Origin of the sequence: Desulfofundulus salinus (assembly GCF_003627965.1) — a bacterium.
Taxonomy (GTDB): Bacteria; Bacillota; Desulfotomaculia; order Desulfotomaculales; family Desulfovirgulaceae; genus Desulfofundulus; species Desulfofundulus salinus.
The window spans coordinates 1,528,940-1,585,137 of the sequence record NZ_RBWE01000001.1; the positions used below are offsets into that span (position 1 = coordinate 1,528,940).

A 56,198-nucleotide genomic window follows, 5' to 3' on the forward strand; every position below is an offset into this window, starting at 1 on the left:
CCGAATCCTACATCACCAAGGTGGCAGTAGGAGCAGTGGTATTAAACCGCGTAAAAAGCAGCATTTTCCCGAATTCCATTCCCGCGGTCATTTACCAGGTGGACGAAACTGGATCTTACCAGTTTGAACCCGTATTAAACGGCTGGATCAACCGTCCGGCCAGCGAGGAAGCCAAACGGGCTGCGCTGGATGCCCTCAACGGGGTTGACCCCACCAACGGCGCCCTTTACTTCTTTGAATCCTGGGTGCCGAACAGCTGGCTGCAATCACGTCCTGTAAGTGTGATTCTGGACAGCTTTACATTTACTTACTAGTTGAATACTTAGTTAAGGATAGATTTATATGACTTACATCTGAAGTATCCCCAGCTCCTGTTTTGGCTCGGTAGCGAGCGACTTGAGCCGAGTGGCCAGCCAAACTTAGCGAGGCGAAAAGCGAAGGCAGGCCCGAGGGCATGGATGCCCGAGGCCGGCAACTGAGGCAGGATGCCGAATTTGCCGGGAAGCCTGCCGGAGCTTTGAGCCGAGCAATAGTTTGGCCCGCGAGGCTCACTGGAGCGAGCGGGAGCCAAAACAGGGTAGTTGGAAAGTGGGGATTACTCAGAACTTCCATACAGAAACAGGCCCTGCCCGGAGCAGGGCTTATTTCTTTAAGCGAAAGTTAATAAATTCTTAACACAAATGCAGTAAGTTTTACACATTTGTGGGGTAAAATGATCAATATGACAAACCTGTGATGTGGAGGTGTTTTTATGCATAGATTTATCCTTTTTGTGCTGCTTCTGGCATTAATGGTCATCATGATCCCGGGCCTGCGCCCGCCGGGGATTTAACCATCATAACTAAAATCTCCGGGAACGCAAAATGGAAAAGATCAGGGCCACGCCCAGCACTCCCCCGACAACAAAAGCGGCCTCCACTACAGGCAAACCCCAGAGAATGGTATAACCCCGCCCCAGCAGCAGAGAAGAACCCACGATCAAAGAACCCAAAAGGATACCCAGAACCAGGCGGTTAACCATGGCGTTGAGCTGGCCGAACATGCGGTTCAGGTCCGGGTTTACCGCTTTTATTTTTAATTCACCCCCTGCGGCCAGGTCCAGCACCCTGTCCAGGCGGTGAGGCAGGTGGGTCAAAAGCTGGTGGTAGTCTTCCAGGTGCTCCAGCACCAGCCTTTTTATCCCCGGCAGGCTGAAACGGCGCGCCAGCAGGCGTTTGCCCATGGGACGGGCAATCTCCACGATGCTCAATTCCGGGTCCAGCTGCGCAACTAAACCTTCAGCGGTAACCAGGGACTTCACCAGCAGGGTGAACTGGGTGGGAACGCGGATACGGTATTTGAAGGCCACCGCCATTACATCCCCTAAAGATTCGGCCAGGCTAATCCGGCTCAAGGGGATTTCATAATATTTTTCCCTCAGGGCGTCGATATCCCGGTGCAGGGCGGCCCGGTCCACATGGGGTGGCACTACGCCCAGGTCTTCCACCGCCCGTACCACCTGGGAAGTGCTCCGCCGGACCAATCCCAAAACCAGAGCGCCGATTTTTTCCCGCACCTCTTCATTCAGGCGCCCCACAATGCCAAAGTCCATAAAGGCCACCCTCCCGCCGGGCAGGGCGGCCAGGTTGCCCGGGTGGGGGTCGCCGTGGAAAAAACCGTGCAGCAGGATCTGCCGCAGCAGGGCATCGGCGAGGTGCCGGGCCACCACCTGCCGGTCAATGCCCCGGCGGGCCAGCTCTTCCGGGTTAGTCAGTTTCACTCCCTCTACGTACTCCATGGTCAGCACCTTGCTGGTGGTGTAATCCCAGTACACCACCGGGAAATAGACCGTGTTGTCGCCGGCAAAATGCTGGCGAAAGGTATCGGCATGGCGCCCTTCCACAGTGAAGTCCATCTCTTCCCGCAGGATCTTTTCAAACTCCTCCACCATTTCCTCGAAGCGATAAAGCTCCCGCCAGGGCCCGTGCCTGTCCACCAGCCGGGCCACATCATGGAGGATTTCTATATCTGTGGAGAGAATTTTTTCCGTGCCCGGCCGCTGGACCTTGACCACCACCGGCCTGCCGTCCCGCAGGTTTGCCCGGTGGACCTGGCCGATGGAAGCGGCAGCCAGGGGGGTAGCTTCGAAATGGGCAAAGATTTCCTCCAGGGGCAGCCCCAGCTCCATTTGAATGCGTTCCCGCACCTGGGCAAAGGGGAAAGGGGGCACCCGGTCCTGGAGCTTTTCCAGCTCGGCAATATATTCCGGGGCCAGCAGATCGGAGCGGGTGGAAAGCACCTGTCCCATCTTGATAAAAGTCGGGCCCAGTTCCTCCAGGGCCAGGCGCAGCCTTTCGGGCGGGGAAGGCCGTTCCACCACGGGGGCCTGGCGTGCCGGTTTGTGCCGGCGGCCAGGGCCCAGGAACTCGCCAAGACCCAGCTGTTGTGCCAGGTACCCGAAACCGTGGCGCACCAGGACGTTGGCAATTTCCCGGTAGCGGGCAAAATGCTTGTACCTCTTGCGCAGGTGCAGCTGCATAAAACATCCTCCCCGGGCCGCCGGCAGGCGCCGCTGGTTATTACTTATTTTTTCCACAACCGCCTTTTAAAACCCTCTTCGGGTGCGGCATATTTGTATACTGTGGAAGCCCTTTAAATTTTCTTGCCGCCAGAGATAGGAAGCAGTATAATATTTGCGGTCCCCCGGACCAAATTCAATGCAAAGCCATAATCACTTTGGTGAAAGGGTTTTTAAATCATGCGCATCGACCTTCTTCCCACTGCCGAAAGTATAGTTCCGGCCGAACTGGCCGGGTGTACCGCGGTGGTTTTTGATGTGTTACGGGCCACAAGCACCATTGTCACTGCCCTGGCCCACGGCTGCCGGAGGGTGGTTCCGGTGGTAGACGCATCCGGAGCCAGAGAGCTGGCGGGCAGGCTGGCCGGGGAAAACACACCGGTACTGCTGGCAGGTGAGCGGGGTGGTCAAAAAATCCCTGGCTTTCCTTACGGCAACTCTCCCCTGGAATACCCGCCGGAAGTGGTGGGCGGCAAAGTGCTGGTCCTTACCACCAGCAACGGCACCCGGGCCCTGAACGGCGCGGCAAAAGAGGCCCACACTGTGCTGGTGGGAAGCCTGCTCAATGCCCGGGCCGTGGCTCAAAAGGCCTGCCGTCTGGGCAGGGATATAACCATGGTTTGCGCGGGCACGCAAGGTCAATTTTCCCTGGAGGATACCCTGGCAGCGGGAATGGTGGTGCTGGAGATTGTGGAGATGCTGGACCCGGGCTGGCTTTGTTCAAACCACCAGCCGTCTTCCTCCCTGGACCTTGCCGACTTCGCCGTAGCCGCCCTGCACCTGGCCCGAACCTACCGGGACAACACCCGCCGGGCTTTTGACCACTCCCGCCACGGGCGCAGGCTTTTAAACATGGGGCTGGCGGCTGATCTGGACTGGTGCGCTTCCCTGAACACCTTCCAGGTGGTGCCGGTGGTAAAAAAGGAGAGTAGCTATTTAATCATTGAAAAGTGTTGAAAACTGCTATATTCGGTTCGCCAGGAGCAACAAGGCCAGGAAAATAAACTCCGCCGCTCTTGAGCTTTGGACGATGGCACGAAAAAACAGGTGACCCCCTCTTGCGTTTGGCCGGCAAATATGCTAAAATAACACATGCAAGCGGGTTGGCCCCGCGGTAAACTACAAAACGGGCGCGTAGCTCAGTGGGAGAGCGCTTGACTCACATTCAAGAGGTCGCTGGTTCGAAACCAGCCGTGCCCACCAGCAAAATCAGAGCCCCGGAAAACGGGGCTTTTTGCTTTGCCCGAAAAACCTTGATTTTAAAGGACTCAAGTATGCTAAAATTATGTCGAAATAAGGTAGTGGGGTCGAAAAGTTAAAAAGCTATTTTGTTCAATCCGAATCCTGGAGGGCAAACCCGGCGAAAGCCGGGGGCGCAAAGCCACAGGTCTAAGGTTCCCCAAAGGGTTGCTACGGGGAACTATGACGGCTGGGTTGCAAGGGAGAAAGGTAGCTGCAGGAAAGCGTATACTTGTCTCCCTGCGGCTTTCTTAATTTGGAATAACGTAAAAGGCGGAGGTTTGAGCAAGTATGAAAGAATCCCTTATAGAACGTCAGTTCGGGGGGGGGGGGGTAACCTGTCTACATCTGGCCTTATTTATTAGCCCTATAAACAACTCTTTTGGGGTTCCCCTTCTTTGGTTCCCTCCTTTTTGGTTCCCCTTTTTACGCTCCCCACCCTTGTACCCGCCACCATCATTCCTATAAGAAACTGTTCTCATGAGTTTTTTCTACCGTTTCCATGGTAATTTCCATGATAGAGGTGTTTCCATGAAGCCCACACTTATTAACGCTGCTCGGGTACTGGTTCGGGTGCAGGAATCTCGATTTAAGTCGGACTGCCTGCATTCTCAGCGCGTGGCCTTTTATGCGCTCCTGCTGGCCAGGGAATTGGGATTGGACGAAAAATACCAGAAACGCGTCTACTTAGCTGGCCTTCTGCACGACATAGGCAAAATAGGAATCCCTGACTATATACTGTTTAAACAGGGCAAGTTGACTGCCGAGGAATGGGAGGAGATAAAAAAGCACCCGGTTTTCAGTTATGAAATTCTCTCAACCATTCCCGGTATGAAAGAAATTAGTCTCATGGTACTGCATCACCACGAGAGATACGATGGAACGGGCTATCCCGCTGGACTTGTAGCTCAAGATATACCTCTGGGGGCGCGCATTTTAGCCGTTGCCGACAGCTTCGACGCCATGACCACGGAGAGGATCTACCGACCTTTTCCATTATCCCGGGAAGAGGCTCTGAAGGAAATGCACTGCTGTGCCGGAGGGCAGTTTGATCCACTTTTGGTGGAAGTTTTTAGTCGCTTGATAGGACGGGGAGAAACTGATTTGAGCCTCTACGAACGAGAATTTACGACTAGTTTTTATCCCTGAATCCGGGCGAACTTAAGCGTTTGAACCAGAGGGTGCAAATCCCGACTGTACGGACCAGCAGGTAAATAGTTCACCAGTTGGACTTAAATTTAAACGTTCACGAAAAGGAAAGGGTGGGGTTAAGTTGCTGTTCTTTAGAAAGAAAAGTGAGCCGGGTACCTCCAATACCTTCAATTCGGGTGATTTGCTTTTTGGGCTTAGCGTAGGTCGTTTCATTATGGCGCACACAGATCTCCTGGCCCTGTGGAGCCGCTTGAGGGCAGATGAAGCGGCCCGCGAGGCGGAGGTTCAGGCATCGGGTTCTCAAGAACTCTCTGCCACTATCGAGGAAGTCAATGCTTCCGTGGAAGAATCGGCTGCCGCTCATCACCAAATGAAACAGCTGGCAGAAGCCAATCGCTCGGCACTGGCGGAGATGGACAGGCTTTTAAAAGTTGTGGCTACCGGTATACAGTATATGAGAGACCAGTTGAATGAAGTAAGCCAGCGTTTTAATCAGGTCAACCAGATTGGCGAAGAAGTTGCGGAGATTGCAGAACAGACCAACCTCCTGGCACTGAACGCTGCTATAGAAGCTGCCCGGGCTGGCGAACACGGGCGTGGTTTTGCCGTAGTAGCTGAAGAAGTAAGGAAGCTGGCGGGGAAAACGAAGGATGCGGTAGGGACTGTGAAAGAATTAACTGCAGAAGTGGGTCAATTATCAGAGTCAGCCAACCGCAGCAGCAAAGAGGTAACGGATTCCTTTGAGGTTTATTCCAGGCAGGTTACCTCTGTAGTACAAAGCATAGACGAAAGCATGAAGCAGGTGGAACTTGCAACCAGCGCCCTCGACGAAATAACCCGGGTCATGAATCAGGTTGCCACTACGACAACAGATCTTGCCCAGTCGTCCCAGCGGCTTGCCCAAATAACAGCCTTCGGTGACTCCTGTACGGCCAATGCCAGCCACATCCGTGAAGTCACCATGCCGGTTCTGGAAGAACTCCTGGTCGAGATAACCGAAGATACGCCGGTTCATACCCTGGCAGCCAGGCTTTTCGACCATGCCCGGTTCATTAACACTGTAGTGGCGAAAGTTGGAACAGGTGAAAAATTATCCGACCATACCGAATGCGCCTTTGGACGCTGGTATATAGGTGAGGGCGGCAGACAGTTCGGCCACTTGCCTGCCTGGCGGGCTATAGACGAGCCTCACCGCCTGGTTCATACTGTCGGTGCTGCTCTGGTGAGAGAAGCCCGGGCAGAAGCAGCCGAAGAATTGGCCCAGGCATCCCTGGAACTGCTACGTTGCTTCGTGGCGCTGAAAAAAGAGATTGCCAAAATAGCCAAAAGTTAAAAAGAGAAGGACTTAGGTAAAGGAATTGTTTCGGAACCCTATTTCGACCTGGAAACACGGCTAAAGATATGGACATTTTGTTATTTCCTGGGTGACGACCTGTACCTGTTTATTGACAGCCGGGTGAATTAAAAAAGATTTCAGCCACCACAGAAAGGTTAAAAACACCTGGAAGGAAGTACGGGCGAAGATGTACAACGCGGAGCTACTGCTCCAGGGGTATGCCCAGGTCATGACGGTCCCGCCCAATGTCAAGTGCGCGGACATGTTCCTGAAGTTCCAGAGAGAAGCCAGGAAAATAAGAAACTATTTCTTCAAGAAAGGAGTTGGTTCAACGTGGAGTGTGCGAAATGCAACGCCACGGTCGAGAATAAGGAGGCAAAATTTTGCCCCTTCTGCGGCACTCCCCTGAATGAGTTCGCACCACCGCCCAGTCCTTCGAAATCAAAAAAGGCCATCTGGATTGGGCTCGGCGTACTCACCTATCTTCTTCTTGTTATCGGTTTTGTTGCCCGAGAATCCCTCGCCCAAGTACTCCCATTCCTTAGCCCGTCTAACAGTGCCCGCGCAGCCAAACTGGCACCAGGCAATACCGACCTGTTTTTGGTCGTTAATCCCAATCTGGACCAGGTAAAAAATTTTGCCCGTATCAGAGACATTTACCTTTCCATCCCGGAAGTTAAAGATGCTTTCGACGATTTGCGAAGGGACTTTGAGGATGAATTCGGTTTAGACTTCAATGAAGACGTAAAACCCTGGCTTGGCAGGGAAATAGCCCTAATTGTCCCTAATTACAGCCACGAGGAGTTATACCTGCTCGCTGTTTCTACCACCAATATGAAAAAAGCTTCGGCCTGCTTACAAAAAGTGCGCCAGCACTGGGAAAAAGAAGGTATGGCATTCAAGGACCGGACTTATCAGGGGGTCGAGATAACCGTTGAAACCGGGGGTTCTTCACCGGTAGCCTACGCCCTGCATGAGGGGTTTTTGCTGCTGGCGGAAAGCGAGGAAGCCATCGAAAAGGCAATAGACATGACCAGGCAAAAAGGTGCGGCCACCCTGGCCAAAAATGAAAACTACAAAAAGGTAATGAAAAAGCTGCCAGCAAACAGGTCGGGTGCTTGCTATATCAACGCTGAAAACATTCCCGATATTATAAAGGACGAGTTGAACACGGATTTTCCCGTTGAAAGCCTTCACCACCTGGAAGCATATCAGGGGTTGGGCTTTTCCATAAGCTTTACCGGAGAAGGGGTGCGCTTTGACTACTCGCTGGCCTACGATAAAGAAAAATTACCCAAAGACCTTCCCCCTCCCGAAAAAGTTGAGAAGACCATCACCCTGGCTCCCGAAAACTCCCTGGTATTCATAGGGGGCGTTCACCTGAATTACGTAATGGAAAAAATTCTGGAAGACATTCAAAAAGAACCCGATTTTAAAGACATCGACGCGGAAATCGAATACAATTTGGGTATAGATATTGAAAGTGATCTCCTTTCCTGGTTGGGCAGTGAATATGGTCTGGCTATTGTCCCGGATAGAGACGGGTTATTGGGTAAAGAAACTCACCTGGGGATGCTCGCCATGTTTTCCGTAAAGGATATCCAGAAGGCAAAAAGGTTAATGGACAAGATAGCTGATTTGCTAGATGAAGAAGGATTTGTTTCGGATTCTGTGAAGGTTGACGGCAAGAACATCAAATATTTCTATGACCCGTATACTGAGGCATTTATGCTGGGCTACGGTTTCACGGATAATATTTTGGTTATTGGATCCTCGGAAAATCTTGTTAAGGAGGCCGTAACGGGCGACGGCAGCTCCCTGGCCGACAGCAATACATATAAAAAAGCATTTGCCAGCCTTCAGCCCAAATACGAGGGTTGTATTTTCATTGACGTGGAAAGAATTGTTGACACGGTACGTAGCAACCTGGACAGATTGGACCGGAGATCTTTTGATCGAGAAGTCTACCCATTTGTAAAGCCCCTACAGGCGGTAAGCTACCGGCAAGCAAGGACGGATGACAACTTCCTCTCCGGTACGTTGGTCGTTTTCGTGGAAGAGCCTGTAAACTTTTCAAGAAAGGAACTTAGCTACGAACTCTAAGAGAGTTTAGCGGGTTATGAGAGGAAGTCACAATTTAGCCGAAGGACAATCTTCAGGGGTGTTCGCTATGTTCAATCCCCAAAAACAAAAACAATCGGAAACGCGGAGGCAGATTGCCCGGAGGAAAGCAGCTGCTGAAGCACTAAAGGGTATTTGGGCTGATAAGGATGATTCCTTCTTTTCGGGGCGGTAACTCATGCGAATTTTGCTGGATACCAATATTTTGGTTGATGATTGTTACATAGCGGCCACCGCCATAGCCTATAAATTGCCGCTATATACCAGAAACCCGGACGATTTTAAATATGTCCCGCATCCGGATTTGAAAATAGTGGTTCCGTATCAGTATGAGGTTGACGTAACTTCATAAACAAAATCTAATACAGCTTGCAGGCTCTTAACGAGGCGATGATGCTGAAGAACAGTTAGTTAACAAAGAAAGCGGTCAGACCCGGCAGGTGTAGAGCTGCCGGCGTTTTCTTTTGTGTGGATCTGGTCAAGCGCCATATAAAGAAGCACTTCCCGGAGGATCAGAATGAGCATCACCAGCGCCATTGCCCGCGCTACAGCGGTGATCGCCGGCTTCAACATGCTTTCCGAGGTACTGAAGTTTATACGGGAAATGGCCCTGGCCTGCGTTTTCGGGGTCAGCGCGGCCACCGACGCCTACCTGGTGGCGTACACCGTGCCCAATGTGGTTTTTGCGGTGCTGGGCGGGGTGACGGCGGCTGGCAGGGCGCTTTACTAATGGACATCGAGCTCCGTGATGGTTATAATTGTTCATAATGAAAGGAAAAACGAACCACTGCATCCATATGGAAACCGTCTGGAACAATCCCGGCCAGCGCACCGTTCGGCCGGTGGGTGACCCGGCGTTGCCGCCGCGGGACGCGCGGCACCCGCGCCTGCGGGATGCCGGCAATAACTTTGTTTACGGTGTTCTGAAGGGGGAGGAGCAGTTTGAAAGCTCTGGTACTGGCCGGCGGGAAGGGAACGCGCCTGCGGCCCCTTACCTACACCACGGCCAAACAATTGATCCCGGTCGCCAACAAGCCCATCATCTTCTACGTGCTGGAGCAAATCGCAGCGGCGGGGATAGATAATGTGGGGGTAATTATTTCACCGGAAACGGGCGAAAACGTGAAAGACGCCGTAGGGGACGGCTCCCGCTGGGGAATAAAGATCACCTACATACTGCAGGAGACTCCCGCCGGGCTGGCCCACGCCGTGAAGACGGCCCGGGAATTCCTGGGAGAGTCGCCCTTTTTGATGTTTTTGGGGGATAACCTCATCCAGGGCGGCGTCGAGGCCTTCGTGCGGGACTTTGCCGCCGGTGAAGCCGGCGCCTTCATCCTGCTCAAAAGGGTAAAAGATCCCCGGGCCTTTGGCGTGGCCGTTCTGGACGGCCGGAACCACGTTGTCCAGTTAATTGAAAAGCCAAAGGAGCCGCCCAGCGACCTGGCCCTGGTGGGCGTGTATCTCTTCAGGCCGGCGATACATATGGCTATTGAACGTATCAAACCCTCCTGGCGGGGGGAGCTGGAGATCACCGATGCCATCCAGGAGCTCATCCATATGGGCTGCCCGGTGGAAGCCCGCATCCTGGAGGGCTGGTGGCTGGACACCGGCAAAAAGGACGATATCCTGGAGGCCAACCGGGTGGTGCTGGACGAGTTCGCCCGGCGGGACGTCAAAGGAGAGGTAGACGGCAAAAGCCAGGTGGTGGGCCGGGTGGAAATAGGGGAGGGCGCGCGGGTGATAAACAGTGTCATCCGGGGGCCGGTGGTCATCGGCAGTGGAGTTAACATCATTGACTCTTTTGTAGGCCCCTACACCGCCATTGCCGGCGGCAGCCACCTGGAACGGGTCTCCCTGGAACATGCGGTGGTGCTGGAGAACTGCCGCCTGGTGGACGTGGAGCACATCGAGGACAGCCTTATCGGGAGCAACACTCGCGTGGTCCGGGCCGGCGGCCGCCGCCGGGCCCTGCGCCTTTTCGTGGGCGACGACGCGGAAGTGGTAATTTGAGAGCAGGAGGGGTTTTTATGGAGCTGATCGACGGCGTGCAGGTAAAGAAGCTGCGCTTGATCCCCGACGAGCGGGGTTTTCTCATGGAGATGCTGCGCTCCGACTGGCCGGAGTTTGATAAATTCGGCCAGGCCTACATCACCGCCTGCTACCCGGGGGTGATCAAGGCCTGGCACTACCACAAAATCCAGTGGGACCACTTCGTCTGCGTGGGCGGCATGGCCAAAGTGGTGCTTTACGACTCCCGCGAGGACAGCCCCACCAAAGGCATGGTCAACGTCTTTCACATCGGCTACCTCAATCCCTGCCTGGTAAAAATCCCGCCCCTGGTCTACCACGGCTTCACCGCCGAGGGCAACCAGACGGCCTTAATTGTCAACTTTCCCACCGAGCTGTACAACTACGAGAACCCCGACGAATACCGCCTGCCCTATAACGACCCCTCCATTCCTTACACCTGGGAGGTGCGGCATGGCTAGGCGGGTGCTGGTCACCGGCGCTGCCGGCATGCTGGGCCGGGCGGTGACCGCGGAGTTCGGGCGGCGCGGGGAAGAAGTGCTGTCCCTTTCCCGCCAGGAACTGGACATCACCGACTTCGCGGCGGTGCGGTCCGCCCTGCGGCAGCTGCGGCCCCGGGTGGTGGTTAACTGCGCCGCCTACACCGACGTGGACGGTGCGGAAGCCAGCAGCGAGCGGGCCTTCCTGGTCAACGGCCTGGGACCCCGGAATCTGGCCCTGGCCTGCCGGGAAGTGGATGCCGTGCTGGTGCATGTGAGCACCGACTACATTTTTGACGGTCAAAAGGGCGAACCCTACGGCGTGTACGACCCCCCGAATCCCCTGAACGTCTACGGTAAGAGCAAGCTCTGGGGCGAGCGGGCGGTGGCGGAGGCCGGCGGCAGCTGCTTCATCGTGCGCACCAGCTGGCTCTTCGGCCACGGGGGCAGGAATTTCGTGGAGACCATGCTCCAGATCGGCCGGGGAAAGGGTGCCGCCCGGGTGGTCAGCGATCAGCGGGGCTGCCCCACCTGCACGGTAGATCTGGCCCGGGCCATTGCCGACCTGGTGGAAAGCGGCCGGTACGGCACCTACCACGTCACCAACAGCGGCAGCACCACCTGGTACGAATTTGCGGCGGCAATATTCAAACTGGCCGGCCTGGAGGTGGAACTGGCCCCCTGCTCCACGGCGGAGTTTCCCCGCCCGGCCAGAAGACCGCTCTACTCGGTGCTGGACCCGTTTCCCTTGAAGGAAACCACCGGTTACCTGCTCCCGCCGTGGGCAGACGCCCTGGAAAGGTACCTATCGGAAAGACAAAAATAACTTAAAAGGAGCAATGTGATCAATGAAACTGCTGGTTACCGGCGGAGCCGGATTCATCGGCTCCAACTTTATCCGCTATATCCTTGCGGCCCGCCCCGGAGTTTCGGTCATCAACCTGGATAAGCTCACCTATGCGGGCAACCTGGAAAACCTGGCCGATCTTGCGGACCACCCCCGCCATGCGTTCATCCACGGTGACATCTGTGACCGCCGCCTGGTGGGGGAGATTTTTTCCCGCGGCGTGGACGCGGTGATCAACTTTGCCGCCGAGTCCCACGTGGACCGCAGCATAGTGGACGCCTCGCCCTTTGTCGAGACCAACGTGCGGGGCACCCAGGTGCTGCTGGACGCGGCTGCGGAATACTGGAGGGAGAGGTTCGACGGGCAGGCGGCAGCCGGGGCTGAAAGGCCCGTGATCTTCGTCCAGGTCTCCACCGACGAGGTTTACGGCTCCCTGGGGCCGGAGGGGCGCTTTACCGAGGAGAGCCCCTTGAAACCTTCCAGCCCCTACTCCGCCAGCAAGGCCGCCGCCGACCTTCTGGCCCTGGCCTATCACCGCACCCACGGCCTGCCGGTGGTCATCACCCGCTGCTCCAACAACTACGGTCCCTACCAGTTCCCGGAAAAGCTCATCCCCCTCATGATCACCAGCGCCCTGGAGGATAAACCCCTGCCCGTGTACGGCGACGGCTTGAACGTGCGGGACTGGCTGCACGTGGAGGACCACTGCCGGGCGCTGGAGCTGGTTCTCTTCCGGGGGAGGCCCGGGGAGATCTACAACATCGGCGGCCACGGGGAGCGCACCAACCTGGAAGTGGTGCGGATGATCTTGCAGCTTTTGGACAAGCCGGAAAGCCTCATCCGGTTTGTGAAGGACCGCCCCGGCCACGACCGCCGCTACGCCATCGACCCCTCGAAGATTACCCGGGAGCTGGGCTGGCGGCCCCGGCATACCTTCGAGGAGGGGCTGGCGGCAACAGTAGAGTGGTACAGGCAAAACCGCTCCTGGTGGGAGCGGATTAAGTCCGGGGCAGCCCGTCACTGCCGCTGAGAACCTGGCGAAATTTAACCCCTCATGGGGAAGGAAGTCTTCCATTGGAGGCGAATAATGGGTATGGGCGTCCTTTGGAAAAGGAGTACAGTAGAAAAGGAGTACGTTTATTATGAAAAGAGAGAGTAAAAAGTCAAGTTACGGAAGCATGGAACGCTGGTTAATCACCTATGCCGACATGATCACCCTGCTGCTGATCTTTTTCATTGTCATGTACTCGTTAAGCCAGGTTGATATCAAGAAATTCCGCATGCTGGCCGAATCATTAAGTAAGGCCATGGGCGGCGGCGGGGTTATACTGGAAAATCTGGGGCCTTCGGTGGTCCCGGGCATCAGCGGCACACAGGTGGAAACGCCGCAGGATGTGGCAGATAAGGCGGAAATGGAAAATATCCGCCAGGAGCTGCTGCGGCAGATTCAAAAGCAGGGCCTGGCAGCCAGGGTTTCTGCTACCAGCGAGGAACGGGGCATTGTGCTCAGCTTCCAGGATGAGGTTCTTTTTAAACTGGGCTCGGCGGAGCTTACTCCCCGGGCACGGGAGATTATCGCCGCAGTGGCCCCCGTGCTGCTGAAAACCTCCAACTACATACGCATTGAAGGACACACCGACAATCTACCCATAAACACGGAACGCTATCCTTCAAACTGGGAGTTATCTACGGCCCGGGCTACAGCGGTGGTGCAGGAACTGATCCGTACGGCCAATTTTCCGCCCCAGCGCCTTTCGGCAGTGGGATACGGCGAATACCGCCCCCGGGTGCCAAACGATTCGGAGGCCCACCGGCAAATGAATCGCCGGGTTGACCTGGTTATCTTGCGCAGCAAATACAAGGGAGCGGAGCCGGAATCCTCGCTGCCGGCACCCCGGGATTAAATTACAGGAAAGGGATGACTGATGGACCTTGCCGTATTTGGTTTTGTAATCGCGGTAGTGGCCCTGGTGGGCGGTTTTATGCTGGAGGGGGGACATGCCAGCGCGCTGTTGCAGCCTACAGCCGCGTTGATAGTCTTCGGAGGTACAATAGGTGCTACCGTTTTCAGTTTTACTTTAAGCGACTTAAAACAGGTTCCCCGGCTCCTCCGGGTGGGGCTTTTTCGCACCATTCCCGAGCCCACCGACACCATCGAGCTCATTGTCGGCCTGGCCGACGAGGCCAGACGGGAAGGGCTGCTCTACCTGGAAAACCGCCTGGGTGAAATAGATGATCCCTTCCTGCGCAAGGGCATCCAGCTGGTTGTGGACGGCACCGACCCCGACTTGGTACGCAATATCCTTGAAGCAGAGCTTTACTCCATTCAGGAGCGCCACCAGGTGGGGGCGGGTATCTTTGAGGCTGCCGGTGGCTACGCCCCCACCATGGGCATCATCGGTACGGTCATGGGCCTGGTACACGTGCTCAGCTCCATTGATTCTCCGGAAACCCTGGGGCCGGCCATTGCCGTGGCTTTTATCGCCACCCTGTATGGTGTGGCCAGCGCCAACGTTTTCTGGCTGCCCCTGGCGGCGAAGCTGCAAAACCTGAGCAAAAAGGAAATGCTCCTGCGCCAGTTGATGCTGGAAGGCATTGTCTCCCTGCAGGCCGGGTACAACCCCATTCTTATTCGCGAGCGGCTGACTGCCTTCCTCAAGCCGGAAGCCCGGGAGGAGCGGGAGGAAAGATACGAGGAGTAATTTTTGTTCTGGTACGCCGCTATACCTGGTGCCGGTTTTAAAACGCGCCCGGCACCTTTGATCTATCCAGCAGCTTAACCCAAAACACAAGATTAATGCAAAGTCAAAGAGAGTAATTAAAACACCGCGGTAAAAGGAGAGGTTCCCATGGCTGGCGAACAGCAGGGCGAGTTGCAATTAGTGGTTTTCCGTTTAAAAGAACAAACCTACGGTGTGGATATCGGCCATGTTTTAGAAATTATCCGGGCTTCGGACATTACGGCCATTCCCGGTGCTCCGGACTTTGTGGAAGGCGTGATCAACCTGCGGGGGCGGGTAATACCCGTAATAGACCTGGCCCGCCGCCTGGGGCTGGCCCCCATCAACGTAACGGGAAACACCCGCATAGTGATCGTGGAGGTTGGAGGAACCACCGCCGGAATGATGGTGGATGGGGTTTCGGAAGTATTACGCCTGTCACAGGAGAGCGTCCAGCCTCCACCGCCAATGGTAGCGGGGGTTGCTGCCACTTACTTACAGGGCATTGCTATGGTTGATGATCGTCTGATTATTCTCCTGGATACCACCCGGATTTTCCGCCGGGAAGAAAAAGAGGCTTTACAGGAGCTTGCAGAACAGGCGGAAGAAAGGGCTGCCTCATAGATCCTGGCTTACGAGAGCAGGTTCAAGCAAAGGATGGTGAATGAATGTTTACGGAAGAAGAAGTGGCCGTCTTTTTAGAAGAACTGGAAGAAAAGCTTCAGGTCATCAACGACAACGTTTTAATTCTTGAACGGGAAGGGGGCAACCCCGAGGTAATCCAGGAAATCTTCCGGGCCGCCCACACCATCAAGGGCTCCTCGGCCGTTATGGGTTACGAGAAGATGTCCACCCTGACCCACGAAATAGAAAATCTTTTTGACCGCCTGCGCCAGGGAGAAATGGAGGTTTCCGAAACCCTGGTGGATGTCCTTTTTGAAGCCCTGGATACCTTAAAACTTTTAAAAGACGAAATCACCGGCCCGGCCGGTGAGGTGGACGTTTCAGCGGTAATTGAAAAACTGCGCGTCTGCCAGCTGACCTGCGGGGCGGGAGGGCCGGGTGGTGCCCCGGCAGGTGGCGGGACTGTGCCGGCCCCGGCGAAGATGAGTGATTCGCGTGAGTTGGGGGATACGCCCACCCCGGCTCAGGGCACCGGGTCGGACCTGTTGCTGCCGGTAGGCCAGGTTGCCGGAACTGCCGCCGGGCTTTCAGCCACCGGTACTTTTAACGGGTACCAGACCTACCACCTCACCCTGGAACTGGAAGATGCGGTGGAGGAGGTGGTGCGGGAAGCGGAAGTGCGGGGCTTCCAGGCCTACCAGGTGGACATCGGCATCGACCAGGGCTGCCAGATGAAAGGGGTAAGGGCATTTTTAATCTTTGAAACCCTGCAGCAAATAGGTGAAGTTATTAAAAGCGTCCCTCCGGCAGAGGATTTACAGGAAGGCCGCTTCGAACACGGGTTCACCGTAGTGCTACTGACAAAAGAGGATGCCGGGCAGGTACACGACCTGGTCTTTTCCATCGCCGAGGTGAGCAGCGTGGAGGTCCGCCCGGTCAGGCTGCAGTCGGGAGAGAAAATTCCGGCCCCGGATGCCGCCACCGGGCGGGCAGTCAAAAAGGAACCCGCACCACCGGGTAAGGGCAATGTAAAAACCGTGCGGGTGGACGTGCAGAAGCTGGACACCCTGATGAACCTGGTGGGGGAACTGGTAATCGACCGCACCCGCCTGGACCGGTTCGTGGAGGTTTTCGAAAGCCGCTACGGATCCGACGACCTGGTGGAAAACATAGTGGAAATCTCCAACCACCTGGGACAGGTGACCAGCGACCTGCAGGAAGAAATCATGAAGGCGCGCATGTTGCCCGTGGCCCACGTGTTCAACCGCCTGCCCCGTATGGTGCGCGACCTGGCCCATAAAATGGGCAAGGAAATTGACTTTATCATCGAGGGCCGGGAAACGGAACTGGACCGCAACGTAATCGAAGTCATCGGTGACCCCCTGATCCACCTTTTGCGCAACGCCGTGGACCACGGTATTGAACCCCCTGAAGAAAGGGTGCGCCTGGGCAAACCCCGCACCGGCCGGCTGCTCTTGAAGGCGGCCTATGTGGAGAGCCACATCGTGATCACTTTGTCTGACGACGGGCGGGGAATGGACCCGGACAAAATACGGCAGAAGGCAGTAGAGAAGGGATTGATGACTCCGGAACAGGCCGCCCGGGCCGGTGACCGGGAAATCCTGGACCTCATCTTTACCCCCGGTTTCTCCACCGCCGGCACCGTAAGCGACGTCTCCGGCCGGGGAGTGGGCATGGATATCGTGCGCAACCAGATCGAGCAGATAAACGGCTCGGTGGAATTTACCACTGCCCCCGGCAGGGGCACCACCTTCACCATCAAGCTGCCCCTGACCCTGGCCATCATCCGGGCGCTGATGGTGACCCTGGGGGATCACGTTTACGCCTTCCCGTTAACCAACGTGCTGGAAACCCTGACACTGAAACCCGGGGAAATCCGGCGCGTGCGCCACGCCGAAGTCATTGTGGTGCGCGGCCAGGTGCTGCCCCTGGTACGCCTGGCCCACCTCTTCCAGGAGAAAAGCAAGGAGGAAGGCAAGCTTTCGGTGGTTATCCTGGGCTCCGGGGATAAAAAGGTGGGCGTGGTGGTGGACCGGCTCATCGGCGAGCAGGAAATCGTGATCAAGTCCCTGGGCGGTTACCTGGGACAGGTGCCCGGTCTTTCAGGAGCCACTATCCTGGGCGACGGCAAAGTGGCCCTGATTGTGGACGCCCGGGGTATTGTCAAGGACGCCGGTGTGGAAGAAATTAGCTATGAGGTGAGCAGGGCGGGGTAGGATTGTCTTATAACCATTAATTGATTGAAAAGGGGTTTTTAAGGTGGCGGCGATTCGCGTGCTGGTAGTGGATGACTCGGCCTTGATGCGCCGTTTAATCACCCGCCTGCTGGAAAGCCGGGGTTATAATGTAATTGACACCGCGGCGGACGGTGAAGAGGCGGTGGCCAAGATCTGCGCCCTGAAACCGGATGTGGTCTCCCTGGACCTGGAAATGCCGGTACTGGACGGCCTGGGGGTGCTGCGGCGGGTGATGAAGGAATGCCCCGTCCCGGTGGTCATGCTCAGTTCCCACACCACCGCCGGCGCCCGGGCCACCATGCGGGCCCTGTCTTTGGGAGCGGTGGATTTTGTGGCCAAACCCTCCGGCCCGGGCCAGCTGGACGCCATGGTCGACGAGCTGGTGGAAAAACTGCGCGCCGCCGCCACAGTGGCCGCAAGCAAGCTGGTACGCCCCGGGGTGGGCATGGCATTTCACCCGTTTCCTGCCGGAAAGGCCGGGCCTTTACTGCTGCCCCCCCGGGGAAAAAGGCCGGAGGATGCCCGGACGCCTCCCGGCCCGCCGGGCAAACCGGTTGACTTCTCCAGCAGGAAAGAGGTGCCTCCGGTTAAACCGGCAGGCACAGGCTCCGTTCCGGAACGGCATGCCGGTACATCCCGCTTCAGCATGCCGCCCGTCTTGCGTCCCGCAGGCCGTTCACCGTCCGGGGCTCCCGCCGGTGCACCCGGCAGGGCCGCTGACGCCGGCAGCGCGAAGGCGGACCGGGACACCACGGCCGGCGGCACTGTGCCCCGGCTGGTGGTGGTACCGAAACGCCCCGCCCGCATCGACCTGGTCGTAATAGGCTCCTCCACCGGCGGCCCGGCCGCGCTGCAGGTGATTATTCCCGCCCTGCCGGAAGATTTTCCCGCCGCCGTGGTGCTGGTTCAGCACATGCCGGTGGGCTTTTCCGGCTCCCTGGCCGAACACCTGAACCGGCGCAGCCGCCTGCCGGTAAAACACGCAGCAGAGGGCGATCCCGTCATCCCGGGCCGGGTGCTGGTGGCCCCGGCCGGTTTCGACCTCACCTTTCGCGGGCACCCCGGTCACGTCACCGTCCACCTGGACGCTGGCAGCGGGCCCGTGCCTCCCGGGGGGTTCCGCCCTTCGGTGGATGGGGTGATGCTCTCGGCGGCGGAGGTTTTTGGAGCCCGGGTCATGGGGGTGCTCCTCACCGGTATGGGCCGGGACGGCGCCAGGGGCATGGCCGCCATCAGGGAAAAAGGCGGCCCCACCATCGCCCAGGACGAATCCACCTGCGTGGTCTTCGGCATGCCCAAAGCGGCTATAGACCTGGGGGCGGCGCTGAAAGTTGTCCCCCTGGGGGAAGTGGCGGGGGAGATGGTGAGGATGGTGTAGGCCGCGAAATATAATAGGGGACTGCGGGAGCCAAAACAGGGTAGTTGGAATGTGGTGATAACTCAGATAATCCAAATAATGGGATGGGAGGGCTGATTATGAAAGTAGGAGCGGGTGGATTGCAGTCTCTGGCGTCTCAAGAGGTGGCGCCGCTGCGGCGGGTTGAGCCCCCGGCGGCGGTAAAGCGGGAGGATGTCTTTCCCCAGGGTGCGCCTCCACCGGAAGAAGGGGGCTTCAGCCGGGAGGAACTGGTGGCCGCAGTGGGCCGGCTGAACCAGGCGGCAGAGGCCTACAACCAGCCCCTGGAGTTTCTGGTGCGGGAAGACGGGGAAAACCTCCGGGTGGAAGTGGTCGAAAAAGGTACAGGGGCGGTAAAAGGGGAAGTTCCCGGGCATATCGTGCTGGAGGCGGCGCGGGAACCGCATAAAACCATTGGCCTGCTCCTGGACCGGTACCTTTAAAAATCACTCATTATCTTTTTTTTCCACCGGTTTCGCTGCCTGAAATATTTCCCGGAGGGGAACTTCGATACCCTGGATGGCTTTAAGGGGTAAAGTGTCCTGGGGGCCGAAAATTTCAGGCTTACCGTAGGTACCGTCTTCCCCCAGGTAATAGCGCTCAACATACCTGCCCAGGGGATCGACAATGAGGTATTCCTTGACGCCAAAGCGCTCGTACAGTGCCTTTTTTTCCCGTTTATCCCTGAGGGCGCTGTGGGTGGAGAGCACCTCGACGATTACCTCGGGCGGCCCCTGGACATTGGCCTCTGTAACCCTGGCCTGTTCGCATACCACCAGTACGTCAGGCTGCACCACGTCGTATTCCGAAAGCACGACGTCTGTAGGCGCGACAAACGGCTCGCAAGGTGTGCCGGACAGAAGCCTCTCCAAACGGGCGTAAAAGCGTCCCACGATCTTCTGGTGAACAGTTGACGGGGAAGGGGTCATATTGTAAGCCTGCCCGTCAATGAGTTCCCACCGTTCATCCCCGGGCCACTTTAAGTAATCGGCGTAGGTATACCTCCGGCTTGCTTTTGTGGTAGCAGGCATAATAACACCTCCCCCATATGGTTCTGTTACTTTATAGTATAATCATCCCCGCCGGTCTACAAAATAACTTCCGGAGGCGCCGTTTTCCTTCATGTAGGCCCTGGCCTGCCCGGCCCTGCGGAGGTCCACCAACGCTCCGGCCAGGCGCTCTTTAACCTTTGCGGCCAGCCGGAGGTTCTGCCGGTGGATCTCATCGATTTCAAGGAGGAGGGCGGAGATTTCCGGCCCGCCCATGCCGGAGCCACCCGCCCTGTCCAGCTCATCAATCCCTGCTCTTATCTCTTCAATGGCGGCAAGGTGCCGGGAAACAGCACCCAGTGATTCCTCCGTCGCCGGCCCATCCTCGAGGCGCTCGAGCACGGCCTTTAAGGCCAGCACTTCACCGCGCATTTCCTGCAGGAGCCTGAATTTTTTTTCGTCTTGATTTTGTGGGGGCATTGTGGAATCATCCCTTTGGGCTTCCGCCTGCTCAAGTCGCTTGTCCAGTAAAACCGCTACCATCGGCACGGTGCCGCGTTGTCCAAAGCGAACGACTTGCGGAGCGCTGGTAACAGCACCCGGCGAAGCGAGGGTAACCGGACTGCGGCGCGAAACCAGCGGCACCGAAATGTAGCTTTAGAAAAGGTAACTTAACTGAAACGGCAAAAAGATGACAGCAAGGTGCAACTGCCATGCCGCATTTGCAGCGCCGCTAGTCCGGTCCGAAGCGAGCCGCGGTGCTGTCAGCGCGGAGCACTGGAGTGAGCGTGGACAACGCGGCACCATAGCGGGTTCACTGAACATTTACCCCTGAGTTACACTCAGGGGTTTATACCTGATCAGCCGCCCGCCGCCTGTTGCCCTTTCAATTTAAGGGCCTGTTCCCAGGTGCCGGCCAGATCTTCCACTAGGCCGGCCACCTCTTCAAGGATGGCCGGGTCTTTTTTCACGTTTGCCTCCACCAGGCGCCGATACATGTAATCGTAGAGGGCGGAAAGGTTTTTGCCGACTTCCATCTCCCGGTTGACGGTTTCCAGGAGGTACACGATGATGTCCTGGGCGCGCAGGTTTGCCCGGTGCGCACCGGGGATGTCCCGGGCGGCCAGGCAGTCACTGGCCTGGCGGATGAATTTGACCGCGCCGGTGTAAAGCATGAGCGTCAGCCGCCCCGGGTCGGCGGTGAGCACGGCGTTTTGGAGATATTGCTGGTAGGGGTTTGAAGCCGCCTGCATTTTTAAAACTCACCTCTTGGGATACGCGTTTCTTCTTGCCGCTTTTCAACCGTTTGGTTTGACTGAATACTTATTCCCTGCGGGAAACGACCCTTAACGGCCCTGGTACATACCGAGCTGCATGGCCAGCCAGGCACTCTGGGCGTTCATCTGCTGGATGGCCTGCTCCATGGCGGTGAACTGCCGCCAGTAGCGGTCCTCCAGTTGCTGCAGGCGCTCTTCCATGATGCTGATGCGTTCGTTCATGGCGGCTATCTGCCTGCCGATGGCGCTGTTGTCCGCGGTGCTGTAGGAACTGCTGGTGCCGGCCCGGGCGGAAATGAGAGCCATGGCGCTGTTCACGTCGTCGTAAAGCCGCATGGCGATGCCTTTTACCGCATAGTTCTCCGCACTCTTTGTAAATAAATTCATCACCCCGTCCGGGTCTTTCTGCAGGGCGTCTTTCAGCCTGGCTTCGTCAATGTAGAGCTTCCCCCTTTCCTCGTAGGAAAGGGTGGTGATTCCAACATCGGCCAGCGTGTCGTACCTGACAGCCAGCCCCGGCACAATAGCGGACATTGTAGCACGCATCCTGGAAACCACACTCTCCAGGAGGCTGTCGCCGCGCAGGAGGCCGCTCCTGGCCTTTTCCTCCCACTTCTTTTCCTGCTCGTCGGAAAGCTTTTCCCGCTGCTCGTCGGTAAGCGGCAGGTAGTCCCGGTAGCGGGGTTCGGTAAGCTTGCCGTTGATTTTGCCTATAATTTCGTTGTAGGCATTGACGAAATCCTTGATGGCGTTGAACACGGCGTCGGTGTCGTTGGAAACGGTTATGGTGGCGGAAGCATCCCCGCCCTGTTTCAGGGTGAGGGTGATGCCGTTTATGGTAACCGTATTGGTAGCGCTCTTTAAGCCCGTAGCGTCGCCGAAGTCAAACTCGGCGTCCTGGCCGGTGTAGAGCCCTGATTCGGGGGGGCCTGCGCTGTATAGCTTCATCTTAAGCTTCAATGTGTTGTCGGAGCCGTCCTCATTCGGGCCGGTTAAAAAGTTGTTCGGGTCGTCGGTCACCTTTATTTTCGCTGCTGCGCCCGTGGAGGTGGTAGTCAGGAAAAACCGGTTTAAAGTGGCGTCGTAGCTGGCGGTTATCCCCAGGTTGGCGGCGTTGATTTCCGCTGCCACAGTGTAAATGTTGGCCGTGTTGGTATTAAATGAAAAGTCTTTTTTGCCGTTCGCCCCTTCTAAGGTAAAGGTGAGGTTGTCGTACGAAAGGTTGAACTGAGCCTTTAGGGTTTTGGTTATTCCCCCTTCGGTCTCCTCCGGCAGGGCGGCCTGGCTTCCCTTGGACACCCCGGTAGCCAGCTGTTTCACCGTCACGGTGTACATCCCCGGCACGGCATTGGTGTTGGCCGAAGCACTGACAGCGGCCTCGTTGGACGAAGAAGCCTTCTTCGCCAGGTACGTGGCCTGCAGCCTCATGTTGAAGACCTTGTCCCGGAAGGCGCGCAGGCTGTCGTAGATGGCCCGGTAGTCCTCCTGCTGCCAGAGGAGGATCTGCTTGTCCTGGTTCAGCCGGTCCAGGGGTATCCTCTGCGCCTTCATCAGTTCCTTGATAATGGAATCGGTATCTATGCCCGAAGCCAGCCCGCCGATGCGCAGGCTGGAAGTGGCGGATAGGATGGAAGTCATCCCGATCACCTTCTAACGTAAGTTTCTACAATAAATGTATCGGAACCCGGGGCGAAAACTTGATAAGACTCGGGACGCCTGATTCCAAAATAAAAATTTTCGGCCCGGAAGGCTTGATCTTTTGGGAGTAATGTATTAATGATGGTATATAAAAATCGTTTTTGAGGTGTTTTGAGTTGAGCCGGTATCAGGTATACATCAAGCCCCACCACGACGCCCTGCTGAAAAAAAGGGCCGGCGAACCGGGCGTAACGGAAGCGGAATTAATCCGGCGCGCCATCGAAGCGCACCTTGCCGCCGGACCCTCAATCCCAAGGGACATCTCAGCCTGGGAACGGGAAAAACAGTTCATTTTGAGCCGGGTAAAAAAAGGGGACCAGGAAAGGGGCCGGCAGTGGCAGCGGGAGGAGCTTTATGTGCGTTAAACTGCTGATTGAGTCAACCTGACCCCTGCCATGCAGGCAGTTTTTTGGGAGAATGGAGGAATAGCATTGGCGTATGAACGGGGCAAAACCCTCACCTTTCCCGCCGGGCTTCCGGGCCTGCCCGCGGATTTGACCGAATTCGAACTGGTGGCCGCAGCGGAAGATTCGCCCTTTTTCTTTTTGCAGTCCCTGCAGGACGAAAACACCGGCTTCATCCTGGTAAACCCTTTCGCCTTTTTCCCGGACTACGAATTCGACCTGCCCGAAGAGGATGCCCGGGCCCTGGGCATAAAGGCCCCGGAAGAAGTGGCCGTCTTCTGCATCGTCAACGCCAGCCGGGGCCTGGCCCGCGCCACCGTCAACCTCCTGGCCCCGGTGGTGGTGAACGCGGCCACCGGCACGGCCCGCCAGGTGGTCCTGGTGGACGAACGCTACTCCATCAGGCACCCGCTGAGCGGGCTCCAGCCGGAAAACCGGGACCCGGCCAGACCACAAATTGAACCGGCCGGCGAACCATGTCCGTCGACCAGTTCCCGTTCCAGGCTTCATCCGGGTTCCCCCAACCACCCCCAGCTTCACCCGGAGATCCCGCCCCGGCACCTTTCCGGAACCGGGCTCGAATCCCCGCCGGGCAATGCCGGAACGGGCGAAGGGGCGAAACCCGCCGGGGAGGGGAAGTAAATGCTGGTGCTGACCAGGAAAAAAGGCCAGTCCCTGGTCATCGGCCGGGACATCCGCGTCGTGGTGGTGGAGGTCAACGGGGATGCCGTGCGCATTGGCATCGAGGCGCCGCCGGAGGTGGCCGTCTACCGCGAGGAAATCTACCGGACCGTGCAGGAGGAAAACCGCACCGCCCTGGTTACAAGGGAGCTGGCGGCAAGGCTGAGAGCGCAGGTCGAAAACAAAAACGAAAAAACCGCCCGCAAGTAGCGCCTGCTACGCAACCGGCAGCAATATACGGTATACTTTTTTTCCGGAGGGGACTCATGGCTTTCCACGCCGTCCTAAGCCTCAAAAGAAGCAGTGAGTTGCCGCCAGCCGAATTGTTGAAAATGCGCATCGTACGCAAAGGCAGTATCTATCCCCAGACGCTCCATAACAGCAAAACTTAGAGCGTCCCAAAGAACGGTCATTTGCATTTTTCCTCCGCCGTAGCAAGATATTTATCGTGGTTTTCGACCAGGTCGCGAGGACCTCCCGAAAACAGACCGGCTAACTGCCAGAGTTCCGGGTTTACCGGGCATCCTGCTGCGGGAGCCCTTTTTGTTTTTTTGGCCCCGGTTTCTTTTCGCCGGCTTTGCGTTTTCTTTCGGAACTCCGCAAATACATGAGCAATTCTTCCCTGGGAATGCGCCACAACTGACCAATTTTTCTTCCCGGAAGTTTACCGGCCCGTAAAAGTTTATAAATGGCCTGGGTGTGGACGCCGAGATAACCGGCAGCTTCCTCCGGAGAAGACTTCTTTTGCCATTTCGATCACCTCTTCTCCATTGTATAGTTACAGATCAGTATATATGTCAAGGTAACATTCCATAGTGTACTGTTAATCATCGCTCTGTTGGCGATTTTTGCCCGGTACAACCCGCAAAAAACCGGTCCTGGTGATCGCTGAATTTCCCTACTTGGTCAAGGCCAACACGGCCATGCCTTCTATTTTGCAAATATTCTGGGATGAATTGGGCAAAGGCAAGAAGTTTGCCGGGAGAAGCTGTCGCGGTTAAGTGCCGCCGGGAAGCTGCCTTTTCTCATCCCCAAAGCCGGGTGCTGATGGGATAAGAATACGGAAATCTGTAGATCGTAAAATAGAATTGACCCCCGATCGTCAAGTAAAACTGACCCACCCTATGATAAAATCTCCCTCGAGAGGGGGAGGCAAAAGAGGTGGTAAGCATGTACAAATGGCAACGCATCAAAGCACTGCATGCCCAGGGGGTCAGCATCAGGAAAATAGCCCGGACACTGGGTGTATCCAGGAATACCGTCAGGAAGTACCTTAAAGAGGCCAATCCACCACAATTTAAAGCCAGGAAGTATGATAAACAACTGGACCGGTACCGGGAAGAAATCCAGGCCATGCTCGATAAGGGTTATATTGGCACAAGAATACACAAAGAACTGGTTAAAAAAGGCTATAACGGCTCATTGTCCAGTGTACACCGCTATCTGCGGGCGTTTAAAGAAAATGATAAGGCCGCTAAATTAGCCACCACCCGGGTGGAAACCGGCCCCGGTCGGCAGATGCAGTACGACTGGAAGGAGTGGCTGCTGCCGGTTGATGGAAAATTGATAAAAATATATATCCACGAAGTAGTCTTATCTTGCAGCCGGATGAAGTATTACGCCTTCTCTTTGAGCATAACCACTGCCGATGTAATCCGCGCCCTTGCTGAAGCCTTTGTCTTTTTTGGCGGCTATGCCCTGGAGCTGGTGATGGATAATGGTAAGCAAATGGTTATCACCCACCAGAAGGACGATATTGTCCGTTACAATGACGATTTTTTGAAGTTCTGCGGGCTATATGGTATCCAGCCATCGGCCTGCGAAAACTACCGTCCCAGGACGAAAGGAAAAGTGGAACGGCCGTTTTACTATGTTCAGGAACAGCTGCTGCGTGGCCTGGAGGTGAAGTTTAAATGATTTTGCCGCCAAACTTAGAGATTTCCAGGATGAATACAACAAAAGACCACATAGCAAGTTGGGCCGGTCACCAGAGCAAATGTTTGAAGAAGAAAAAGCGCATCTTTTAAAAATACCTTCTATCGAGCCGGCTTTACTGCAATTTAAAGAATCCAGGAAGGTAAGCAATGACGGCTATATTTCCCATGACGGCAATCTTTACCCCGTACCCATGCGCTATTGCACAAAGAAGGTGTGGATAGAAATCATCTATGGCCGGCGCATGAAAGTATATGACGAGGCAGGAACACTGCTGGACGAGTTCGATCTTTACCTGCAAAAACAAGCCAGCCGTCCGGTTCACCCCGAACATGAAGCTATCAATCGTCAATACCAGGAAAAGAAAACCAAAGTTCGCTCCGCCCTGGCCGGGAAGTTCATCAGCACTTTTGGCGAAGCTGGCCGGATGTATCTGGAAGGGCTGCGCAACCACACAGGTGCAAACCTGTACTGGCATTTAGCAGAAATTCTGCGCTATCAAAACATATATGCCACTGAAGATATTGCGGCAGCCATAAAAGAATGCCTGAATATTGGCTCTTATCACAAAAACAGTATTAAAAGGTTGCTGGAGAAGAATGAAATTGCCCCGCTTTCTCTGGATTATGACCCGGCAAGTCTTAATCTGCCGCCGGTGGAAATCAAACGTGACCTTTCCTGTTATGCCCTGGATGAAAGCGAGGCGGCAATTTCATGAGCAATAAGCTGACCAGTTACCTGGAAAGCCAGATGCAGGCATTAAAACTCAAAGGAATGCTTACTCACTACCGGGAGATTACAGAAAAGGCGTCTCAAAACAACCTGTCTTATACAGAATACCTCTCCCTACTCTTCGAAGAGGAATTGAAAAGGAAAAACGATGGAACAGTCAAGACTAAAATTAACAAGGCCCGCTTTCCATTCATCAAAACACTGGAGGAATTTGACTTTGGCTTTCAGCCGTCATTGCGAGAAAAAGAAATCATCGCCTTAAGTTTTTTGGAATTTATTGAGAAAAAAGAAAACGTGATTTTCTTAGGCCCGCCTGGAGTCGGTAAGACCCACCTGTCAGTAGCCCTGGGCATTAAGGCATGCATGGCCAAATATCGGGTGGTGTTTATTACCGCCCAGAAACTGCTGGAAGAATTAATGCTCAGCGCCAGGGACGGTAGTCTGGCGGACAAGTTGCTGGGCTATTCCCGGCTTAACCTTTTGATCATAGATGAGCTTGGCTATATGCCCGTGAGCAAAGAGCAGGCCAACCTTCTCTTCCGTCTGGTCTCCATGCGCTATGAGAAAGGGAGTATTATCTTAACCAGCAACTATAACTTTAACGAATGGGGGGAGATATTTTCCGACCAGGTGGTGGCGGCGGCCATAATTGACCGGCTTATCCATCACGCCCGGATATTTTATATCAACGGGACAAGCTACAGGCTCAAAGGCAAGCTAAAAACAGCAAACAACCGTTAAAATGGCAAGCCCATGACCTCATGCTCTTTTGAGCTTGAGCTGAGCTCCCCTTTGAAATGCGAAAATTTTGCCTGCCTTGACAGGTGGAAGCAGCCGGTACAATGGATTGGAGCGAGGCGGTTCCTTACCCCCATCATGCTCCCCATCGCCGTCGCCTCGCCCGTGTATTCCTGCACCGGCTGCTGCCGGTTCCTGTCAAGGCCGAGCGAAGCGAGCCATGCAAAATTTTCGTCTCATCAGGGGGATCAATGCTGGTTATTTTTGTTCTCCAGTGGGTCAATTTTATTTGCACAAAGTGGGTCAATTCTATTGACAATCAACACGGAAATCGACCACCTGGGCCTTAACCATAAAGAAAACGCCATTTTTTTGGAGAATGTAAATACGGGAAACATCCGGTTGACGAGGATAACGCTAAAAAATTACTCCGCACCAGTCACTCCCCTCTAAACCTTCCTCAGGTCATTCCGAAAATATAATCAGAGGGCGGGTACCGGGCGGCCGACGGTACCGGCGCCTTCGCAAAGCCGTCGCCAGGGAAGGCGGCGAGAAAAAATTCAGGGAGGAATGAGAAAGCATGATCATCAATCACAACATTGCGGCGCTGAACACGTACAGGCAGCTTTCGGCAAACAATGTTCTGGCCAACAAGTCGCTGGAGAAGCTCTCCTCGGGCCTGCGTATCGTGCGTGCCGGAGACGACGCGGCGGGCCTGGCCATCAGCGAGAAAATGCGGGCGCAGATTCGGGGCCTGAACATGGCCGCCAAGAATGCTCAAGACGGTATTTCCCTCATCCAAACTGCCGAAGGTGCATTGAACGAGACACACGCCATTCTGCAGCGGATGCGCGAACTGGCCGTCCAATCCGCCAGCGATACGAATATCGCATCTGACCGGGCGGAGATCCAAAAAGAAGTCGATCAACTGGCGCAAGAACTTTCCCGTATAGGCAACACCACCGAATTCAACACGCAGAAGCTCCTTAACGGCACGTTCAAAGGCATCTTCCATATCGGTGCTAATGAAAACCAAAACATTAGTTTGGACATTGCTGACATGCGCAGCGCGGCCTTGGGTGTATTGGGCGATGTGTATTACCAGGATACGGGAACAGTGGCTAAAGCTACCACTGGTTCGCTTATTCAAGACGGCACTTACACCGTTTCCTACGATAACGTGAGCGGGAAGTACTTGCTGAAGACGGCATCAGGTACAGTCGTTGCAGAGAGCAACGATGGTACAAGTTACACTGGCAAAGTCTCTGGAGATTCGATTACCTTTAACGATCCGGTTACAAGTGGCCAGGTGGTAATCAGTGGTACATCGGCAACCGGCATGGCCAAAGTTGACAACAGCGGCCTCGACGCGGGTGTTTACACGTATGATGGAACAAATAAGGTATTGAAGAATGCGTTGGGTGAAATTGTTGCAACGGAGGATAGTACTACAGCTGGAAAGTTTCTGGCTCTCGATGGTACTACTGTGCTTTTTACCATTAGTGGTACACTGGCAAACGGCGATACTATCACCGTCGGCGGCATTGATGTATCCTCGCAGACAGCTGCCAACACTGCGATTGTGGCCATCCAGAAGGCAATAGACCTAGTCTCTGCCGAACGCTCCAAGCTGGGCGCCTACCAGAACCGACTTGAGCACACGATCAACAACCTGGGCACTGCTTCCGAAAACCTTTCCGCCGCCGAGTCCCGCATCCGCGACATTGACATGGCCAAGGAAATGATGGAATACACCAAGCTGAGCATCCTGCAGCAGGCCGCCACGGCTATGCTCAGTCAAGCCAACCAGCAGCCTCAGATGGTGCTGCAGTTGCTGCGGTAAGCGGAACTAAGCGGTAGGAGCGGGATGGTATCGCCATCCTGCTCCTGCTTTTTTTAATCTTCAGATTGTGTGCAAAATAGCTGTGGCTTAAGTGAAGTTTGACCAGCAAAGGGTGTAAGGCCGGGGTAACCTCGTAAAGCCTTGGGGTAGCGAGGGGTGCACAATATGGAATATCGTTATAAGTATGAACCTTTTGACTGCGTCGGCGCTCAAAAACCTTTTAAGTGGATAATGAGGAACCTTAATAAGGGTATTGTTGAGCTTTTCCCTGAGGAAAAAGTTGTCAGGGTGAAAGGAGTTGTATCTCAAGTTTTTTGCACGTGTACCCAGGAAGAGTGGGAAAAATTGCTACAACGTCTCCAGGAGAAATAGGTACTAGCGTGGAACAGATGATGCGCACACTATCTTGTGACAAAACTGACCAGCGAAGGGGGAGGGCATATACATTGGATTTACGAAACAAACCCGATTTGGGATGAGAACAAGAGTCGTATTATTGGCGGAGCCTCCCAAGGGTGCTTTAATATCTGCAGCCCACAATTAGGCGCGGCCCTGCCATATAAGTGGTGGAGATTGGAGACAGAAAACAGGGAAATTATTGGCTATGGTTGGCTTAGTAATTCTGAACGACAGGGCGAGGCTGAAGTTTCAGTTGCAGTTAGCGTAACAGGTAGAGGTTACGGCACCAGGATTCTCCATAACCTCGACAAAGAAGCCAAGAAGCTTGGGTATACTTGTATTGCTGCAACTGTGAGGCCAGAGAATCCTTGTGCCAGGGATGTTATTACCTGGCTTTTTAAAAATGGGTATAAGGCGGACTGTTTCCCTGAGGGAAGCCAGGAAGTGGTATTTGAAGCGGGAAAAAAGATTCCAATTTCTATGGTAAAATCGATATAAGGTAGCCGTCAGATCTGACAGGTATTGCAATCTTTATTCCCTTTCTCTGTGTTCTGTCCAGCCCAGGCAGGATGAATCACCAAAAATTCTGCGGGCAAACCTGCTGCATTTTGTGCCGAAGGCGCCCCATAAGGAAGGGAAAAGGCTCCGGGATTGAATGCAGAGCAATCTTGCCGGCACCGGAACGAAAAAGGAGGCTTTATAAGAACCACCAAATGGTGCTTAACGAGTATAGACAACAGCGCAAGTTTATAGTTGCCTTCTGGATTTTTCTTAAAAAGTGGTGAACTTCCTTGGCTTTTGCTTCCCTCTTTGCCGGAAAAATGCTGGGCGACGGGTATATGAACGTAACCCACAGAGCGCCGCGGTTTTGTTTTATTCATGCACTGGCAGATAAGAGCTACGCCGAGTATTGCTTTCATTTGTTTGCAAACTATCTGCCTTATGGCCCCAACGGGATGCAGGTTAGAAGTAATTTTGACCGCAGAACGCAGAAGAAGTACGTAAGGGTTTTGTGCCAGTCCAGGACTTCTCCCCTTTTGGAAAGATTGTATCCCACCTGGTACAAAGGGCGCAAAATAATCCCCATGGATTGGGTTGCCCATAATTTAGAAGCGGATGGGCTTGCGCTTTGGTTTCAGGATGACGGAAACTTAAAAGAGGGCGGCCGCCGGATAATATTATCCACGGAATCCTATACTCTGGAGGAAAAGTCTTTTCTCAGGTTCCTGCTGCAAAGTAAATTTAATATTTCTGCAAACATCGATGGACAGGGAAGACTGGACATTTCTTCGCGCCTTGAGGTGCGGAAATTTCAGGCACTGGTTGAACCGCTGATGCACGCCAGCATGTTCAGGAAAAGTATGGCTGAACAATGGAGGCAATGGGCAATTCAGTGGCAGGAACTTGCCGGAATTCACCGGGGAACCTGCCGGACATCCATTTATCTGCCCTATGACCTGTATGATCGACTTCGGGGAGAGGGTTATTCCAGTTTGTTGAATAATTTGCTGAGCGAATGGATGGACAAACAGTGGGTGGAAAACGTGTGTGATGCCGCCAGACGCTACCGCTGGCTGTTAAAACACGAAAAAACCCCAAAGGGTACATATCTGTTGACGCCGCGATTTCGGCCGGATGTAAAGGGAAGGCTGGATCTGCTGTCCATGGCTACTGGCTTTGAACGTTCGGAACTGGTCATTATTGCGCTGAAAGATAGGTTATAATTCAAGTCACTGGAATGGTGGACAATGGATAGCCGGGAGAATCGTACGTTTATAGTAGACTTCTGGGCCGGGATTTTTGCTTTCTTGAGGTGGATATCCTTATTCTAGCTAATTCGCCATTATTTTCTAAACGGGTTGGCTATTTATTTGTAGACGCGTGGGTACTGGGCCATTTAATTGCCTCTTTTTTAGCCGTAATATTGATCAGGTTTATGGAATTTAGTCCTCTGCGTTATTTTATTCTGGGCTATGCCTTCCTGAGGATGTTTGAAATTATCATCTACCAGGTAAACGTCCTTTTATTTGATGAGCACAGGGCCAGGGCCCGGAGCAGGGATTATTCCGTGCGAAGCGGCTGCACACCGCCGGTGCCGGAGGAGTCTACAATTCCGAAGTTATCCCCGCTTCTCTTCCCTCCGTTATTACTCAAGGTGACACCAGGGAAGAGGCCTTCGCCAATGCCCGCGAAGCAATAGCTTGTTACTTAGAATACGGCCGACTGGTATAATTGCGATTATTCAATGTTCTTTTCCAGTTCTTCGATCACACCCGTGATAAATGTCTTGAACTGGTCCATTTTGCTCTTTAAAAGACCCAGGATATCGCCCATATTTTCCGCCAGGTGGCACATTTTCAGCCAGCGCAGCTCACCGGCATAGGCATGGCGGAAAAGGTGGCAGAAGCGGCGGTATTCATCCAGCTCATCCATTAATTCCCTGGATATGACCCCGGGCCGCAGTCCTTCCAGTTCTACGGCCATGCTTCTTAAAAGTTCCCGGTGCCAGTCTCCGGCCTTAACCGGCCCGCCGTCGATCTGGCGCGAAATGCGCTCGAACATTGATTCCACACCAGTGTAAAAATGATGCAAATAGGCCGCCATGGCCATCAGATCCCGGTCAGGCACGGGACCGGTTCTGGCATTCACTTCCTCAAATAATGCCCTGGCTTTACCGGCAATCTGATCAATTGCCCGCAAGTCTTCATTTATTTCCGATATCAGGCGTTTTAAGCGGGCTATTTTCCTCTCCCTGGCGGTCATATAAGACGATCCCTTCTTTTTGCACCCGTTCCTTTAATGTTTCCACGGCATTTTCCAGGAGCACCAGATCCACCGCAAAGGGGCGGGCTATCTCTTCCGCCAGCCCGTAGGCCTTCAGGTATTCCCTTTCCGGGAGGCCGGCCACGGCCAGATCTATGTCCGAAAACTGATCAAAATCATCCGTGGCCAGGGAGCCGAAAAGGCAGACCTTTGTCACGCCGAACCGGCGGGCAAGCTGCCGGGCTATTTCCCCGGCCTTTTCCCGGGCCAGGCCTGCTTTTTGCTCCAGCTCTTTTTCTTCCCGGGCCACTTCTTTCAGGTGGCCCTGCAGGTATTTCCGGTAATTGTTCATCGTCCCGCATCCTTTATAACCCTCTTATTGGCGGCAAAGGTAAATCCCCCCACGCTTCTGCATCCCGGCACTATTATACCAGAAAGTTGAAAAGCATAATAGCCCGGTTGAGCTGCCGCATTTACGGAAATGCAGAAAAGAAGCTGGAAGTTTCCTGTAAGCTTCCAGCTTCTTCTTAAAGATGGGGGACGGGTCAGGTGTAAAAACGGTCAGCGCAAATAGTCCAGCAGAGACGTTTCCAAAATTCTGGCCCCCGCAGCCAGGGCCGCCTGGTAGGCGAGCTGCTGGCGGGAGAGGTCCACGGCCACCCGGGCCACGTCGGCGTCCTCCAGGCTGCTCAGCACCTGGGTGAGTCGCAACTCCTGGTCCTGGAGCTGGTCGCGCACCGATTCGAAGTGGCTGGTGCGGGCCCCCACCTGCACCCGGTAGCGCAGGATGTGGTCGAGCTGGTCGTTCAGCGCGCCGATGGAGTCGTTCACCCCGGAAGCGTCCGCCGCCTTCAAACTGTTCCTCAAAGCCAGCAAAACCTGGAAAATCCCACCGGTCAACTCGTACTCGTCGCCTGAAACCTGCGCCTCCCCGAAAACACCCCCCGGGGTGTCCGGGTTGCCATCGTCAAGTATCACCGCCGGCACGTCAATTGCATAATTGGCCTGGTCCATTATCTCCCGGGAAACGCGCTCGAGGTTACCCTGATAAAATATATTGTCGCCATCCCGTCGGAAGGGGGGGCGGTCGTTTTTCGTCCCGGCAAAAATGTACTTCCCGCCCACGGTGGTGTTGGCGATGTCCACCAGTTCGTCGATCATTTTGTCGATCTGCTCGCCGATGGCGGCCATGTCGTCCGGTTCCAGGGTGCCGTTGGCGCCCTGGATGGCGTATTCGATGGCCTTTTGCAGCAGTTCGCCCGTCGTGCCCAGGGCGGTATCGGCTCCGTCCAGGTAGCTCAGGCCGTCGGTGATGTTGCGCATGTACTGCTGGTTCCGCTCCACCGCCGCGCGCACGTTGAGGAGCTGGCTCAGGGCCGGCGGGTCGTCGCTGAGCCTCAGCACCTTCCGCCCGGTGGACATTTGCTCCTGGGTGCGGGCCAGCCTCTGCATTGCATCCTGGATGTAGTTCTGAGTGCGCCGGGCAATCAGCATGTGGGTGACGCGCATTGTCTTTCCCTCCGATCAGGGATTTATCTTTTTGCCGTTATTCCTGGCGTCTGGCAACACGGGTCTTCCACGCCTGTACATCGCTCCTGTTGTTGCTTCTTAACCGGTCCTGTTGATCAGGTAATCCAGCATCTCGTCGATGGCGGCCAGCACCCGGGCGCAGGCCTGGTAGCCGTACTGATACTGGATCAGCCGGGAGAGTTCTTCGTCCAGGTTGACCCCGGATACAGACTGGCGCAGGGATTCCACCTGCTCGGCGACGGTGCGCCGGCTTTCGGCCATGTCTGATGCGCTGCCGGAGCGGGCGCCGATGTCGGCCAGAAGGGCGTTGAAGTATTCATTGAACGTGGCGCTCCCCAGGTCGGCTAGGTCCACTTCAACCGGGTTGCCGCCGGCGTCTTCTCCCAGCTTGTAGCCCGCCGTGCCGTCCATCCCGATGGTGGCCAGCCGGGCCACGTACAGGGCGTTTGTACCGTCGATCTTCGTGGGGTCTTTCATAATCTCCGGGTTTACGGCGAAAGGATCGCTTTTGTCACCTAGCGAGCCGGTGAAAAAGTCTATTTGAGGTGGCTCATGACCGTGGTTGAGAACCTGCTTAATGGTGCTTGCTAGGGCCTGGGACAGTTCGTCTAAGTTATACATATACCCGGAAATTCTGCTGCGGACCTCTTCCAGCCCCGCCAGGCCGCCAACTTTTGGTAGGCTTGCCGGGTAGTCGGTCAGGGAAACTTCTTTACCGCCAATCTGCAACTTTACTTCCTCCGGAGATCCGGCACTATATTCCAGGCTCACCGTAACATCTGCAGAGATCACGTCCACCCCGAAAAAGGTCAGGTTTATTTCGCCGGTGGGCTTACCCCCATCGGTCAGGTGAGTGACGCTTACCGGCCCGTATTCCGCCAGCCGGTCCAGGAGCAGGTCCCGCCTGTCCAGGAGGTCGTTGGGCTGGTTGCCCTGGGCGTAGACCCGCTTGATGGACTCCGTCAGTTCCCGGATTTGCCGCAGGATTTCATTTACCGCGTCCACCTGGTCTTTGAGCTGGCCGCCAGTAACGTTGCCGCCGGAGTCGATCTTCAAAATGCTTATCGAAATATCGTTCAGCTGCTGGTACGCCTCCCTCATCATGGTAGCCAGCTCGCCACCCGTCTCGGCCACGGCGGCCTTGACGCCGGGGTCCTGGGGGGTGTTGTTCAGGTCGTGCCAGGTATTGAAAAACCTGGTGAGGGTGCTGGCAATGCCGCTGGCGACGGGCTCGGGGAAGACGGCCTCGATGCGGCCGAAGATTTCCTCCTGCACCTGCCAGTACTCCCGGGAGGAAATGCTGTCCCGCGCCTGCACGTCCAGGTACTCGTTTTTAATGCGCCGGATCATGGTCGCTTCCACGCCGGTGCCCAGCTGCCCCGGAAGCAGCTTGCCGCCCAATGTCGGGTTGGCGTACGGGTCGGTGGCGGCGATGACCGCCTCCTGCCGGGTATAGCCGGGCGTGCTGGCGTTGGCCACATTGTGGCCGGTGATGTCCATGGCCGTGCGGTGGGTCAAAAGCCCCCGCCGGGCGATTTCCAGGCCGAAGAACGTTCCGGGCATGCGAAAAATGCACCTCTTCTCTTGGGGGGTTACACGGATTTATCGACAAAAGACGGGCCGTTGCCGCCTTTATTCATGGCGCCGTCCGGCAGGTATGTCTTTGCAGGGGCCGGGGCAACGGCCCTTAAAAGGCGCTCGCAGAAGCGCAGGGCGTTTTGGGCCAGCAGGTTGTTCAGCCTGACCTGTTCCGCCAGTTCCCTGGCCTTCCCCCGCAGGTCTGCCACCAGGTTCATTGCTTCCTGCCTGCCCGGCACCGGCGGCAGGGCGACGACCAGTTCCGCCAACGGTGCCCCCGGGGACAGGCCGCAGGCCCGCCCGGCGCATTCCTGCACCCTGGTGCGGGCCGCCTTCAATTCCTCCATCTGCCGCGCCAGGAACTCCAGCTCTTTCGTTACCTCGTTCAACGAGTCCCCGCTGTTTTTGCGCAGGGCGGCGTTTTGCTTTTCTGCCGCCGCCGCCATCTTTTCCAGCGCGGCCAGTTCCTCTTTTAACATGGAAACCAGTTCTTCTATAAGTTCCTGCATAACGGCCACCGCTCATCAAAAAAGCGTTTCTTTGTTTATTTTCGGCAGGAGGAAAATATCCTTGAGCTTCTCGTTTCCGAAAAAACTTTTTGTCACCTTAATTTTTTGCCACATCATGACGAATAAGAAAAATAGTAAGCCTTATTCAGAGAAAGGCAGGATGAAGATGAGTAAGGTGGAACCAGTTGGCAGACCAGATCTTTCCTCCATGGTAAGGATGTCCCAAACCTTCAAAAATGATCTCCCCAACCTCGGGGAGCAAAGGGATAAAGACGCGCTCCTTTTGGAAGAAAAAGGAGAGGATAAAAGGCCCACCATCCAGGAGGTGCGGGAAGCCGTCGACCAGATCAACGAGACCATGGAGCTCTACCGCACGGAACTACGGTTCGTCCTGCACGAGGAAAGCGGGGAGATCATGGTGAAGGTGATTAACGCTGAGACGCAGGAAGTAATCCGGGAGATCCCTCCGGAATGGACCTTGAAAATTGTGGCCAGCGTGAAAAGGATGCTGGGCCTGATTCTGGACAGGTTTATTTAGTACCGGGCCCACTGCGGCACGGGAAATGACCGGTAAAAAGAGTTTCAGTTTGCCGGCGTGTATCAGGTTTAAAACCGGGTTGCTGGCAATATTAAACCGCCGGCAAAAACCGGCGGTGCTTCTTACACCTGCGCTCAAGCCGGTTCACAACCCCGGCACCGCCCATAACTAACCGGCCGCTCCGGCGGGGGCGGCATCCCCCGGCCGCACCGTACCCCGGCATCACACATGCCTGTCCAGCCGGCGCTCTTCCATGATGCCCGCCGCCACCCTTTCCCCGTCGATAAAGTAGGTGCCTTCCGCAAGCCGTTTTTTTACCGATTCAACCAGTTCGTCCCTGACTTCAGGAAGCTTTTTTAAATGTGACCGGTAGAGCTGTAATTCCCGTGCCCGGTCGGAGATTTCCACGGAGTCGGCCGGTGGGGAATGTTTGGGGCTGCCGTTCTTCTTGTTTTCTTCTATTTCAAGACGTTTCTGGTAAACGTTCATTACCTGCCGGGCATCAAGATTATTGGTAATCCTCATCGCCTATCCACCCCCTGTTAAAACCGTGCGTAGCGGTTTCCCTGCTGTTATCGTAAGGTAATCTCAATATTCTTTTTCGGAAGAAACCCCAAGATTCTTTAGCTATCAAATCGCCTCTTCTGTTCACCGGTTAGGAAATATCTTTTGCCCCCCACTGCAGTTAAATTATACCTTGAATCATGAAAGCCGGGCAACTTTGTCTTCAGGTAACGATTCCTTTTCCTTGATGTTCATGCCGCCGTATGATACGATACTAAAGGTTAATATGCTTTTTCGCTGATCAGCCCGTAAAAAATACATAAAAAGGAGCAGTAATTCAGTTATGGCCGTGCGAGACAATCATCCTGAACCACTTCCCGCCATTGCCGGGGGTGAACCCGTACGGGAAACGTATCTTCCCTATGCCCGGCAGTGGATTGAAGAAGACGACATCGAGGCCGTCGCCCGGGTAATGCGGGGCGACTGGCTGACCACCGGCCCGACCCTGGCCGAATTCGAAAAGCAATTTGCCGCCCGGGTGGGCGCCCGTTATGCCGTGGCCTTCTCCAGCGGGACGGCGGCCCTGCACGCGGCCTGTTTTGCCGCCGGTGTGGGCAGGGGTGACGAAGTGATTACCAGCCCCATCACCTTCGTGGCCAGCGCCAGCTGCGCCCTCTACCTGGGGGCGAAACCCGTGTTTGCGGACATAGATCCGCGTACATATAATATCGACCCGGTGGAAATAGAAAAAAAGATCACCCCGCAAACAAAGGCGATCATTCCCGTACATTTCACCGGACAGCCCTGCGATCTGGACGCCATTCACGCCCTGGCTGAAAAGCACAATCTTGTGGTCATTGAAGATGCCTGCCACGCCCTGGGGGCGGAATATAAAGGGCAGCCCATCGGCTGCTTGAGCGATATGACCGTCTTCAGCTTCCACCCGGTGAAACACATCACCACCGGGGAAGGGGGAATGGTGACCACCAATTCCGGCGAACTGTACCAGTGGCTGCTGCTTTTCCGCAACCACGGGATCACCCGGGACCGGGAATTGATGGTGGAGGATCAGGGACCCTGGTACTACGAAATGCTGGACGTTGGTTTCAATTACCGCCTCACGGATATCCAGGCCGCCCTGGGTTTGAGCCAGCTGCGCAAGCTGGACCGTTTTCTGGAGCGCAGGCGCGAGATTGCCCGCACTTATAACGAGGCCTTTGCCAGCCTGCCCGAAGTGGAAATCCCGTACCAGGCGCCATACAGCCGTTCGTCCTGGCACCTTTACGTGCTGGTTTTGAAACTGGAGCATCTAAAATTCGACCGGCGCCAGGTCTTCGAAGCCCTGCGGGCGGAAAACATCGGGGTAAATGTACACTATTTGCCCGTGTACCGCCATCCCTACTACCGCTGGCTGGGGGACCCGGACAGCTGCAGCCTTTCCGGGTTTTACTGTTTCCACGCGGAAGAGCTGTACGAGCGGATTATCACCCTGCCCCTTTATCCGGCCATGGATAATGAGGACGTAAATGATGTGATCCAGGCAGTACGGAGGGTTATATCCTGGGCACGAAAGTAAAAGGGAATTTCCCCGCTTCCGACTTTATTCGACATTATCTTTGGTTTTACTCTATGTCTTGCGTCAAAAAGCTTAAGTTTTTGTTATTTTTTTTGTGTTTTTTTCTTCTCTATAGAAGGAATTTGGGAGAACGTGTCAAATAATTTATCACTTAGTTGCCAAAGTCAACCTGCTTTTAAAAAAATAACCCACCTTAGCACATTGTCCAGGGGCAAACTTCACCGAAAGGGAGGGACGCAAAGCCACGGGCCTAAAGCGGATTCTCGCTAAGGCAGCCGGGTTGCGACAATGCTTCCCGACCTTTGGGTCGGGTTTTTTATAGACCGGCAAAGAGTGGAGGATATTCAAAGCACCAGGAGAAGGTTTTTCCCCTGCCCCGGGAAGGTAACGTTCATAAAATCACCTTCTAACAATACTAATACGAGGTTAACCTTCTTTATTATGAGGGTGAAACAGTCCACTGCGCACATTATCCGGGAGCAAACTTCACCAAAAGGGAGGGGCGCAAAGCTACGGGCCTGCGGTGAATCTCAGTTTTGGGCAGCTGGATTGCGATGGTGCTTTCCCGACCTTGAGGTCGGTTTTTTCGTCAAAACATATTACGTGGTAAAAGATCCCAAGCGACCGGAACCGGAAGAGGCGGAGGTGGTTTTCTTTGGATCTTTTCGCCAGCCCCATTATGGTGGCGCTGCAAAAGCAGCTGGATGCAGCGGCACTAACCCAAAGGGTAATTGCCCATAACGTGGCCAATGTGAATACGCCGGGATTTAAAAAATCTTCCGTCAGCTTTACGGAAGAACTGCGGCGGGCGCTGGGGGAGGACGTCCTGCCGCTGGTTACCAGTGACCCCAGGCATATCGGGGCTCCGGTCCCGCTGGCCCGGGTGGAACCCACGGTGGTGAAGGAGGAGGGCACCACCATGGGTTACAACGGCAATAACGTGGACATTGATCAGGAGATGGTAAACCTGGCCGCCAATACCCTGACGTACCAGGCTGCCGCCCGGGCTCTGGGCGACCGCCTGTCCCTGTTAACCTATGTCATTCGAGGGAGGTAACAGACGGTGCCTTTATTAGATGTATTCGGCATTAGTGCCTCAGGCTTAACAGCATCGAGGCTCTGGCTGGATATTACGGCCAACAATATTGCCAACCTGCAAACGGCGGGCAGGCCCAACGACCCCCTGAACCCGGCCTACCGCCGGAAAGTTCCCGTGTTTGCCGAGAAACTGCGCCAGGCCCTGGACTCCCCGCCCGGCCAACCCTCCTTCAACGCTGCCGGCGTGAGCGTGGCGGCAGTAGTGGAGGATCCATCCCCGCCCCGGCTTGCTTACGAGCCCTCCCATCCCCTGGCCGACCCCAATACGGGATACGTGGCCTACCCCAATATCAATATTGCCAACGAGATGGTCAGCATGATTGCAGCCACCCGGGCCTACGAGGCCAACGTCACGGTTTTGAACGCGGCCAAGGACATGGCCTTAAGGGCTCTGGAGATAGGCAAGGGCTAATATTCAATGTAGCTAACGAAAGGGGCACTCTGTAGATGCAGGTTTTACCCGTTTCCCCTTTAACCCTGGTACCCACGGCAAGCCAGCCCGCAAAGCCGGACGCTGCTGCCGGCGCTCCCGGTTTCGGCCGGATGCTTGAACGGGCCCTGGAAGAGGTAAATAACGCCCAGGTGCGGGCCGACCGGGTGGGCCTCGACTTCCTCACCGGCCGGGTGCAGGAACTGCACCAGCTGACCATTGCCATGGAAGAAGCCCGGATAATGATGTCCCTGGCCGTGGAGGTGCGCAATAAAATAGTAGAAGCCTACCAGGAAATTTCGCGCATGCAGGTTTAAGGAGCTGTTGTAATTGATGGACCCCAAACAGATCCTGGCCCCCATTAAGGAGCGGTGGCAGGCGCTGCCCCGGTCCCGGCAGGTTCTTTTCGCTGCCGCTGCGGCGGGACTGCTGACGACCGTAATTTACCTGGCCGTTCTTATCGCCCAACCTGCATACGCTCCCCTGTTCACCGGCCTGGAGCCAAAACAGGCGGGCAAAATTGCCGAAGAACTGAAAAACATGAAAATACCTTACCGGCTGGAAGACGAGGGCAAAACCATCGCCGTACCGGAAGGGCAGGTGTACAACACCAGAATTCAGCTGGCCAGCAAGGGGATGCTGGCCGATTCGGGGGCCGGGTTGGAGCTTTTTGACCGGCAAAAGTTCGGTGTCACCGACTTTGAGCAGCAGGTTAACTACCAGCGGGCATTACAGGAGGAACTGCGCCGCACCATCACCAGCCTGGACGAGGTGGAACAGGCCCGGGTGCACCTGGTGCTGCCCCGGGAAAGCCTCTTTCTGGACAACCAGGTGGAACCTTCTGCCTCGATAGCCTTAAAACTCAAGGGTGAATTGAAGCCCGAACAGGTAAAGGGCATTATGGATCTGGTGGTGGGCAGCGTCCAGGGAATGAAGCCGGAAAACGTACACATCATCGACATGGAGGGCAACGTTTTAAGCGACAACCTGGCCCTGGCCGACGAGCGGGCCAGGCTGGCCCGCCTGTCCATGGAGCAATACCAGGTGCGCCGGCAATATGAAAAAGAACTGGAGACCCGCATTCAGCAGATGCTGACCAGAATCCTGGGACCGAACAAGGCAGTGGCCATGGTTACGGCCGACATGGATTTTGACCAGCGCCAGGTTACCACCACCACCGTCCAGCCGGGGCAAACTTTGAGCCAGCAAACCATTACCGAAAGCGGCTCGGGCACGGGTATCAGTGGGGTGCCGGGAACTCCAAGCTCTCAGCCAGGAAGTACCGTTCCCGCACTAACAGGCGGCAATTCCCAGTACCAGAAGCAGCAGACCATCACCAACTATCAGCTGGGCAGTCAGCAGCAAACCCTGGTCGCCGCGCCGGGAACCCTGCGCCGGCTCTCGGTAGCCGTGGTTTTAAACGGCAACTACAGCGCACCCCAGCTGCAGCAGGTCCAGGACATGGTTTCGGCAGCGGTGGGCCTGCAGCAAAACCGGGGGGATCAGATTAATGTTTCGGCCATGCCCTTTGATACCTCTTACCTGGACCAGTTCCGGCAGGAAACGGCGCAACCCCCCACCATGCTGGCCAGCCTGAAAAAATACTGGCCCGTGGCGGCGGGAGCAGCCGGGTTGTTAATGGGCCTGCTTCTGTTGATCCTGTTTATCCGCCGCCGGCGGCGCCGTGCATATGAACTGGAAGCTGTGGAAGAGATGCCGGAAACTCCTGTAGTAACCGGGCATGTGCCCGCACCTGAAGAAACGCCTGCACAGCCCGGCAGGGCTCAGCAAATCAGGGACATAGCCCGGGAAAAACCGGCTCAGGTAGCCGAGATTTTAAAAGTGTGGCTCAAGGAGTAGATGCACCGTGGTTGGTAGACTGACCGGTTTACAAAAGGCGGCCATTGTCCTGATCGCCCTGGGTGCAGATCTGTCCGCCAGGGTATTGAAACATTTTCCCGATGATGAAATAGAAATGCTCACCCAGCAGATCTCCATGCTGGAAAGCGTGCCCAAAGAAGTCCAGCAGGCGGTGCTGGAAGAGTTTTTAGAGTTGAGCAAAGCTCGGGAATACCTGATGCACGGCGGTTACAAGTATGCCCGGGAAGTACTGGAAAAAGCCGTGGGTCCCCAACGGGCGGAGGAAATCCTTAACAAAGTGTCGGTAGCCATTCAGAAAGTTCCTTTCAGCAACCTGCGCCGGACCGACCCCAAACATTTGCTCAACTTCATCCGGGACGAACACCCCCAGACCATCGCCCTGATCATCACCCACCTGGTGCCGGAGCAGGCAGCACTGATCCTTTCCTCCCTGCCTCCGGAAAAGCAGAGCGATGTCGCCCGGCGGATAGCGGTCATCGACCGCACACCCCCGGAGGTAGTAAAAGAAGTGGAAAAGGTTCTGGAAAGAAAGCTCTCGATGGTGGTTCAACAGGACCAGACGGCGGGTGGTGTAAAAACTCTGGTCAACATTTTAAACCGGGTGGACCGCAGCACTGAAAAAACCATCCTGGAAGAACTGGAGGTTTCCGATCCCGACCTGGCCGACGAGGTGCGCAAGATGATGTTTGTTTTCGAAGATATTGTCAAGCTCCACGATACGGCCATACAGCGGGTTCTGCGGGAAGTGGATACTAAAGACCTGGCCAAGGCCATGCGGGGGGCCAACGAGGAAGTCAACGAGCGCATCTTCAAGAACATGTCCCGCCGGGCGGCCGATATGCTGCGGGAGGAAATTCAGTTCATGGGGCCGGTGCGCCTGCGGGATGTGGAAGAGGCCCAGCAGCGCATAGTGCAGATTATACGCCGTCTGGACGAAACGGGCGAAATTATCATCGCACGGGGTGGAGAGGATGCGATCATTATTTAAAATCATCCGGGGCGGCGTATCCTGCAACGAGGAGCCGGTTTTCGTAACCCTGCGCTATGATTTCCCCGTACTGCCTATAAAGACGGATGAACCCCAGGAGGGAAACGGGAATGGCCGGGTAAAAACGGTTTCCCTCGAAGAAGCCAGAGGTAAAAGTGAAGAAATCCTGGCTGCGGCTCAAAGGGAAGCCGCAGCCATACTGGAAAAGGCACGGCACGAAGCGGAGGCGCTGGCCCGGGAAACGGCCGCCAGAGCCCGGGAAGAAGGGCTGCAGGAAGGGTGGGAAGAAGGCTACCGGGAAGGTTACCGCAAAGCCGTGGAAGATGCTGCGGCCGGGGCTCAGGCCTTGAGGGAAGAAGCCCGCCAGGTACTGCAGCAGGCCGAAGAAATCCGCCGCGCAACCCTGGAAGCTCTGGAGGGAGAAGTGGTGGCCCTGGCCCGGGAAATGGCGGAAAAAATTGTGGCCGCCCAGTTGACCATCGACCCCACCATAGTGCTGAATATAGTGAGGGAAGCTCTGGAAGCGGCCCGGATACGGGAACAGGTGGTTATTTATGTAAACCCGGAGCAGAAGAAATTGATGGAAGAAAGACGGGAGGAAATACTCCTTATCCTGCCCCCCGGAACGGTCCTGAATATTATAGGCGATCCGGCAATAGAACCGGGTGGATGCCGCATCGAAACGGCCGACGGCAGGGTGGACGCCACCCTTGATGCCCGCTGGCAAGCCCTGGAGGAAGTGCTGAGGGAAGCAGGGCTGCAGGTCGCCGGGCAAGGGAGGGTGGATCCATCATAGTTTCTGAAGGCTGGATTGGAAAGTGGGGATAACGCAGATGGCTTTACCTCAAATCGACCTGGAACGCTGGCGCCAGCGGGTGCGGGCGGCCAAACTGCTGCGCCCCACCGGGCAGGTGGTACGGGTCATCGGCCTGACCGTGGAGGTGCGGGGCATTGCCGCCCGCATCGGTGAAATCTGCGACATCCACGTGCCCGGTGAAGCACCGGTGGTGGCTGAAGTGGTGGGTTTCCGGGAAGATGTCACCCTGCTCATGCCCCTGGGGGAACTGCGGGGCATTTTCCCCGGCTGCAGCGTGGTACCCCGGGGCCGGGGCCTGTCGGTGGCGGTGGGAGAACACCTCCTGGGGCGGGTGTTGGACGGGCTGGGCCGGCCCATGGACGGCCGGGAGCTCATTGCTCCGGACCAGTGTTACGTACCGGTGGACAACTCCCCGCCCAACCCCCTGTCCAGACAGCCTATCACGCAGATATTTTCCACCGGGGTACGGGCCATCGATGCCTTTCTCACCTGCGGGCGGGGACAGCGCCTGGGCATTTTTGCCGGCAGCGGGGTGGGCAAGAGCACGCTCCTGGGCATGGTGGCCCGGTACAGCAGTGCCGATGTAAATGTGATCGCCCTGGTGGGGGAACGGGGCCGGGAGGTGCGGGACTTCATTGAAGGGGACCTGGGTCCTGAAGGCCTGGCCCGTTCGGTGGTGGTGGCCGCTACCTCGGACCGCCCGGCGCTGGTGCGGGTAAAGGCCGCCTTTCTGGCCAGCGCCATTGCCGAATATTTCCGCGACCGGGGTAAAGACGTGCTGCTTCTCATGGACTCGGTCACCCGTTTTGCCATGGCCCAGCGGGAGGTGGGCCTGGCCATCGGCGAACCTCCGGCCACCCGCGGTTATACCCCTTCGGTTTTTGCCCTGTTGCCCCGGCTGCTGGAACGTTCGGGGATGGGGGCCACGGGTTCCATCACCGCCTTTTATACCGTGCTGGTGGAAGGGGACGACATGAACGAACCCATTACCGATGCGGTGCGGGGCATTCTGGACGGGCATATAGTCCTGTCCCGGGAAATGGCGGCCCAGAACCACTACCCGGCCATTGACATATTGCAGAGCGTCAGCCGGGTGATGCCGGAAATAGTGGATCGGGAACACCTGGCCCGGGCCGGCAGGCTGCGGGATCTGCTGGCCACCTACCGCCAGTCGGAAGATTTAATCAACATCGGCGCTTACGCAGCCGGGTCCAACCCCCAGATTGACGCCGCGGTAAAGGCCTATCCCCGTATTGTACAGTTTTTACGCCAGAACATGCACGAGTACAGCAGCTTTGAGGAAACGATGAAGACCTTACCGGATCCCGGGTAAACGATTGGCCTGTCCGGCGATGGAATAACCGCCGCAAGAGCGCAGTTTGTTACACACCTGAAGCTTAAGGGGTGTCTGGCATGCGCAAATTTCATTTTCGCCTGGAACCCGTACTGCAGTTCAGGGAACAGAAGGAAGAGCAGGCCATCCTGGCCCACTCCCGGGCACAGCGGGAATACCTGGACCGGGTGGAAGAGCTGAACAGGACAACCTCCCTGCTGGAAGAAAGTTTTGCCGGTTGTAACGAGGGACCAATGCGGCCAGAGAACGAATTTCACCTGCTGCTCTGGCGGGAGCGGCTTATAAATGACCGGAACCGCCGTCAGGAAGCGGTGGCCATGGCCAATGAGAAGCTGATGCGCTGCCGGATGGAAGCCTTTGAGGCCCGGCGCCAGAGGATGATTCTGCAGAGGCTGAAGGAAAAGCAGCTCCAGGCCCACATCCTGCAGACAAACCGGGCCGAGCAAAAGGAAACGGATGAACAGGGGCTCAGGCTCTTCTGGTGCCGCCGGAATTAAGCAGTAAACTGCCCGCGGGATCATTTGACCCGGCAGGCGGAAAGCAGGATACTGCCGGACAGGTGCTGCAGTATTTGAGCTACCCGGGGGAGGTGATGGCAAAAAACAAGGAGGAAGATTTTAGAAAAAGGAGGTGGAACGTTCATGGAAATTAATTTTGTCTCCCCGGTGTCGGAACGACCATTTTCTCCAGGCGGCATTACAGCCGGCGCATCCGGTTCCAGCACGTTTCTTTCTTTATTAATACAGCTGCTGGGCATAACCGGGGAAGGTACAGCCGCTGCAAACGCAACTGGTGGGGATTTAAACACCGGTACGGAAACCGGCGGCAACCAGGGGCCAGATGCCGGCTCTTTTCAGGAGCCTTTTACCGGTCTCATTTCCCTGTTGCCGTCTCACGGCAGTATTTTCGACGAACCACCCACACCTGTATTGAACAACTCCGGGAAGGCGGCAGGAGAGAACACCGGGAAACACGGGACCGGGATGTCCGGTGATTGGACAGCCCTCCTGGCGGCAATCCCGGGCCTTGATGCGGCAGAGCTTCTCCATTATCTGCTGCGGAACGGGATAGATGAAACAGCCCGCGCAGCCGGTCACGGTGAGTTTGGTTTCCCGTTTACCCCGGCAGGCCAAACCGGCCCGGAAGCGGGACCGATGGTCCTGAACCGCTTGAGAACATTAATCCTGCAGCACCTGCAGGAAAATGGAGCGGGGGGTATTCAGGGTGCAGGTACAGCCTTCCCGCAAGGAAATACTGCCGCTGGGGAAAGTAGCGCTTTACCCGGTGTGCCTCCCTCCGGTCCAGAAGACATGTTAAAATCTTCCACGCCGGAAACATCCCAAATATGGCCGCATGCAACGGCCGCTGGTATCCCGCACACGAAAGCAGTGGAGGCCGGCCGACCGGAAACATTACTGTTCCGGCTGCAGCAGGAATGGACCGGCGTTTCCCCGGGAGTGGCAGGGCCGGAGAACGGAGGCTACAAAAACCCCGGTCCAGGTGAAGAGTTTGCCGGAACCGTGGCCCGGAAGTCGCCGCTGGAGAAAAGCCCGCCCTTACATGCGCTTGGGAGCCGGGGAGTTACCGGTGATCCGGTACCGGTTGAGGCTGCAGAGAAAAGTAGTGGCCCGGTGAACGTGGCAGTGCCGGGCAAAGCCCGGATACTTGAAATACCTCCAAATATGCTGACCCGGGAGACTACACAAAATATGACATCTTTTGCCATGATTCGCAGTAACGAAGGCAGGGATATCCCTCCGGGCAACAACCCTGTACAATATCTGTTGGACAATCCCGGCGGGGGAGAAATAACCGGTGCTTCCAGGGACCCTTCAGCTCCGATAATCCACCGGGAAAGCGTCAACCTGATCCAGATGCCCGGCTTGATCTCACGGGTGCTACAGCAGGCCGTGGCACGGCATATCGAGGGGCAGACCCACCTCTGGTTCAAGCTTGAGCCGGAGCACCTGGGTGAGGTAATGATCCGCCTGATCTACCGGCACGGGGATGTAAGCGCCCACTTCCTCGCCAGTAATCCCGCCGCCGGGGACGCCATTGAAAGTGCTCTGCCCCAGCTGCGCGAGGCCCTGGCCGCCCAGAATCTACACCTCCACAGCGCTTCGGTATCAGTAGGACATGAGGGCGGTCTCCCGCCCCGGAGTGATTACCAGCAACCGGGATACCATTACGGGCGGCAGCACAGCGGTTCCGGCGAAAGACCGGGCGGCAGTACCGGGCAAGAACCGCCGGCACATCCATTGCCGGGTGGTATCAACCTTTTCGTTTAAAGGTGGGATGTACAGATGGAAGTAAATTCAGCAAGCAGTATCTACTACAATCCGCAGGACAAATTTCAACCGGCCAAAAAGGAACTGGACAAGGACGCCTTTTTACAAATTCTGGTTGCCCAACTGCGCTACCAGAACCCCATGAGTCCCGTGGACCAGGACCAGTTCATGACCCAGATTACGCAAATTACCGCTCTGGAGCAGATCATGAACCTCAACAAGAACATGGAGGTGTTGCTGCGGACACAGAAGCTCTCGCTGACTGCCAATCTGGTCGGCAAGCAGGTGACGGCGGTGGGGGAGGACGGCCGGGACGTTGAGGGAACGGTGGAAAAGCTCATTATTAACGAAAACGGCATCAAACTGGTGATCAACGGCAATCTCTATGACTATGATGCGGTAAAGGAGATCCGGAGTTAAATGGATGTCAAGATTCAAGGACTTTTGCCTGCACCGCTAGCTCTCCCGGTTTCCCGGGAAGGCCGTCCTGAAAAGCAAGACAAGGCATCCCAAACGGGCTCTTTCAGGGAAGTGCTGCGCCGGGAAATGGACGGGGGCCGGCTGAAACTGTCGGCCCATGCCGAAAAACGCCTGCGGGAGCGCAACATCACCCTGAATGAAGCCGACATGGAAAAAATCAGCCGGGCGGTGAGCCTGGCCGCCAGCAAGGGGGTGAAGAATTCACTGGTTATATACCACGACCTGGCACTGGTAACCAGTGTACAGAACCGTACGGTAGTAACGGCCCTGGATCGCCATTCCGAATCCGGACGCGTTTTCACCAACATTGACGGAGCCATAATTGTCGAGTAACGGCCGGACCGCAAGGAGGCCGCGCAGCCGCTGAACGACGGAGGCGGCGCTGAATGGAAGTCAGTCGTCGGAAGTCGGGAGTCGGAAAAGTGGTTGGAATAGCCGTAGATATACGTGAGGTGAGAAGAAAAGTGATCCAGTCCATCTATACCAGCCTGGCCGGTATGCTCAGCCACCGCACGCGCATGGACGTTCTGGCCAACAACATCGCCAACATAAACACCCCGGGGTACAAAGCGGCCCAGGCCAGTTTTCAGGATACCCTTTACCAAACCATACGCGCCGGCACGGCCCGGAGCAATCCTTCCCAGGTGGGAACGGGGGTTACGCTGGCCGCTGTGCTCAACAACTTCAACCAGGGGTCGCTTGTGCCGACCGGCCGGTCGCTGGACCTGGCCATTAACGGGAACGGTTTTTTCGGCGTATTAAAGGAAACCGATGCGGGGGAGGAACTTTACTATACCAGGGAAGGTTCCTTTTATATGGATAAGGATGGTTACCTGGTGAATTCCAACGGCCTGAGGCTGGTGGACGACAGCGGTAGCGCCATCCAGCTTCAACCGAGGAGCGGCAAACCCATCAGCTCCATAAGCGTTACGCAACTGGGTGAAGTTGTGATAACTTACGGTGATGGCACCACTTCCAGCGACAAGCCCAGGATCGGCCTGTTCGATTTTCCCAATCCCAACGGACTTACGAAGATAGGAAACAACCTGTACAGCGACAACAACGCGGCACAGGCCGGCGCTGCAGACAACCCGGCAGGGACGAAAATTGACGGCAGACCGGGGGAAAACGGTATGGGCACCATTGAGTCGGGCTGCCTGGAGAGCTCCAATGTGGACCTGGCCACGGAACTGGGCAACCTGATCGTCACCCAGCGCGGTTACGAAGCCAACGCCAGGGTCTTCACCACCTCCGACGAGGTGCTCCGGGAAACCATTGAGCTGAAGCGTTAAGATTCAACCGGGATTTCGTCAGATGCTGTATGATGGTTCGTCCTGCGATGGTTAATGAGAACAGGCCAGTTCGCAAGGATGGTAAAACAGCTACCCTTTTTCCATCAACCTCTGCTTTGTAACTAAAAGAGGGCTACCTATAAAACCGGAGGGATTAAAAATGATCCGCTCTCTTTTCGCCGGCGTCGCCGGCATGAAAAACCACCAGATCCGCATGGACGTCATCGGCAACAATATATCCAACGTGAATACCGTGGGCTTTAAAAGCGGCCGGGCCAACTTTCAAGACATGCTCTACCAGACGCTGAAAAGCGCCGGCACATCAACCAACCCGGCCCAGGTTGGCCTGGGCGTCTCCCTGGCCGGCATCAGCAACAACATGAGCCCCGGCGGCCTGCAGTCCACCGGCCGCACCCTGGATCTGGCCATCAACGGTGAGGGTTTCTTCGTTGTTGTGGATCCAAATAATAACGAGGAATTTTACACAAGAGAGGGGGTGTTTTATATAGACCAAGAAGGTTACATTGTTAACGCAAACGGATACAGACTGCAAGGCATGTCTAGCAATAATATCAAAGGAGATATACAAATAAGTTTAGATTCAAATAGAGTAGTAGCCAGCTTAAATATTAGTAACGATGGAAAAATTACCGGTAAATTCACTGACGGGACAGATCTTGTCTTCGCAAATAGTTGTGATCAGATTTACTTAACAAACTTCCCTAACCAGGATGGCCTGCAAAGAACAGGCAAAAACTTGTTTAAAAAAAGCGTTAGTAGCGGTGATCCGATTGATGGTACTCCCGGTTCCGCCGGTTACGGCACCATCGAGTCCGGCTACCTGGAGATGTCCAACGTGGATCTGACCGACGAGTTCACCAACATGATCACCACCCAGCGCGGCTACCAGGCCAGCGCCCGGATTATTACCGTTTCCGATACCATGCTGGAGGAACTGATCAACCTGAAACGGTAGTAAAACCGTTATGGCGAGGATGCGGTGCTGTCGGCGCGGAGCACTGGAGTGAGCGGGGACAGCGCCGCATCCAAACGGGTTCACTGAATATTTACCCCTTAAGAATATAGAAGAGTTGAGTCAACAGTATCGAGCTACAAGCGGTGCCCGGTTCAGGGCCGGCGAAAAACATACGGTTGCCGGGTGCCGCCGCTAAAAATTCCGGCTGCCGGTTTTCAGTTGAACAGCCGGCAGCCAAAAAAGGGTGTTTCCAAATGCCTGTCAGCAGAAAAAAACAAACCGGCGGAGAAAGTGAGAAAAAACGGGGCGGCCGCGGCCGTACCATCCTCCTGTTGCTCCTGGCCGTCATTATCGGCGGCGGGGCCACCTTCGGCGCCCTGTGGTTCTTCGGCCCCCTGGCCAAACCGGTCCAGGCCACGCCCAAAGAACGCCCCATGGATACCCTGGACCTGGGGGACAGGGTCATCAACCTGGCCGACGAAGGTCCCAGCCGTTACCTGCGGGTGCAGGTGGTGCTGGAGTATCCCCATGATAAAAAGCTGGTTGAGGAAATTAAGGCCAAACAGCCCATGCTTACCGAGGCGGTGCTGACCATTCTGCGCAGCAAAACATCGGATGAAGTGCTCCCGGTGAAAAACCAGGAGGCCATTAAAAAACAAATACTCGACCACATCAACAGCCAGCTTCTGCACGGCAAGGTGGAACGGCTGTATTTTACCGATTTTCTTGTGCAATGAGCCCGGGCCGGCGCCAGGCCCCGAACGGCTGAATAACTACTGATGAAAGCAGGCGGTAACCGTGATCACCGAAGACGAAATCAAAGATATGATTGAGCGTATGGAAGGCCGGCAGCCGGCGGTCAGAAAAGTAAGCTTCCCCCCTTTAAGTGCCCCTGCAGGGGCGGACCGCCTGAAAATAGCTCTGGACTACCTTACCGACGTAACCGTAACCATCACGGTGGAACTGGGAAGCACAACCATGAATGTGCGGGACATACTGCGCCTCTCTGAAGGGTCAGTGGTGGAACTGGACCGCCAGACCGGTGACACGGTGGAAGTGCTGATCAATGACCAGCCTTTAGCCCGGGGGGAAGTGGTGGTCCTGGGCGGCAACTTTGGCGTCCGTATTGAAAGCATCCATGAAATACGAAAAACGCGGCCGGGTGGAGAAAAACTATGAGCGGCGGCGACCTGTTCTGGGCGGTGGTGCAGCTGGCCGTGAGCCTTCCCCTGGTGGCCGGCCTGGCCTACCTGGCCGTGCGCTACGGGCTGGGCCGCCGCCTGGCCGTCAACCGGGGCCGGCACATGCGGGTGGTCGAGCAGATACCCCTGGGACCGAAAGCTGCCCTGGCTCTAGTGCAGGTGGGCCGGCGCTACTATCTGCTGGCCCAGCAGGAGAGCGGTGTGACCCTGCTGCAGGAATTCGACCGCCTTCCGGAAGTGCTGCCGCTTCCCGGTACGCCCGCCGGGGACGGGCTCCGGCCGGCCTCATTTCGCCGGGATCTATCCCTGGCCATTAACCGGTTGAAGGAACGGTTCACCGGTGAAAAACCGGCTGCGCCGGATAACGGGCCAAAGCGTTTTCTGAACCAACATCAAAGCCATCTGGATGGACAGAAAGATGAAAACACTGCCGGAAAGAGATAATCGCAAAATCTCGAAACGCCCCGCCTGGCCTTACAGCCTGCCTACCCTGGTGTTCCTGCTGGCCCTTATATTGTTCCCTGCAGCAGGCCAGGCGCAGCCCCTGCCGGGCATAGACCTGCGGGTCACCCCCACGGACAACCCGGCCCAGGTAGTGGACAGCGTCAAACTGCTGGTCCTGCTCACGGTGCTGGCCCTGGCCCCGGGGCTCCTGGTCATGGTCACCAGCTTTACCCGCATTGTGGTGGTCCTCTCCATCCTGCGGGGAGCCCTGGGCATACAGCAAACGCCGCCCAACCAGGTCATCATCGGCCTGGCCATGTTCCTGACGTTTTTTGTGATGACACCTACCTTCCAGGAAATTAACCGGGAGGCCCTGCAGCCCTATTTGAACAACCAGTTGACCCAGGAACAGGCCTTTGAGGCCGCGGCCAAACCGCTGAAGGCATTTATGCTCAAACAAACCCGGGAGAAGGACCTGGCCCTTTTCGTCAGCCTGGCCAAAATGCCCCGGCCGCGGAATGCCGATGACCTGCCCTTAACGGTGGTCATCCCGGCTTTCGTGATCAGCGAACTGAAGACCGCCTTTCAGATGGGTTTTCTTTTATACGTGCCCTTTCTGGTCATCGATATGGTGGTGGCCAGCGCCCTGATGTCCATGGGCATGTTCATGCTGCCCCCGGTAATGATCTCGCTGCCCTTTAAACTGCTGCTTTTTGTGATGGTGGACGGCTGGTACCTGGTGGTCCGGTCCCTGGTGGAAAGCTTTCATTAAGTAAAACGGCGGTAAACCAACAACCGTAGGGGGAAAACGCTGTGACCGATACCCTTGTAACCCAAATTGCCCGGGAAGCGCTGATGATGATCCTGATCCTGTCCCTGCCCACCCTGGCGGTGTCGCTGCTGGTGGGGCTGGTAATCAGCATCCTCCAGGCCACCACCCAGGTGCAGGAGCAGTCCCTGACCTTTGTGCCCAAGATCATTGCCGTCTTCCTGACGCTGGCCATCACCGCTCCGTGGATGATCCGGCTGATGACCAGTTACACCACGCGGCTTTTCAACCACCTGCCCAACCTGACGGGGTAAGGAGAGAGCCATATTGCTTAACTATGAAGCGGTAGCAACCTTCATCCTGATCTTCGTCCGGGCCAGCGCTTTTTTAGCGGCGGGACCTCTGTTCTTCTTCCCCAGCGTGCCCCGGCCGTTCAAGGCCTTCATGGCTTTTGTGCTGGCCGTGGTGCTTTTCCCCGTGGTGCCGGGAGTGAAGCAGGATTTTCCAGGAGGGCTTTTGGGGTTTGCCCTTGCGGCGGCAGAAGAAGCCGGGGTGGGTTTGGTTTTGGGCTTCATTGCCAGCCTGGTCTTCCAGAGTCTGGCCGTGGCGGGACAGATCATGGACATCCAGATGGGCTTTTTCATGGCCAACCTTTTCGATCCGGCCATGGGCCACCAGGCCACCATCAGCTCCCGTTTCCTGTACCTTCTGGGCATGGTGCTCTTTCTCATCCTGGACGGCCATCACGTGCTCATTGCCGGCCTGGCCAGAAGTTATGAACTGGTACCCCTGACCGGTGCCGCCCTGGACGGAACCACCACCCTGGCCGTGATCAAGATTTTTGCGCGCATGGTGGCCCTGGCCGTCCAGATTGCCGCCCCCGTGGTGGCGGTGGTGCTGATCATCGATATCTGCCTGGGCCTTTTGGGCCGCACCGCCCCGGAAATGAACATTTTCATGCTGGGCTTTCCGTTGAAGATCGCCCTGGGCATCCTCACTTTAAGCGTGATGGTTCCGCTTTTCGGCGTGGTCTTCCGGGCCATGGTGCGCATGATGGAGCAGAACCTGTATACAGTAATCCGCGGACTTTCCGGGTGACACGAAATAAGTTAATAAATGGCGTGCCAGGCACCTGATTTATTAACTTATTGGGAAGAGGGGATGGAGATTGGCCCACGGTGGGGGCGCCCAGCAGAAAACCGAAGCCCCAACCCCAAGGCGATTGCAGGAAGCCAGGCGCAGGGGCCAGGTGCCGAAGAGCAGGGACTTTGCCGCGGCAGTTGTGCTCATGGCGGCCGTCATCCTGGCCTACCTTTTAAGGGGTCCAGCCATGGAAAACTGGCAGAAAGAGCTCACCTGGTATTTCAGCAACTGCCTGGCCTTTGATCTGGCGCCCGAACACCTGCCCCGGGTAATTTACGATGTCGCCCGCGGGGCGATATGGATGTGCACGCCGTTTTTTCTGGCACTCACCGGTGCAGCCCTGGCAGTGCACCTGGTGCAAACGGGCTTCATCTTTGCTCCGGAGGTAATCAAACCGAACCTGGAGCGGCTCAACCCGGTAAGCGGCCTTTCCCGCATGTTCAGCCTGCGCACCCTGGTGGAGCTGGGTAAAAGCATTATCAAAGTCACGGTGGTGGCGGGGGTCAGTTACCTGGTGGTCAAAGCGTACCTGCCCGAGCTGCTGCTGGTTTTTCACCGTGCCCCCCAGGCGCTCTTCGGCACGGTGGCTGACGTCATGCTGGCGGTGGCCGCGGCCGCGGGCGGTACCTTCCTGCTCCTGGCGGTAATTGACCTCTTCTACCAGCGGTGGGAATATATGCGCAGCATGCGCATGACCAAACAGGAGGTAAAGGATGAACTTAAACAGACCGAAGGAGACCCGCTCATCAAAGGCTGGCAAAGGCGCCGCCAGCGGCAGATCCTGCTCAATCGCATCCGTCAGGAAGTGCCCCGGGCTACGGTGGTAATCACCAACCCCACCCACCTGGCGGTAGCCCTGCGCTACGACGAAAAGGAAATGTCCGCTCCCCGGGTGGTGGCCAAGGGAGCCGGGGACCTGGCCCGCCGCATCCGGGAACTGGCCGCCGAACATAAAGTACCAATCATGCATAATCCCGAAGTGGCCCGGACCCTTTACCACCAGGTGGAAATCGGGCAGGAAATCCCGGTGGAACTCTACCAGGCCGTGGCCCAGATCCTGGCCCTGGTCTACCGCCTGAAAAAACGGCCGGTGTAAGTTAAGGAGGACGTGAATGTTTAGCAAAACCGTACTGACGAGGGTGCGGCACTGTCCGGAGCGAACGACTTGCGAAGCGCCGGTTACAGCACCCGGTGAAGCGAGGTCGCCGGCTCGGCTCTCGAGGACGCCAAACGAAAGCAAATGGAAGAACACCTGTTGGTGACACATCGGGCAGTTTAATATGGTCGTGAGGTAACAGTGTCGATGGTAATCCGCAGAGAGCCAGAGCCGGCCCGAAGCGAACCGCGGTGCTGTCGGCGCGAAGCACTGGAGTGAGCGAGGACAGCGCCGCACCCAACCGGGTTCACTGAACATTTACAGGAGGGACAAACTGTGCCCGCACCCGGCACAACCTTGAGATCACAACTGAAACGCAACACTGACCTGCTTATCGCCGGCCTGATCGTGGGCATCGTGCTGATGATCATCATCCCCATGCCCCCCAGGGCCCTGGACGTACTGCTTTCCATCAGCATCACCCTGGGGCTGGTGATCCTGCTGATTACCATGTTCACCACCGAGCCCCTGCAGTTTTCCATCTTTCCGGCCCTTTTGCTGGTAACCACCCTGTACCGGCTGGCCCTGAACATCTCCTCCACCCGGCTGATCCTGGGGCAGGGGTACGCGGGCAACGTCATCGACGCCTTCGGACACTTTGTGGCCGGGGGCAACTACGTGGTGGGATTCATAGTTTTCATCATCATCACCGTGATCCAGTTTGTAGTAATCACCAGCGGTGCCGGCCGGGTGGCCGAGGTGGCCGCCCGGTTTACCCTGGATGCCATGCCCGGCAAGCAGATGAGCATTGACGCCGACTTCAACTCGGGGCTGATCACCGAGGCCGAGGCCCGGGAAAGGCGCAGGAGGCTGCAGCGGGAGGCCGATTTTTACGGCGCCATGGACGGTGCCAGCAAATTTGTGCGGGGGGACGCCATCGCCGGCATCATCATCACCCTGATCAACATCCTGGGGGGTATCGCCATCGGCACGCTGCAGATGGGCATGCCCGTATCCGAAGCCCTGCGCACCTTCACCGTGCTTACCATCGGGGACGGGCTGGTGACCCAGGTGCCTTCGGTGCTCATTTCCACGGCTGCCGGCATCCTGGTTACCAGGGCCACCTCCGATGCCAGCTTCGGCACGGACATCTCCCGGCAGTTTACCGGTTTTCCCCGGATCCTCTACCTGGTGGCGGGGATCCTCTTCGTGCTTGGATGCATCCCGGCCATGCCCAATATCCTTTTCCTCCTGCTGTCGGGAATCAGTTTCGTCGCCGGAAGAACCTTAGTGCAGGAAAAGCAAAGGGAGGAGGCCCGCCGGCAGGAGGCCAGGGCCAGGCAGCAGGTGCAGGAAACCCGCCGGGAACCGGAAAACGTGACCACATACTTTCAGGTGGACCCCCTGCAAATTGAAATCGGCTACAACCTCATTCCTTTGACCGACGAGTCCCAGGGCGGGGATCTGCTGCACCGGCTGGCTGCAGTGC

The 56,198-nt window shown here is 56.1% G+C and carries 60 protein-coding genes, 1 tRNA gene, 1 pseudogene and 2 riboswitches (2 of these 64 running past the window's edge); of the genes and pseudogenes, 49 read left to right on the forward strand and 13 right to left on the reverse strand.

The genetic code is table 11. From position 1 onward, the window contains the following. Positions 1-314, forward strand: partial view of a LysM peptidoglycan-binding domain-containing protein gene (locus tag D7024_RS07825; RefSeq protein WP_121451285.1) — the 3' portion only. It extends 502 nt beyond the left edge of the window; 314 of the gene's 816 nt are visible here — the last part of the coding sequence; the start codon falls outside the window, past its left edge; it ends in the stop codon at positions 312-314. A gap of 527 nt (positions 315-841) precedes the next feature. Here the strand turns inward: D7024_RS07825 and D7024_RS07830 are convergent. Continuing rightward, entirely contained in the window at positions 842-2,518 is a 1,677-nt protein-coding gene (locus D7024_RS07830) for an ABC1 kinase family protein (protein ID WP_121452512.1), read from the reverse strand. A 219-nt stretch (positions 2,519-2,737) separates the two neighbouring features. Between D7024_RS07830 and D7024_RS07835 the strand changes: the two genes are divergently transcribed. The 16 genes from D7024_RS07835 to D7024_RS07925 all read left to right on the forward strand — a co-directional run bounded on the left by D7024_RS07835 (position 2,738) and on the right by D7024_RS07925 (position 19,200). Beyond that, positions 2,738-3,514, forward strand: coding sequence for a 2-phosphosulfolactate phosphatase (locus D7024_RS07835; protein WP_121451286.1), 777 nt, complete (start codon positions 2,738-2,740; stop codon positions 3,512-3,514). Between the two features lie 171 nt (positions 3,515-3,685). Then, a tRNA-Val gene (locus D7024_RS07840) sits at positions 3,686-3,760 on the forward strand. A 137-nt stretch (positions 3,761-3,897) separates the two neighbouring features. Next, a riboswitch (cyclic di-GMP riboswitch) is annotated at positions 3,898-3,999 on the forward strand. Positions 4,000-4,327: 328 nt separating this feature from the next. Continuing rightward, a complete protein-coding gene (locus tag D7024_RS07845; protein ID WP_121451287.1) occupies positions 4,328-4,945 on the forward strand; it encodes an HD-GYP domain-containing protein in 618 nt (205 codons plus the stop codon). 124 nt (positions 4,946-5,069) lie between these two features. Then, positions 5,070-6,281, forward strand: a complete 1,212-nt coding sequence (locus D7024_RS15365) for a methyl-accepting chemotaxis protein (protein ID WP_121451288.1) — start codon at positions 5,070-5,072, stop codon at positions 6,279-6,281. Positions 6,282-6,617: 336 nt separating this feature from the next. Then, positions 6,618-8,387: a DUF3352 domain-containing protein gene (locus D7024_RS07865; protein ID WP_165859312.1), complete on the forward strand. Its 1,770-nt coding sequence runs from the start codon at positions 6,618-6,620 to the stop codon at positions 8,385-8,387. A 535-nt stretch (positions 8,388-8,922) separates the two neighbouring features. Continuing rightward, the gene (locus D7024_RS07875) at positions 8,923-9,135 is read left to right on the forward strand and encodes a hypothetical protein (RefSeq protein WP_207666906.1); all 213 of its coding nucleotides are present in this window, start codon (positions 8,923-8,925) and stop codon (positions 9,133-9,135) included. A 212-nt stretch (positions 9,136-9,347) separates the two neighbouring features. Further along, positions 9,348-10,415: a glucose-1-phosphate thymidylyltransferase gene (locus D7024_RS07880; protein WP_121451290.1), complete on the forward strand. Its 1,068-nt coding sequence runs from the start codon at positions 9,348-9,350 to the stop codon at positions 10,413-10,415. Positions 10,416-10,432: 17 nt separating this feature from the next. Then, positions 10,433-10,894 (forward strand): dTDP-4-dehydrorhamnose 3,5-epimerase family protein, encoded by a 462-nt coding sequence (locus D7024_RS07885; RefSeq protein WP_121451291.1) that lies wholly within the window; start codon positions 10,433-10,435, stop codon positions 10,892-10,894. After that, positions 10,887-11,738, forward strand: a complete 852-nt coding sequence (gene rfbD / locus D7024_RS07890; RefSeq protein ID WP_121451292.1) for a dTDP-4-dehydrorhamnose reductase — start codon at positions 10,887-10,889, stop codon at positions 11,736-11,738. Before D7024_RS07885 ends, rfbD begins: the two co-directional genes overlap by 8 nt. A gap of 22 nt (positions 11,739-11,760) precedes the next feature. Further along, positions 11,761-12,789, forward strand: a complete 1,029-nt coding sequence (gene rfbB, locus D7024_RS07895) for a dTDP-glucose 4,6-dehydratase (protein ID WP_121451293.1) — start codon at positions 11,761-11,763, stop codon at positions 12,787-12,789. A gap of 112 nt (positions 12,790-12,901) precedes the next feature. Next, on the forward strand, positions 12,902-13,663 hold the full coding sequence (locus D7024_RS07900; protein WP_121451294.1) for an OmpA/MotB family protein: 762 nt from the start codon (positions 12,902-12,904) through the stop codon (positions 13,661-13,663). A gap of 21 nt (positions 13,664-13,684) precedes the next feature. Next, positions 13,685-14,461, forward strand: a complete 777-nt coding sequence (locus tag D7024_RS07905; RefSeq protein ID WP_121451295.1) for a flagellar motor protein — start codon at positions 13,685-13,687, stop codon at positions 14,459-14,461. A gap of 147 nt (positions 14,462-14,608) precedes the next feature. Beyond that, positions 14,609-15,103, forward strand: coding sequence for a chemotaxis protein CheW (locus D7024_RS07910; RefSeq protein WP_121451296.1), 495 nt, complete (start codon positions 14,609-14,611; stop codon positions 15,101-15,103). Positions 15,104-15,147: 44 nt separating this feature from the next. After that, positions 15,148-17,340: a chemotaxis protein CheA gene (locus D7024_RS07915; protein ID WP_121451297.1), complete on the forward strand. Its 2,193-nt coding sequence runs from the start codon at positions 15,148-15,150 to the stop codon at positions 17,338-17,340. 43 nt (positions 17,341-17,383) lie between these two features. Continuing rightward, on the forward strand, positions 17,384-18,739 hold the full coding sequence (gene cheB, locus D7024_RS07920) for a chemotaxis-specific protein-glutamate methyltransferase CheB (RefSeq protein ID WP_243113731.1): 1,356 nt from the start codon (positions 17,384-17,386) through the stop codon (positions 18,737-18,739). A gap of 98 nt (positions 18,740-18,837) precedes the next feature. Continuing rightward, on the forward strand, positions 18,838-19,200 hold the full coding sequence (locus D7024_RS07925) for a flagellar protein FlaG (protein WP_165859313.1): 363 nt from the start codon (positions 18,838-18,840) through the stop codon (positions 19,198-19,200). A gap of 3 nt (positions 19,201-19,203) precedes the next feature. Here the strand turns inward: D7024_RS07925 and D7024_RS07930 are convergent, their stop codons facing one another. The 4 genes from D7024_RS07930 to fliD form a co-directional block, all read right to left on the reverse strand. Further along, the gene (locus tag D7024_RS07930; protein ID WP_121451300.1) at positions 19,204-19,788 is read right to left on the reverse strand and encodes a Uma2 family endonuclease; all 585 of its coding nucleotides are present in this window, start codon (positions 19,786-19,788) and stop codon (positions 19,204-19,206) included. Positions 19,789-19,830: 42 nt separating this feature from the next. After that, the gene (locus tag D7024_RS14935) at positions 19,831-20,289 is read right to left on the reverse strand and encodes a hypothetical protein (RefSeq protein WP_207666907.1); all 459 of its coding nucleotides are present in this window, start codon (positions 20,287-20,289) and stop codon (positions 19,831-19,833) included. Positions 20,290-20,606: 317 nt separating this feature from the next. Further along, the gene (gene fliS, locus D7024_RS07940; RefSeq protein ID WP_121451301.1) at positions 20,607-20,999 is read right to left on the reverse strand and encodes a flagellar export chaperone FliS; all 393 of its coding nucleotides are present in this window, start codon (positions 20,997-20,999) and stop codon (positions 20,607-20,609) included. A gap of 93 nt (positions 21,000-21,092) precedes the next feature. Next, positions 21,093-22,661 carry a flagellar filament capping protein FliD gene (gene fliD / locus D7024_RS07945; RefSeq protein WP_121451302.1) on the reverse strand — a complete coding sequence of 523 codons (1,569 nt, stop codon included), beginning with the start codon at positions 22,659-22,661 and terminating at the stop codon, positions 21,093-21,095. Positions 22,662-22,837: 176 nt separating this feature from the next. Between fliD and D7024_RS07950 the strand changes: the two genes are divergently transcribed. The 3 genes from D7024_RS07950 (at position 22,838) to csrA (ending at position 24,016) form a co-directional block, all read left to right on the forward strand. Then, positions 22,838-23,086, forward strand: a complete 249-nt coding sequence (locus D7024_RS07950) for a ribbon-helix-helix domain-containing protein (RefSeq protein WP_121451303.1) — start codon at positions 22,838-22,840, stop codon at positions 23,084-23,086. A gap of 66 nt (positions 23,087-23,152) precedes the next feature. Next, positions 23,153-23,767: a flagellar assembly protein FliW gene (locus tag D7024_RS07955; protein ID WP_207666908.1), complete on the forward strand. Its 615-nt coding sequence runs from the start codon at positions 23,153-23,155 to the stop codon at positions 23,765-23,767. Then, complete coding sequence (csrA, locus tag D7024_RS07960) at positions 23,768-24,016, forward strand: carbon storage regulator CsrA (RefSeq protein WP_121451305.1); 249 nt, start codon at positions 23,768-23,770, stop codon at positions 24,014-24,016. Positions 24,017-24,319: 303 nt separating this feature from the next. Here the strand turns inward: csrA and D7024_RS07965 are convergent. Continuing rightward, positions 24,320-24,529 (reverse strand): annotated as a pseudogene (locus D7024_RS07965) (helix-turn-helix domain-containing protein); the annotation flags it as partial. Positions 24,530-24,976: 447 nt separating this feature from the next. On the opposite strand from D7024_RS07965, the gene istA reads away from it, so the two are divergent. The 5 genes from istA to D7024_RS07990 all read left to right on the forward strand — a co-directional run bounded on the left by istA (position 24,977) and on the right by D7024_RS07990 (position 29,951). Further along, positions 24,977-25,723: an IS21 family transposase gene (istA, locus tag D7024_RS14940; protein ID WP_207666909.1), complete on the forward strand. Its 747-nt coding sequence runs from the start codon at positions 24,977-24,979 to the stop codon at positions 25,721-25,723. A gap of 79 nt (positions 25,724-25,802) precedes the next feature. Further along, a complete protein-coding gene (locus tag D7024_RS14945; protein ID WP_243113732.1) occupies positions 25,803-26,459 on the forward strand; it encodes a Mu transposase domain-containing protein in 657 nt (218 codons plus the stop codon). Continuing rightward, positions 26,456-27,214, forward strand: coding sequence for an IS21-like element helper ATPase IstB (istB, locus tag D7024_RS07975; RefSeq protein ID WP_121451307.1), 759 nt, complete (start codon positions 26,456-26,458; stop codon positions 27,212-27,214). The genes D7024_RS14945 and istB overlap by 4 nt, the downstream gene beginning before the upstream one ends. Positions 27,215-27,791: 577 nt before the next feature. After that, positions 27,792-29,054 carry a flagellin N-terminal helical domain-containing protein gene (locus tag D7024_RS07980; RefSeq protein WP_121451308.1) on the forward strand — a complete coding sequence of 421 codons (1,263 nt, stop codon included), beginning with the start codon at positions 27,792-27,794 and terminating at the stop codon, positions 29,052-29,054. 573 nt (positions 29,055-29,627) lie between these two features. Further along, the gene (locus tag D7024_RS07990) at positions 29,628-29,951 is read left to right on the forward strand and encodes a GNAT family N-acetyltransferase (protein WP_121451310.1); all 324 of its coding nucleotides are present in this window, start codon (positions 29,628-29,630) and stop codon (positions 29,949-29,951) included. Positions 29,952-29,959: 8 nt separating this feature from the next. Here D7024_RS07990 and D7024_RS15165 read toward each other — a convergent pair whose 3' ends face one another. Then, positions 29,960-30,373 carry a hypothetical protein gene (locus D7024_RS15165; RefSeq protein WP_243113865.1) on the reverse strand — a complete coding sequence of 138 codons (414 nt, stop codon included), beginning with the start codon at positions 30,371-30,373 and terminating at the stop codon, positions 29,960-29,962. On the opposite strand from D7024_RS15165, the gene D7024_RS07995 reads away from it, so the two are divergent. Further along, complete coding sequence (locus D7024_RS07995) at positions 30,293-31,177, forward strand: endonuclease (protein WP_243113842.1); 885 nt, start codon at positions 30,293-30,295, stop codon at positions 31,175-31,177. The genes D7024_RS15165 and D7024_RS07995 overlap by 81 nt on opposite strands. Positions 31,178-31,691: 514 nt before the next feature. On the opposite strand, the gene D7024_RS08005 is transcribed toward D7024_RS07995, so the two are convergent. The 5 genes from D7024_RS08005 to flgN all read right to left on the reverse strand — a co-directional run bounded on the left by D7024_RS08005 (position 31,692) and on the right by flgN (position 35,833). Beyond that, a complete protein-coding gene (locus tag D7024_RS08005; RefSeq protein ID WP_121451312.1) occupies positions 31,692-32,216 on the reverse strand; it encodes a ribonuclease toxin HepT-like protein in 525 nt (174 codons plus the stop codon). Continuing rightward, entirely contained in the window at positions 32,158-32,568 is a 411-nt protein-coding gene (locus D7024_RS08010) for a nucleotidyltransferase family protein (RefSeq protein ID WP_121451313.1), read from the reverse strand. The genes D7024_RS08005 and D7024_RS08010 overlap by 59 nt, the downstream gene beginning before the upstream one ends. Positions 32,569-32,777: 209 nt before the next feature. Then, complete coding sequence (gene flgL / locus D7024_RS08015; protein ID WP_121451314.1) at positions 32,778-33,725, reverse strand: flagellar hook-associated protein FlgL; 948 nt, start codon at positions 33,723-33,725, stop codon at positions 32,778-32,780. Positions 33,726-33,824: 99 nt separating this feature from the next. Further along, positions 33,825-35,309: a flagellar hook-associated protein FlgK gene (gene flgK, locus D7024_RS08020; protein ID WP_121451315.1), complete on the reverse strand. Its 1,485-nt coding sequence runs from the start codon at positions 35,307-35,309 to the stop codon at positions 33,825-33,827. A gap of 29 nt (positions 35,310-35,338) precedes the next feature. After that, the gene (flgN, locus tag D7024_RS08025) at positions 35,339-35,833 is read right to left on the reverse strand and encodes a flagellar export chaperone FlgN (protein ID WP_121451316.1); all 495 of its coding nucleotides are present in this window, start codon (positions 35,831-35,833) and stop codon (positions 35,339-35,341) included. Positions 35,834-35,999: 166 nt separating this feature from the next. Between flgN and D7024_RS08030 the strand changes: the two genes are divergently transcribed. Then, entirely contained in the window at positions 36,000-36,371 is a 372-nt protein-coding gene (locus D7024_RS08030) for a flagellar protein FlaG (RefSeq protein WP_165859314.1), read from the forward strand. Positions 36,372-36,593: 222 nt separating this feature from the next. On the opposite strand, the gene flgM is transcribed toward D7024_RS08030, so the two are convergent. Continuing rightward, complete coding sequence (gene flgM / locus D7024_RS08035) at positions 36,594-36,896, reverse strand: flagellar biosynthesis anti-sigma factor FlgM (protein ID WP_121451317.1); 303 nt, start codon at positions 36,894-36,896, stop codon at positions 36,594-36,596. 322 nt (positions 36,897-37,218) lie between these two features. Between flgM and pseC the strand changes: the two genes are divergently transcribed. The 22 genes from pseC to flhA form a co-directional block, all read left to right on the forward strand. Further along, positions 37,219-38,451: a UDP-4-amino-4,6-dideoxy-N-acetyl-beta-L-altrosamine transaminase gene (gene pseC / locus D7024_RS08040; RefSeq protein WP_121451318.1), complete on the forward strand. Its 1,233-nt coding sequence runs from the start codon at positions 37,219-37,221 to the stop codon at positions 38,449-38,451. 200 nt (positions 38,452-38,651) lie between these two features. Beyond that, positions 38,652-38,739: riboswitch (cyclic di-GMP riboswitch) on the forward strand. A 367-nt stretch (positions 38,740-39,106) separates the two neighbouring features. Beyond that, the gene (flgB, locus tag D7024_RS08045; protein ID WP_121451319.1) at positions 39,107-39,508 is read left to right on the forward strand and encodes a flagellar basal body rod protein FlgB; all 402 of its coding nucleotides are present in this window, start codon (positions 39,107-39,109) and stop codon (positions 39,506-39,508) included. A 6-nt stretch (positions 39,509-39,514) separates the two neighbouring features. After that, the gene (gene flgC, locus D7024_RS08050; protein WP_121451320.1) at positions 39,515-39,961 is read left to right on the forward strand and encodes a flagellar basal body rod protein FlgC; all 447 of its coding nucleotides are present in this window, start codon (positions 39,515-39,517) and stop codon (positions 39,959-39,961) included. Positions 39,962-39,996: 35 nt separating this feature from the next. Further along, entirely contained in the window at positions 39,997-40,296 is a 300-nt protein-coding gene (gene fliE / locus D7024_RS08055; RefSeq protein WP_121451321.1) for a flagellar hook-basal body complex protein FliE, read from the forward strand. Between the two features lie 16 nt (positions 40,297-40,312). After that, entirely contained in the window at positions 40,313-41,839 is a 1,527-nt protein-coding gene (gene fliF, locus D7024_RS08060) for a flagellar basal-body MS-ring/collar protein FliF (RefSeq protein WP_121452516.1), read from the forward strand. Between the two features lie 7 nt (positions 41,840-41,846). Then, the gene (fliG, locus tag D7024_RS08065) at positions 41,847-42,848 is read left to right on the forward strand and encodes a flagellar motor switch protein FliG (RefSeq protein ID WP_121451322.1); all 1,002 of its coding nucleotides are present in this window, start codon (positions 41,847-41,849) and stop codon (positions 42,846-42,848) included. Further along, entirely contained in the window at positions 42,832-43,644 is an 813-nt protein-coding gene (locus D7024_RS08070; protein ID WP_121451323.1) for a FliH/SctL family protein, read from the forward strand. Before fliG ends, D7024_RS08070 begins: the two co-directional genes overlap by 17 nt. A gap of 37 nt (positions 43,645-43,681) precedes the next feature. Continuing rightward, complete coding sequence (gene fliI / locus D7024_RS08075) at positions 43,682-44,998, forward strand: flagellar protein export ATPase FliI (protein WP_121451324.1); 1,317 nt, start codon at positions 43,682-43,684, stop codon at positions 44,996-44,998. An 80-nt stretch (positions 44,999-45,078) separates the two neighbouring features. Continuing rightward, entirely contained in the window at positions 45,079-45,516 is a 438-nt protein-coding gene (locus D7024_RS08080) for a flagellar export protein FliJ (protein WP_121451325.1), read from the forward strand. A 144-nt stretch (positions 45,517-45,660) separates the two neighbouring features. Continuing rightward, the gene (locus D7024_RS08085; protein WP_121451326.1) at positions 45,661-47,307 is read left to right on the forward strand and encodes a flagellar hook-length control protein FliK; all 1,647 of its coding nucleotides are present in this window, start codon (positions 45,661-45,663) and stop codon (positions 47,305-47,307) included. A gap of 15 nt (positions 47,308-47,322) precedes the next feature. Next, positions 47,323-47,727: a flagellar hook capping FlgD N-terminal domain-containing protein gene (locus D7024_RS08090; RefSeq protein WP_121451327.1), complete on the forward strand. Its 405-nt coding sequence runs from the start codon at positions 47,323-47,325 to the stop codon at positions 47,725-47,727. Next, the gene (locus D7024_RS08095; protein WP_121451328.1) at positions 47,728-48,120 is read left to right on the forward strand and encodes a TIGR02530 family flagellar biosynthesis protein; all 393 of its coding nucleotides are present in this window, start codon (positions 47,728-47,730) and stop codon (positions 48,118-48,120) included. A gap of 53 nt (positions 48,121-48,173) precedes the next feature. Further along, the gene (locus D7024_RS08100) at positions 48,174-49,079 is read left to right on the forward strand and encodes a flagellar hook-basal body protein (protein ID WP_243113733.1); all 906 of its coding nucleotides are present in this window, start codon (positions 48,174-48,176) and stop codon (positions 49,077-49,079) included. A gap of 160 nt (positions 49,080-49,239) precedes the next feature. Then, entirely contained in the window at positions 49,240-50,055 is an 816-nt protein-coding gene (locus D7024_RS08105) for a flagellar hook-basal body complex protein (protein ID WP_121451330.1), read from the forward strand. 254 nt (positions 50,056-50,309) lie between these two features. Beyond that, positions 50,310-50,792 (forward strand): flagellar basal body-associated FliL family protein, encoded by a 483-nt coding sequence (locus tag D7024_RS08110; protein ID WP_125185636.1) that lies wholly within the window; start codon positions 50,310-50,312, stop codon positions 50,790-50,792. A gap of 61 nt (positions 50,793-50,853) precedes the next feature. Further along, positions 50,854-51,234 (forward strand): flagellar motor switch protein FliN, encoded by a 381-nt coding sequence (gene fliN, locus D7024_RS08115; protein WP_207666910.1) that lies wholly within the window; start codon positions 50,854-50,856, stop codon positions 51,232-51,234. Then, positions 51,231-51,701, forward strand: coding sequence for a flagellar biosynthetic protein FliO (gene fliO / locus D7024_RS08120; protein ID WP_121451332.1), 471 nt, complete (start codon positions 51,231-51,233; stop codon positions 51,699-51,701). The genes fliN and fliO overlap by 4 nt, the downstream gene beginning before the upstream one ends. Further along, entirely contained in the window at positions 51,676-52,473 is a 798-nt protein-coding gene (gene fliP / locus D7024_RS08125) for a flagellar type III secretion system pore protein FliP (RefSeq protein WP_121451333.1), read from the forward strand. The genes fliO and fliP overlap by 26 nt, the downstream gene beginning before the upstream one ends. Before the next feature lie 41 nt (positions 52,474-52,514). Further along, entirely contained in the window at positions 52,515-52,784 is a 270-nt protein-coding gene (gene fliQ, locus D7024_RS08130; protein ID WP_121451334.1) for a flagellar biosynthesis protein FliQ, read from the forward strand. 13 nt (positions 52,785-52,797) lie between these two features. Beyond that, the gene (gene fliR, locus D7024_RS08135; protein ID WP_121451335.1) at positions 52,798-53,568 is read left to right on the forward strand and encodes a flagellar biosynthetic protein FliR; all 771 of its coding nucleotides are present in this window, start codon (positions 52,798-52,800) and stop codon (positions 53,566-53,568) included. A 70-nt stretch (positions 53,569-53,638) separates the two neighbouring features. Beyond that, positions 53,639-54,709: a flagellar biosynthesis protein FlhB gene (gene flhB / locus D7024_RS08140; RefSeq protein WP_121451336.1), complete on the forward strand. Its 1,071-nt coding sequence runs from the start codon at positions 53,639-53,641 to the stop codon at positions 54,707-54,709. A gap of 423 nt (positions 54,710-55,132) precedes the next feature. Further along, on the forward strand, positions 55,133-56,198 hold the 5' portion of the coding sequence (gene flhA, locus D7024_RS08145; protein WP_435374072.1) for a flagellar biosynthesis protein FlhA. Its footprint extends 923 nt past the window's final position; 1,066 of the gene's 1,989 nt are visible here — the first part of the coding sequence; its start codon is at positions 55,133-55,135; its stop codon lies beyond the right edge, outside the window.

Coding starts and splice junctions, on each gene's coding strand:
- D7024_RS07900 (WP_121451294.1), top strand. CDS start 12,902: ATGAAAAGAGAGAGTAAAAAGTCAAGTTACGGAAGCATGGAACGCTGG.
- D7024_RS08090 (WP_121451327.1), top strand. CDS start 47,323: ATGGAAGTAAATTCAGCAAGCAGTATCTACTACAATCCGCAGGACAAA.
- flgK (WP_121451315.1), bottom strand. CDS start 35,309: ATGCCCGGAACGTTCTTCGGCCTGGAAATCGCCCGGCGGGGGCTTTTG.
- D7024_RS07845 (WP_121451287.1), top strand. CDS start 4,328: ATGAAGCCCACACTTATTAACGCTGCTCGGGTACTGGTTCGGGTGCAG.
- fliI (WP_121451324.1), top strand. CDS start 43,682: ATGGCTTTACCTCAAATCGACCTGGAACGCTGGCGCCAGCGGGTGCGG.
- D7024_RS08010 (WP_121451313.1), bottom strand. CDS start 32,568: ATGAACAATTACCGGAAATACCTGCAGGGCCACCTGAAAGAAGTGGCC.
- D7024_RS07905 (WP_121451295.1), top strand. CDS start 13,685: ATGGACCTTGCCGTATTTGGTTTTGTAATCGCGGTAGTGGCCCTGGTG.
- fliD (WP_121451302.1), bottom strand. CDS start 22,661: ATGACTTCCATCCTATCCGCCACTTCCAGCCTGCGCATCGGCGGGCTG.
- D7024_RS15165 (WP_243113865.1), bottom strand. CDS start 30,373: ATGAAAGCAATACTCGGCGTAGCTCTTATCTGCCAGTGCATGAATAAA.
- fliF (WP_121452516.1), top strand. CDS start 40,313: ATGGACCCCAAACAGATCCTGGCCCCCATTAAGGAGCGGTGGCAGGCG.
- rfbB (WP_121451293.1), top strand. CDS start 11,761: ATGAAACTGCTGGTTACCGGCGGAGCCGGATTCATCGGCTCCAACTTT.
- D7024_RS07980 (WP_121451308.1), top strand. CDS start 27,792: ATGATCATCAATCACAACATTGCGGCGCTGAACACGTACAGGCAGCTT.
- D7024_RS08005 (WP_121451312.1), bottom strand. CDS start 32,216: ATGACCGCCAGGGAGAGGAAAATAGCCCGCTTAAAACGCCTGATATCG.
- D7024_RS07995 (WP_243113842.1), top strand. CDS start 30,293: ATGAACGTAACCCACAGAGCGCCGCGGTTTTGTTTTATTCATGCACTG.
- flgL (WP_121451314.1), bottom strand. CDS start 33,725: ATGCGCGTCACCCACATGCTGATTGCCCGGCGCACTCAGAACTACATC.
- csrA (WP_121451305.1), top strand. CDS start 23,768: ATGCTGGTGCTGACCAGGAAAAAAGGCCAGTCCCTGGTCATCGGCCGG.
- fliO (WP_121451332.1), top strand. CDS start 51,231: ATGAGCGGCGGCGACCTGTTCTGGGCGGTGGTGCAGCTGGCCGTGAGC.
- D7024_RS07915 (WP_121451297.1), top strand. CDS start 15,148: ATGTTTACGGAAGAAGAAGTGGCCGTCTTTTTAGAAGAACTGGAAGAA.
- D7024_RS08095 (WP_121451328.1), top strand. CDS start 47,728: ATGGATGTCAAGATTCAAGGACTTTTGCCTGCACCGCTAGCTCTCCCG.
- D7024_RS08070 (WP_121451323.1), top strand. CDS start 42,832: ATGCGATCATTATTTAAAATCATCCGGGGCGGCGTATCCTGCAACGAG.
- flgN (WP_121451316.1), bottom strand. CDS start 35,833: ATGCAGGAACTTATAGAAGAACTGGTTTCCATGTTAAAAGAGGAACTG.
- D7024_RS08085 (WP_121451326.1), top strand. CDS start 45,661: ATGGAAATTAATTTTGTCTCCCCGGTGTCGGAACGACCATTTTCTCCA.
- istB (WP_121451307.1), top strand. CDS start 26,456: ATGAGCAATAAGCTGACCAGTTACCTGGAAAGCCAGATGCAGGCATTA.
- D7024_RS07875 (WP_207666906.1), top strand. CDS start 8,923: ATGAGCATCACCAGCGCCATTGCCCGCGCTACAGCGGTGATCGCCGGC.
- D7024_RS07925 (WP_165859313.1), top strand. CDS start 18,838: ATGAAAGTAGGAGCGGGTGGATTGCAGTCTCTGGCGTCTCAAGAGGTG.
- D7024_RS08110 (WP_125185636.1), top strand. CDS start 50,310: ATGCCTGTCAGCAGAAAAAAACAAACCGGCGGAGAAAGTGAGAAAAAA.
- fliS (WP_121451301.1), bottom strand. CDS start 20,999: ATGCAGGCGGCTTCAAACCCCTACCAGCAATATCTCCAAAACGCCGTG.
- D7024_RS07885 (WP_121451291.1), top strand. CDS start 10,433: ATGGAGCTGATCGACGGCGTGCAGGTAAAGAAGCTGCGCTTGATCCCC.
- fliP (WP_121451333.1), top strand. CDS start 51,676: ATGAAAACACTGCCGGAAAGAGATAATCGCAAAATCTCGAAACGCCCC.
- D7024_RS07910 (WP_121451296.1), top strand. CDS start 14,609: ATGGCTGGCGAACAGCAGGGCGAGTTGCAATTAGTGGTTTTCCGTTTA.
- D7024_RS08030 (WP_165859314.1), top strand. CDS start 36,000: ATGAGTAAGGTGGAACCAGTTGGCAGACCAGATCTTTCCTCCATGGTA.
- D7024_RS07830 (WP_121452512.1), bottom strand. CDS start 2,518: ATGCAGCTGCACCTGCGCAAGAGGTACAAGCATTTTGCCCGCTACCGG.
- fliE (WP_121451321.1), top strand. CDS start 39,997: ATGCAGGTTTTACCCGTTTCCCCTTTAACCCTGGTACCCACGGCAAGC.
- D7024_RS08105 (WP_121451330.1), top strand. CDS start 49,240: ATGATCCGCTCTCTTTTCGCCGGCGTCGCCGGCATGAAAAACCACCAG.
- D7024_RS14945 (WP_243113732.1), top strand. CDS start 25,803: ATGTTTGAAGAAGAAAAAGCGCATCTTTTAAAAATACCTTCTATCGAG.
- D7024_RS08080 (WP_121451325.1), top strand. CDS start 45,079: ATGCGCAAATTTCATTTTCGCCTGGAACCCGTACTGCAGTTCAGGGAA.
- D7024_RS14935 (WP_207666907.1), bottom strand. CDS start 20,289: ATGGTAGCGGTTTTACTGGACAAGCGACTTGAGCAGGCGGAAGCCCAA.
- rfbD (WP_121451292.1), top strand. CDS start 10,887: ATGGCTAGGCGGGTGCTGGTCACCGGCGCTGCCGGCATGCTGGGCCGG.
- flgM (WP_121451317.1), bottom strand. CDS start 36,896: ATGAGGATTACCAATAATCTTGATGCCCGGCAGGTAATGAACGTTTAC.
- D7024_RS08100 (WP_243113733.1), top strand. CDS start 48,174: ATGGAAGTCAGTCGTCGGAAGTCGGGAGTCGGAAAAGTGGTTGGAATA.
- D7024_RS07835 (WP_121451286.1), top strand. CDS start 2,738: ATGCGCATCGACCTTCTTCCCACTGCCGAAAGTATAGTTCCGGCCGAA.
- D7024_RS07930 (WP_121451300.1), bottom strand. CDS start 19,788: ATGCCTGCTACCACAAAAGCAAGCCGGAGGTATACCTACGCCGATTAC.
- istA (WP_207666909.1), top strand. CDS start 24,977: ATGTACAAATGGCAACGCATCAAAGCACTGCATGCCCAGGGGGTCAGC.
- pseC (WP_121451318.1), top strand. CDS start 37,219: ATGGCCGTGCGAGACAATCATCCTGAACCACTTCCCGCCATTGCCGGG.